Here is a 57,671-nt window from a genome sequence, read left to right as displayed (position 1 = left end):
GGACAAACAGCGGACCATGCTGGAAGGCTTGCGCAGCAACCCTGAAGTATCAGAAAAAGCACTCGACCATATATTACAGGATATTCGCGCTGCATTTCGTGGCTTACTGGATATCCCGGGTCGGATCGGTGGACATTTGCGCGACGATGAATGGCTGATGAGCGTCAAACAGCGTATGAGCATTCCCGGCGCTGCGTGTGAGTTCGATTTGCCGGCTTATCATTACTGGCTGAATCTGGCTCCGGAAATCCGCAGAGAAGATCTTAAAGACTGGATTACCCCCTTCACTCCGATCCGCAGTGGGATCAATATTGTGCTGAATATGCTGAGAAACAGCGGTAAGAATTGTTGTTATACCGCAGTTCAGGGATTGTTCCAGCAGGCCGGTTCGGAGCATCAGGCACATCTTCTGAGGTTGCATATCAGCAGTGAATTTCCCTGTGTTCCTGAAATCAGCGCCAACAAATATGCTCTCAATATCCGCTTTGTTCCCTGGCGGTCGGATCACAAAACAGAAGTTTATGAAGAGGATATTCCTTTTGAGCTGACTTTCTGCAGTTTATGAGAAGCAGTACGAATGAATGGAGGTGAAATTGGGTAAATCTCCAGTCGTAAATTGTCCCCAATGTGGCGAAATGGTTGTTTGGGAGCCATCCAGCAAATACCGTCCGTTCTGCTCCGAACGGTGCAAATTGCTTGATCTGGGGCAATGGGCCACTGACGGCTATCGAATACCGGAAGAAGAACGGCCCCGGGAAGACGACACAGAAGCCTGATTCAATCTTCGAACCTGCTGATCAAGTTGTGTCGGTTCCTGAATGTGCTGCAATAGCAGCACATTCCCGCAATATTTGTATTTAAAAACTGTTGGCCAGGGTCATGCAGCGCAATCAGAACTGTCGTTTCTGCATGCCGATCAGGTGCAGAGAATCCTGCTTACTCTGATTGTTCAGATGCCATTTGCGAACCACGATCATGGTAATGGACACGAACAATCCAAACAGGATGATGACGGTATAAATATGCACATCGAACCAGATCAGCAGCGCATACAGTGACAACATGGTGAGAATACCGAGGTTTTCATTGAAATTCTGAACAGCGATAGAGTGTCCGGCACCCATCAGGATGTGTCCGCGATGTTGCAGCAGGGCATTCATCGGTACCACGAAGAAGCCTGCCAATCCTCCGATGCTGATCAGCAGTACAACCGAAATCCAGAGATCTCGAGCCGTGATCATGAGAATCACCACGATTCCCATGATGATACCGAGCGGAATGACATCCAGCGACCGGCGGAGTGAAACCAGCTTGGCTGCCAGCACGGCGCCCAATGCAATGCCCACTGCAACGACCCCCTGCAGCAGTGCCGCCTGGTTTAACGCATAACCAAGAGCTGCTTCAGCCCATTTCAGTACGATGAATTGCAGCGTCGCGCCAGCACCCCAGAACAAGGTGGTAACAGCCAGTGAAATCTGGCCCAGTTTGTCGAACCACAGCAATTTTACGCAGTGAACGAAATCGTGAAACAGAAAAATCGGGTTCTTCTTGAGTATCCGATGATCGATTCCGGTATCGGGGATGAACAGATTAGTAACGGCGGCAATGCCATAGAACAGCATGATGATTATGATACTGGCGTCAACCGCTGTCTTGATCAGAGGGAGATCCAGAGAGAGCAGAACCGCAGCCACTGAAGGGGTGATGAGCAGGCCGCCGATGACTGTACCGAGAACGATCGATGCGACAGTCAACCCTTCCATCCAGCCGTTGGCGATTACCAGTTTCTCAGGAGGCAGCAATTCTGTAAGAATGCCGTACTTTGCCGGAGAATATGCAGCGGCCCCCAACCCGACGACCGCGTATGCACCTAGTGCAGAAAATTGATGTGCAGCAAAAAACAGTAATATGCAACCGACGATCTTGATCGAATTGCTGATGAACATGACCCGACCCTTGGCCATGGAATCGGCGAAGGCACCGACAAGAGGCGCCAGTAACACATAGAATAGTACGAATACAAATTTAAGCATGGGAGTAAGGTACGCTGGTGCATGCAGATCGATCAGCAGGGCAATGGCCACGACCAGTAGCGCGTTGTCTGCCAGCGATGAAAAGAATTGTGCCCCCATGATGGTATAAAACCCGCGTCCCAAATTTTTCTCCTGATCTGTTATCGATATCTCGAAGAACTGGCTCCGGTTTCTTACCAGAGGCCGTTTCAGCTTTGCAGCGTTATATCATGAAAATCAGGCAGGGCGAATTCCAGTTTTTAAATTATCGGTTCTGTTCGGCAAGGAAGGGGGTACGAAGTATTGCAGCATTGTGAGCACTCATCGAGAATATGATGAAAATGGAATTTGAGAGAGTAGGCTTTCTGTAATGACGAGTGAGAAAACAGCATTAGAGGAATTGCCGGTGGCGCAACCGCTGCCTGCTTTCTGGCAGGCAGCAGTTTGTTTTATCGGGATACTGCTGTTGATCGCACTCGGTTTGTTTGTGTTTGAGATCAGTCTGCACGCGCTGATTTTCCTGGCACTGGTCTGGGCCGGTGTACACACACGTATTCTGGGTTATTCGTTCATTGCCATTCGCAGCATGATGGATGAAGGTATCGTCAGGGCATTGCCGGCGATTTACATTTTCATGCTGATCGGCATGGTCATTGCCAGCTTCATGCAAAGTGGCACGATCGCGAGCTTACTGTATTTCGGCCTCGACTGGCTCGACCCGGCCCTGTTTCTGGCTGCCGGATTCGTGTTGTGCAGCCTGATGTCGGTTGCGACCGGTACTTCCTGGGGAACCGCAGGTACTATCGGTGTGGTGTTGATCGGAATCGGTGATGCCATGGGTATTCCGCTGCCGCTGACAGCGGGTATGATCATCTCCGGTGCAACGTTTGGTGACAAGCTGTCGCCCATATCCGATACCACCAACCTGGCTGCGATGAGTGCCGACACAAATTTGTACCGGCATATCGGTTCGATGCTGTATACCACGATACCTACGTTTGTGATCGTTTTGAGTATTTTTACCGTATGGGGCTGGCAGTATGGTGATCATCACCTGCCACAAGCGCATCTGACCGAAATTCGCAGTGCCCTGGCAGGTTCCTTTCGGATGGATGGAATGGTGACGCTGCTGCCACTGCTGGTGATGCTGGGTATGAGCATCAAACGTTATTCTGCCGAAGTCAGCATGACGTGCAGTACCCTGCTGGCGCTGCTGATTGCCGTGGTTTATCAGGACAGGAACGGTATCGATGTCATCAATGCATTATGGTTGAACACACCCGGAGATACCGGGATTGCCAGTATCGATGAATTACTCGGGCGTGGCGGTTTATACAGCATGGCCTGGACTTTGCTGTTGTCCATCATGGCACTGGCACTTGGCGGTATCCTGCATCATGCCGGGTTTTTGCAGGTGCTGCTGATGCGACTGATTGCACCGATCAGACGGACCAGTACTTTGATTGCAGCGACTATTGCCTCCGGCCTGACCGGTAATCTGGTCATGGGGGAAGCCTATATTTCCATCATTCTGAGTTGTCAGTTGTTCAAAAAGGTTTATCAGGAAAAAAATCTGGATCCGGCAGTTTTGTCGCGCTCCGTTGAGGAGGGCTCTACCTTGACTACCGGCCTGATTCCGTGGACGACAGCCGGGATTTTCTATACGGCAACGCTGGGTGTACCCACACTGGATTATGCTCCGTATACGTTACTCAACCTGCTGAACCCTCTGGTTTCAATTGGGATGGCGGTAATGGGAGTAGGTTTGCTGCGTTCCGGGCACTATCAAAAAACAACCTGAAAATATGGAAAAAGAACTGGAAGACCGGAAATTGGCAGAATTGATGAATAGTATCAGGCATTACAGCACACTTCGCTTTGCCATGCTGACCGTCTATTTCGCGGTGACTGGCGGGTTGCTGGTGAAATTCTTCGATTGTGATTTTTCAGTGCGTTATCCCGAATTGCACGGGTTGTTTCAGATTGCCGGGAGTATGGTTACCGTTGCATTCTTCATTTTTGAAGTTGCCCTGGATGATAATTTAAGGAAATTGTGGGGATCAGTAAAAAAGCTGGCAGGCGAGGGGGATGTTCTTCTCAGCCATCGGCAACTCTGGAAAGGCTGCCTGGTTCCCATGGCAACATACGGGATTTTCGTAGGCGTACTGATATTCTGGTTATTCACTTCCCGGAATTACTACCCTTGTCAGGCGGCAGCGCATAAGGCTGTGCAGAGTGAAACAGTGATATCGAAAGAATGCAGGAAATGAATCAGTGATTCACAAACTGCCAAAATGGGTCGAAATCGGGGGATTCCTGCTGTCATTCAATGCCGGTTATGTGAATGCCATTGGCCTTCTGGGATTTGAGCATCAGGCAGTTTCACATCTTACCGGCATCTCGACCTTTCTTTCACTGGAGCTGGCCAACCATAATATGCAAGCAGTAGTGCATTTACTGCTGGTAATGGCTGGTTTTATCATCGGGGCTGCTTATAGCGGTTTTATCATTGGTAATGTCGCATTGAAGCTCGGAAGAAACTATAGTCTGGCGTTGATAACCGAGTCATTCCTACTTGGAATTTCCATGCTTCTGCTGAATTACGGTTCCCCGGTTGGCCACTATTTTGCATCTGCAGCATGTGGACTGCAAAATGCCATGACTAGTACTTATAGTGGTGCAGTTGTCAGAACTACTCATGTGTCGGGACTGTTTACTGATTTAGGTGTTGCTCTAGGGTTGAGGGTTCGTGGTCAGCCTGCTGATACCAGAAGAATAGTGCTGTATCTGATACTGATTATCGGATTTATATCGGGTGGAGTAGCGGGTGCGGTTTGTTTTGGTCAATACCGGTTCTCGGCGATACTGGTTCCCTGCATTGTTACAACCCTCATTGGTGCCGGTTATTGGCTGTTTACACATCAAACGTATTGGCGACTTAAATAATCGATGGAAGTCATAAAATCAGACTTGTCCATTGTGACAATCGACCAATCCGATGTCCTGTTTTCCAATTGAGTTTCACAAGTATAGAGTGATTCAGGTAATACCCGTTTAGCAACGGGAAAACCACAAGCTACCGGGCTTGAATATTAATCATTTCATTGCAGGAGGTTTGTCTATGGCAGGGTATGTGGGCGATGTTGCCATTGCTTATGATCGTGATCTGGGGCACGTGCTGTTTGAGCAATATGCTTCTGATATCGCCAGGCGCACAGCAGGAAAACCGGTTCGTGATGTACTCGAAGTTGCATCAGGTACGGGAATCGTGACCAGGCAACTGCGAAATGTACTGCCTGGGGATGCGCAACTGACTGCTATCGATATCAGTGATTCCATGATGGAGGTCGCACGCACGAAATTTCTGCCGCATGAACAGGTTACTTTTCAGGTTGCAAATGCTGTGGCACTGCCTTTTGATGATCGAGCCTTCGATACGGTGGTTTGTCAGTTCGGCGTGATGTTCTTCGACAAGGATAAGGCCTTTCAGGAGACGCATCGGGTATTGAGACAAGGTGGGCGGTATCTGTTCAGTGTATGGGATTCACGTGACTACAATCCCTATGCCAGTCTCACTTTTGAAGTCATGAAACAGTTTTTTCCATCGGATCCTCCCCGCTTTCTTGAGAGCACTGTTTCATCCTTCGAGATTGATCCTGTCAAGGAGAGGCTGATTCGTGCCGGGTTTGAGCAAATAAGCATTTCAGTTCAGCGACGGATTTACGACATACCGGATATCAGAGCTTTTGCGCGCGGGCTGATATTCAGTCCGATCATCAATGAAATCAGAGAGCGTGGTGAAGTTGATCCTGATGACATCGTTGAAGCTCTGGTAAAGATATTTATCGGGGAATATGGCTCGAACCCCACACGTTTTCCGATGCAGGCCATATTGTTTGAAACGGAAAAGCCCTGATCTGCATACCCTGATTTTCTATGCAGAAAGAGAGAAAGATAAAGGCCAGCCAGTTGAGGGGGTGAAGTCTCTGAAAGCTCTAAGTCAGGCTGCATATGTATGTTCTGTCGATTATTTTTTATGATTTTTTGTCATTTATCTCGTGATAATCTAAATACACATTCGATACATAACGAATGTGATTTGCATATTTAGGGAGGAGGAAAATGATGCGCGTTAAGCTTTTCTTGGCAGTTGTGCTGAGTTTGAGTGTTTCCTGTTTTGCTGGATCGGGGGGAGATCAGCCCGAGTCGTTGCCTGAGACCGGTCAAACGAAAAATGCCTCGACCGGGGATGAACAACCGACACGGATCGAGACAGGAAAGAAAGAAGCTGAATCACAGTCTTCACAAGAAACCGGCTTGGATAAACAATCTTTGATGATTGACTACTGCAGAAAACATACTTGTTAATTTAATAATATATTGCGATCGGAGTTGATTCATGAAAACAAAAATATTGGCGAGCCTGGCTTCAATAATTTTTACGGGTTACGTGAGCATTGCAGCCTCTGCTCCACCTCACTGGTCTTATGATGAAGAACCCATCTGGGGTGCTATTGAGGATGCTGCTCTACCCGTGCCATTACGCTATCCCTATGCGGAATGTGGTATCGGCCAGCATCAGTCACCGGTAGATCTGGCAGATGCAAAAATTGTCAGTGCTAAACCGTTGAACAAACTTTCTGCACAGTATAAGACAGATACGCCGACTTTCTTCAACACGGGACATGCCATACAGGTCAATACTTCCAAAAATTTTGCCGGGGGATTGAAAGTCGGGAAGGAATTACTGCCACTGATCCAGTTGCATTTCCATGAACCCAGTGAACATGTTTTTGGAGGTAAAAAATTCCCTGCAGAATTGCATTTCGTGCATATCAACAAGGATGGAAGAATTGCGGTATTGGGCGTAGTGATCAACATTGGTAAAGAAAATGCTGTATTCCAGACTATCCTTGACAATATGCCTCGACATGAGGGTGAAGCAAATTCGCCTTCCAGAGTCAGATTCAACCCGGCAAAATTGCTGCCATCAGGAGTGAACGCCGCTAATCTGAAATATCTGACTTTAGCCGGCTCATTGACGACGCCGCCTTGCAGTGAGGGAGTACAGTGGTACATTCTGACAAAATCGATCACGATTTCAGCTGATCAATTAGAGCAGATGAAATCTTTTTATCATGACAACGCCAGATCCGCGCAGAGCCTGAATGAGAGATCGATTCTTTCAAACCAGTGAGTCGTTCTGAGTTGTCCATCTTCCCCGATAGAATGACTGATATCCGGGGAAGATTCCTGTTTGCATGAATTCCTTCCGATTCCATTGTACGTCTGGACGTTTGTCTGCCCTGCGGAGAAATCGTCAAATCGCGGATTAGGCATCAATTTCCCCGGTTTCTATAGCTTGGCCTCACCTTGTCTTAATATCCCAAGCTAAGGTATAGTTCGGTCTGCTGATATTTCATCCAGGCAGGAGAGTGCGCTGTATCAAAATACAGTGTCACCGAAGGCGTAACCCCCCGGAATCGCTCAGGTGTGGCCATAAGGCTTGAGTAACTGCTTGTGATTGGCAATCTGGAGAGTGCTGAAACAGCTTCAGCCACCGAAGGGGCATGCGGAAAGTTGACCGTAAAACTCTCAGGTAAAAGGACAGAGGGGTAAGTTGATATCTGTTGGCTGCTTCGCGAGCACAAGTGGTAGCGGGCGAATGTAGGGCAGTACAGATAAAAAACTTCCTTTTTACTTTTGAGAGAAAACAGATGCTGAAGACAACCCCTTTGAATGCGGCGCACCGGGCCATGAATGCCAAAATGGTCGATTTTGGCGGCTGGGATATGCCCCTGCACTATGGCTCCCAACTGGATGAGCACCACTCTGTCAGGCGTGATGCCGGTATGTTCGATGTGTCTCATATGTTGACCGTCGATATTCACGGCGAAAACGTACGCCAGTTTCTGCGAGGACTGGTGGCCAACAATGTCGATAAACTGACCCTCCCGGGCAAAGCGCTCTACACCTGCATGCTGACCCCCACAGGTGGAATCATCGACGATCTGATCATTTACTTCCTGTCCGAGTCCTGGTTCCGTCTGGTAGTCAATGCCGGTACGGCTGATAAGGATATCGACTGGATCACCGGGCAATCCCGCCAGCTTGCTCCCGCTCTGACCATTACCCCGCGTCGTGATCTTGCCATGATCGCAGTACAGGGACCCAATGCGCGTACGAAAGTCTGGAATGTCATTCCTGATTCCCAGGCGATTTCAGAAAACCTGAAACCATTTCAGTCTGTGATGCTGGGTGACTATTTCATCGCACGTACCGGTTATACCGGTGAGGATGGTTTTGAAATCACGTTACCCGCCGGCCAGGCTGCTGATTTCTGGCAAAAACTGCATGCAGCGGGTGTTGCTCCGGCCGGACTGGGTGCACGTGATACCCTGCGCCTGGAAGCAGGTATGAATCTTTATGGCCAGGATATGGACGAGACCGTCAACCCGCTTGAATCAGGGCTTGCATGGACTGTGGATCTGAAAAGCGAGCGTGACTTCACCGGTAAACAGACACTGCTGGAAACGCCGGTCAATCGGCAGCTGGTTGGCCTGGTATTGCTGGATAAAGGAGTACTGCGTAATCATCAGAAAGTCATTACACGGCAGGAAGGTGAAGCAGGAGAAGGAGAGATTACCAGTGGCGGGTTTTCCCCAACGTTGAACCAGTCGATTGCGCTGGCGCGTATTCCTGCAGGCATCGCTGCTGGTGAGCAGGTACATGTCGTCGTGCGGGATAAACAGCTTGCGGCAAAAGTCGTCAAATATCCGTTTGTTCGCAATGGTCAGGCACTGGTCTGATTGTTTGCCGAAATGACAACAGATACAGGATTATTGAATTTTTTAAACTTTAAGTTTGGGGAGTACAGGTAAATGAGCGTTCCGGCAGAACTGAAATATACAGAATCACACGAATGGGTCAGATTGGAAGCAGATGGCAGTGTCACGGTAGGAATTACCCAGCATGCCCAGGAATTACTGGGGGACATGGTATTCGTTCAGTTGCCCGATGTCGGGCGCGCGCTGGCACAGCGTGAAGATTGCGCTGTGGTGGAGTCGGTCAAGGCAGCATCGGATATTTATGCGCCACTGGGTGGAGAAGTCATTGCAGTCAACTCTGAAGTGGAAACATCTCCGGAAAAAATAAACGAGGATTGCTACGCAGCCTGGCTGTTCAAGCTCAAACCGGCCAATGCTGGTGAAGTGGATGGTCTGCTCGATGCCGGCGGATATCAGAAACTGCTGGATAGCGAAGCGCATTGAGGATGCTTGCGGCCTGGCCGCAGCAATCATCATTTTTATGAGTTTTTCTGAATAAATTACAGCCAATCATGCCCTTTATTCCCCATACAGAAGAAGACGTGGCCGAGATGCTCACCAGCATCGGTGCCAGGTCGATCGATGAATTATTCGATGAAATTCCCGCCGAGCTCAAGACCGGAAAATTGACTCAGGTACCACCCGGTTTGAGTGAAATGGAAATTTCACGTCTCATGTACGAACGTGCACAGCAAGACGGGTTTTATCTCAGTTTTATCGGTGCAGGTGCCTATGAACACCATATTCCGGCCGCAGTCTGGCAGATAACGACGCGAGGTGAGTTTTATTCTTCCTATACGCCTTATCAGGCAGAAGCCAGCCAGGGTACATTGCAGTTATTGTACGAATACCAGACCATGATGGCTTCACTGGCCGGAATGGATGTATCCAACGCCAGCCTGTATGACGGCGCATCAGCGCTGGCTGAGGCAGCTCTGATGGCGGTGCGCCAGCACAGGACCTCCAGACGCATTCTGGTTCCTCAGACTGTGCATCCGGTTTACCGCAGTGTGATGCGCACCATTGTCAGAAATCAGGCAATCGAAGTGGTCGAAGTTCCTTATGATCCCGCAACCGGACAGGTGGCCATCGATAAGCTCGATCAGTTTGCACAGGAAGAATTTGCTGCACTGATCATTCCTCAACCCAATTTTTTCGGTGTGCTTGAACAGGTCGATGCACTGACCGATTGGGCACACGACAAGCAATCCCTGGCAGTCGCGGTGGTCAACCCGACTTCACTTGCCATGCTGAAACCACCAGGAGAATGGGGACGTCGGGGAGCAGATATCGCTGTCGGTGAAGGTCAGCCTTTGGGGATCCCACTTTCCAGTGGTGGGCCATACTTCGGATTCATGACCTGCAAACAGGAGCTGGTACGGCAGATGCCGGGGCGTATCATCGGGCGGACTACCGATCTGGAAGGTAAGGAAGGTTTTGCCCTGACGTTACAGGCCAGGGAGCAACATATCCGCCGTTCGAAAGCAACTTCCAACATCTGTACCAATCAGGGGTTGATGGTGACGGCGGCTACGATCTATATGTCACTGCTGGGACCGGAGGGATTGTATCGGGTGGCTGCTCATTCTCATGCAAACACAGTGGCGCTGGTAGAACAGCTGGAAAAATTACCGGGTGTGAAAAAGGCATTCCACAGTCCGTTCTTCCACGAGGCAGCCCTTCAGTTATCCGTACCAGCTGATAAAGTCCTGAACAGACTCAAAGCACAAGGTGTACTGGGCGGCGTGCTGCTTGAAAATCACTATCCGGATTTGAAGAACACATTGCTGGTTTGCGCAACGGAAACCAAAACGGCTGAGGATCTGGATAAATACACTGAAGTGCTGCGGCAGGCACTGGCGGCCAGTGCCTGAGACAGATAAGCCGGATATAGAGCTGTACTACGTGTACTGCACACCAATTTCACCAATATAAGATAAAACATGCTGATATTCGAACATTCCCGCAAGAATCGTCGGAATTATTCTCAGGCTCCGGCAACCCGGCCAGCCAAAAACAATATTCCGGATCATCTGAAGCGTAAATCTACCCCCCTGTTGCCCGAAGTTTCTGAAATGGACACGGTACGCCACTATACCCGCCTGTCTCAGAAAAATTTCTCGATAGATACAGAGTTTTATCCGCTCGGTTCCTGCACCATGAAATACAACCCGCGTGCCTGTAATTCACTGGCTATGCTGCCGCAATTCCTGTCACGTCACCCGCTGGCACCTGAAGATACAGGCCAGGGATTTCTGGCCTGTATGTATGAGCTGCAGGAGATTTTGAAGGACATCACGGGTATGGCAGCGGTCAGCCTGACTTCAATGGCGGGTGCGCAGGGTGAACTGATCGGTATTACGATGATTCGTGCATATCATGAAGCACATGGCGATACCGGACGTACCGAAATCATTATTCCGGATGCCGCACACGGTACCAACCCTGCTACTGCTGTCATGTGCGGTTACAAAGTCATCGAGATTCCCACGAATCGCGATGGTGACGTGGATATGGATGCACTGAAAGCAGCCGTTGGTCCCAAAACGGCTGGTCTGATGCTGACCAATCCTTCCACACTGGGTGTATTCGAGAAGAAAGTAGCGGAAATGAGCCGGATCGTACATGCAGCAGGTGGTTTGCTGTACTACGATGGTGCCAACCTCAATGCGGTGCTGGGTAAAGTCAAGCCGGGTGATATGGGGTTCGATGTCATCCACATGAATCTGCACAAGACTTTCTCGACTCCTCATGGCGGTGGTGGGCCAGGTGCAGCACCCGTCGGTGTGGCTGAACGCCTGCTGCCCTATCTGCCAGTACCGATCGTGGCACATGAGCAAGGGGTTTACCGCTGGCTGACCGAGGAAGATCGTCCTCAAACTATCGGGCGTTTATCCGCTCACATGGGTAATGCCGGAGTATTGCTGCGTGCCTATATCTACGTCAGATTGCTGGGGGCGGAAGGGATGCACCGCATTTCCGAGTATGCAACACTCAATGCCAATTATCTGATGGCTGAGTTGCGCAAACTGGGTTTCGAGATTGCTTATCCCAATCGCCGTGCCAGTCATGAATTCATCGTCACGATGAAAGAGATCAAAGACAGAACCGGGGTAACTGCCATGAATCTTGCCAAGCGTCTGCTGGATAAAGGTTTTCATGCACCTACCACGTATTTTCCTTTGCTGGTACCAGAATGCCTGCTGATCGAGCCGGCTGAAACCGAATCCAAGGAAACACTGGATCGCTTTGTTGCTGCAATGAAGGAGATTCTGGATGAGATAGCCACCCAGCCGGATATGGTCAAGGCCGCTCCACACGATATGCCCCTGCGGAAAATCGATGATGTCAAGGCTGCCCGTGAGCTCGACCTGGTCTGGGATCCGGCGGGCTGATATGCATACACTGATCTGTGGTTCCATCGCCTATGACACGATCATGGTGTTTGAAGATCGTTTCAAACGCCATATCCTGCCAGACAAGATCCATGTTCTGAACGTCGCGTTTCTGGTGCCGGAAATGCGACGGGAGTTTGGCGGTTGCGCGGCAAATATCGCCTACAACCTGAAGATGCTGGAGGGCAAACCGTTGATAATGGCAACGGTCGGGGATGATTTCCAACCCTATACCTACAGACTGGAAAAGCTTGGGCTGGCACAGACACATATCCGTCGGATACAGGATACCTTCACGGCACAGGCATTCATTACTACGGATCTGGATGATAATCAGATCACTGCTTTTCATCCTGGCGCAATGAATTTCTCCCATCAGAACAGTGTGAAAGATGCTATCGATGTCAGTCTTGGTATCATTGCTCCGGATGGCCGGGATGGGATGCTTACTCACGCCCGGGAATTTCATGAAGCCGGTATTCCTTTCATATTTGACCCGGGCCAGGGTATGCCGATGTTCAGTGGCAATGAACTGACTGATTTCATTGACATGGCAGATTATATAGCGGTCAATGATTATGAAGCTCAGCTGTTACAGTCAGTCACAGGCTATAAATTGAGCGAGCTGGCTACCCGGGTCAAGGCGCTTATCGAGACCAAAGGGGCGGAAGGTTCGGTGATCCATGCCCAAGGCAAGCAGTTTCAGATCCCTGCTGTTCGCCCGCAGAAAGTTGTCGATCCAACCGGTTGCGGAGATGCCTATCGTGCCGGATTGCTTTATGGCATTGCTCAGGATATGGATTGGCAGACGACCGGGCAACTTGCATCACTCATGGGCACATTGAAAATAGCTCATCGTGGCGGTCAGAATCATCAATATCAGCGTGATGAGATTGGCCAGCGCTACTTTGAAGCTTTTGGCTGTCGTATACTCTAGCCTGCATTATTCCCGGCAGTAGCCTTGTTGCCGGGAATATCTGTAATCCACCAGATAAACAGGTATCGGTTCTGATCCGGCGCCATAGAGTAGACCTGTCAAATCAAATTTTTATCGGATCGACGTTCTGCTATCCACCATGGCCGCAACCGGAGTTAACAGGTTAACCAGAAGTATCCGGTTCATCAGGTTGATCCTGCATATCGCTTCTGGATTACTGCAATCGTTTGCCTTGCCATACATCAGTACAGCCAGGCAAAACCGAATGGCCTGTAACTGGGCACAAAAATTTCTTCGGATTCTCAAAGTGAAGTTGTGCCCCGGTGGTGTGTTGCCTGTTTGTGGCCGGCAAGGGGTAGTTTTTGTAGCCAATCACATCTCATGGCTGGATATCATGGTCATTCTGGCGGTATATCCGGTGCATTTCGTTGCCAAGGCAGAAATCGGCACCTGGCCGATACTGGGTCAGTTATGTCGCAATGCCGGAACCCTGTTCATCGAACGTGAGAAACGCGGGGATACGTTACGGATCAATCAGCAGATAAGCAGTATTCTGAAAGACGGACGCTCGGTCGTGATATTCCCTGAGGGTACGACCGGTGATGGAGATGTGCTCCAGCATTTTCATGCTTCCCTGCTGCAATCTGCCGTAACAGCTGAAACATTGCTTTATCCGGTTGCAATCCGTTACCGTAACCGTGATGGTTCGCGGAATTCGAGTGTTGCCTATGTCAGCGTGACGATACTGCAATCCCTGATGCAGATATTGGCAGAGCCGGAGATTCAGGTGGAACTGATTTTCAGGGAACCCATTCCGGGAGCGGGCAGAAACCGGCGCGAGCTGGCGCGTCTGGCAGAAAAAGCCATTGCGCAGACCCTGTCACTCAATGTCGTACGCACGGTACCTGAAACACTTTCCGATCTTCCAGCCGAACGGATGTAAGACAGCCTTGCCAGACACAGCCCGTATCCAAGGCAATGAGGTTGGGTGTCAGATGTAATCCCAGCGCTGACCAGTGTCCGAAGACGATCGTCGTATCCTTGCTGGCTCGCCAGGGAATCTCGAACCAGGGAAGCAGGCCGTCCGGAACAGATGACAATTCACCCTTGCAGGAAAAATTCATTCTGCCTTCCGGCGAGCAGACGCGCATGCGTGTCATGGCATTGATGATGACTCGCCAGCGATCTTCTCCCTGCAGCCGGTCATGCCAGTGATCAGGCACATTGCCATACATTGAACGGGAAAATGTCTGAAATCGGTCGCCGCGAATGATTGTTTCGACTTCCTGCGCCAGGATTTGCGCCTGCTCGATGCTCCAGTTCGGTAACAGGCCAGCGTGAACCAGTACATATTCATCTTCGTGATGAAACAGTTGCTGATGCCGTAGCCAATCGAGCAGCCTGCTGCTGTCGGACGCTTCCAGAACCGGTTGCAGAGTGTCTCCGTGTTGTTGCCGGATGGAGCCTGCTGCTACAGCCAGAAGGTGGAGATCATGGTTGCCGAGTACCATTGTGACGGCGTCACCCAGTTCTATCAAGGTACGCAGCAATGAAAGCGAATCCGGTCCGCGGTTGACGATGTCACCGACCAGCCACAGTCTGTCGCGGGTAGCGTTGAAGCCGATCAGGTCGAGCAGTTCGAGAAAATGCCGGTGGCAGCCCTGCAGATCACCGATTGCATAGGTCGCCATTGAAAGTCAGCGCAGCCCCAATACATCCTGCATATCGAACAATCCGGATTTCCTGGTCATGAGAAAACGTGCTGCATGCAGTGCCCCGGCAGCAAATGTTTTACGGCTGCTGGCTTTATGAGTGATTTCCAGGCGTTCACCGATTCCGGCGAATAATGCCGTGTGGTCGCCTACGATATCTCCGCCACGTATGGTCGAGAATCCGATGGTATCTGCACGGCGTTCACCGGTATTGCCTTCACGGCCGTAAATCGCAACTTTCTCAAGGTCCCTGCTCTGGGCCTGGGCGATTACTTCACCCATGCGCAGGGCCGTTCCGGAGGGAGCATCGACCTTATGACGATGATGTGCTTCGATGATTTCGACATCGTAGCCTTCCGGCAATGCTTTTGCGGCTACTTCGAGCAATCTGAACAGCAGGTTGACTCCCACACTCATGTTGGGAGCCAGTACGATGGCGATGTCTTGGGCGGCATTACGAATGATGTCTTTTTCTTCCGGTGAAAATCCGGTAGTGCCGATCACCATTCTGACACCCAGTTTACGACATGTGGCAAGGTGTGACAGCGTGCCGGCAGGGCGCGTGAAGTCGACCAGTATATCGCTGCCAGCCAGTGCAGAGACATAATCACTGCTGATGGCGACTCCCGGAGGTGTTCCGGTCAGGCTGCCCGCATCTTGTGACAGATACGGATTGCCCGGTTGCTCGAGTGCTGCGGATAATCGCAGATCGTCTGCTTCTGCAATGGTTTCCATGATTGCCCGACCCATGCGGCCGGTACTTCCGGCAACGGCTATGTTTAACGGCGTCATTGATTATCCTTGTAAAAATTTGTCTGGTTTTCTTTGAGGAAGTTGACCGTCCCTTTTTTGTCCGGTTCTTCATTCATATTGCTGTCGGTATCCGGGGCAGGGGTAAATGTTTGTTCGGGAGAAAAGAAGTTCTGAGCAGGCTCACTCTCGCTGAAAGCCGGCGGTTGCGGAAAATCTCCCTGAATGTGTGATAACCGGTCATCCTGGAAGAAAACGGTCAGTTTCTTTTCTTCAGCGACTCGACCACCCGGTGCAGTGCGATAGATATAATCCCACCGGTCACCATGGAATATATCCATCACCAGCGGTGTACCCAGTGTGAATCGAACCTGGGAGCGAGTCATTCCAGGCTTCAGTTTTGCCACCATTTCATCCGTTACGACATTACCCTGCTGGATATCGATTTTGTAGGGCAGTGAAGGAAGATAGGTGCAGTGTGTCAGAGGAAGAAACAGCAACAGAAGTAACAGTCGTGGGAAAAATGCATGCATACCAGATCAATATTTTTCAATCCGCCCGGGATAGGATACTATGGACGGTCAGCTCTCCCGGAGCGGGGTAAAGTGTAAACGAAAATGACTGTAATAATACGTATCTTTATGGCGAGTAGCGAGGTTTCCTCGGATCAAAAGGAAATTATGATGGAGGCTAAAGCGTCGTAATTGTCTCATAGATACAGCAAATATTTCTGGATAAATAACCTATGAAGAAATCGGAAAATTTGAAGAATATAGATCTTAAAACGATGGGATTGAAGACGACTCTCCCGCGTCTGAAAATACTGAATTTGTTCGAGAACAGTTTGATTCGTCACCTCTCGGCGGAAGATGTATATAAAGAACTGCTCAATGGAGGGGAAGATATCGGTCTGGCAACGGTTTACCGCGTGTTGACCCAGTTTGAACAGGCCGGCCTGCTCGAACGCCACCATTTCGAAAGTGGCAAGGCAGTATTCGAACTGGCGAGCGATAACCACCACGACCATCTGGTATGTCTGCAATGTGGCCGGGTGGAAGAGTTTTATGATCCGGAAATCGAGAAACGCCAGGCAAGAATTGCCAAGGAGCGTGGATTCGTATTGCAGGAGCATTCCCTGTCACTGTACGCTGATTGCACCAAGGAAAATTGTCCGCACCGCAAATAGACGGCAGTATTCTTGCCCGGAGATCGGGAAGCGGGCGTGAGCCCTGACAGTATCTTCCTGCACGCTGATACGATCATCTGGATCAACCGGATTCATATCTCCTCTCGTCACACGCAATTTTAATGCATTCCGGGAACAAGGCCGGTTTTGCAGATATGGTGTGCCCGTTCAATACCTGACAGGGCAGGTATTATGACGTCCATGATTCCACAGAAATTACTGTTGTACTGCAATCCCCGGAATCATCTTTGATACTTCGAGATACTCAGAAGTATGGTCAACGCGTTATAAACGCGGCAATCGACCATCGACCATGATGGTTTCCAGATTTACTTCAGATCTAAGTGCCGTGATTGCTGGGATCCGGTGCGACAATTTGTCACATTCTTTTTTTCGTTTGAAACCTGCACAATCCCGTTCCTGTTATCTGTAAAGACCAGAAACTGGAGGGGTTTATGAAATATCGTATCAAGCCGGTGACGGCAGCCGTGGCAGTCGCTCTGTCTGCTTTTGCCGTACAACAGACACAGGCACAAACTACTTTGGGTGAAGTGGTAGTTAAAACCAGCAAGATTCGTGATGCAGTGACACCCGAGGAAATTGGATCAGCCGAAATTGCGGCTCAGCATGCCATTACCCGGGATACTGCTTCTTTGCTGCGGGATGTGCCTGGCGTACACCTCTACGGTGCGGGGGGTGTTTCCAGCCTGCCCGTGATTCATGGCTTGGCCGATGATCGCTTGCGTATCACAGTAGATGGTATGGATTTCATTTCTTCTTGTGCCAATCACATGAATCCGCCGCTTTCCTATATTGATCCGACCAATGTCGCAAAAATCAGAGTGTATGCCGGTGTCACACCGGTCAGCGTTGGAGGGGACAGTATTGGCGGTACCATCATTGCCGAATCTGCGCTGCCGCAATTTGCCGCTCCCGGCCAGCGCTCACTCATCAAAGGCGAAATTGGCACTTTCTTCCGCAGCAACAACAATGCCATCGGTGGTAACCTGTCTGCCACACTGGCCAACGAATTCTTCAGCATCAACTATTCAGGTGCGATCACTACGGCGGATAACTACAAAGCGGGTGGCAATTTCAAGACAACAACCGCAACGGGACGACCAGGCCATACCTTGCCTCTGGATGAAGTGGGCTCCACTGCTTATAAAAGTCTGACGCATACCGTGGGAGTTGCCTTGCGAGCGGATAATCACCTGCTCGAGGCGAAACTGGGTTATCAGAACGTTCCGTACCAGTTTTACCCCAACCAGCGTATGGACATGCTGGACAATGAACAGAAGCGGGTGAATGTGCGTTATCTCGGCCAGTACGATTGGGGAACGGTCGATGGTCGTGTTTACTATGAAGCGGTCGATCACTATATGAATTTCAGTGACGACAAGCAGCTTGTCTATGGCACGGCGTTGAATGGTATGCCGATGTACAGCCGTGGCCGTACTCTGGGTTTCAACCTGAAAGGGGATATCGATCTCACCAGCAACGATTTGCTGCGTGTCGGAATGCTCTATCAGCACTATACGCTGGAAGACTGGTGGCCGCCGTCCGGAACCGGTGCCATGTCGCCTCTCACCTTTGAAAACATCAATGACGGCAAGCGTGACCGGATAGGTGTTTTTGCTGAGTGGGAAAGGCGGTTCGGTTCGCAGTGGACTACGCTGCTGGGTGCCCGTTACGAACATCTGGAAACGGATGCAAACAACGTTCACGGCTATGGAAACATGATGGGTAACCAGATTCCTGATACCAACGCTTTCAATGCCCGCGGTCACAAGCGTACTGATGATAACGTCGATGTGACGGCACTGGCGCGTTACACACCCGGTGACATGATCGACCTCGAGCTGGGTCTGGCACGCAAGGTGCGCACACCGAATCTGTATGAGCGCTATGCCTGGTCTACCTGGAGTATGGCTGCCATCATGAACAACTTTGTTGGTGATGGTAACGGTTACGTAGGCAATATGGATCTGAAACCGGAGAAAGCCTATACCGCTTCCCTCACCATAGATTTGCACGCGGTTGACCGGGAATGGGAAGTCAAGGCCACGCCCTATTTCACCTATGTGAACGACTATGTCGACGCCATCCGCTGTTCAAGCGGGCCAAACTGTACAGTAACCAATGCAACGACCGGCAACCAGTTCGTCATTCTGCAATATGCCAATCAGTCTGCCCATCTTTATGGGCTTGATCTCTCCGGTCGAACAGTGCTGGCAAAAACCAGCCTCGGTGAATTTGGTCTGCGGGGTCTGATGAACTACACCAGAGGGGAGAACAAGAAAACGGGTGACGAGCTGTACAATATGATGCCACTCAACGGTAAAGTGACCTTCACCCATCAGTATAGCGGCTGGAGTAGCGCAGTCGAACTGGTCGGTGTCGCTCGTAAGAGTTCAGTTTCCTCTGTACGCAACGAAATCCATACGGGCAGCTATTTCCTGACACACTTGCGTACCAGCTACACATGGAAGAATATGCGCCTCGATCTGGGAGTAGAGAACCTGTTCGACCGTCTCTACGCGCTACCGCTCGGTGGTGCTTATACCGGACAGGGGATGACCATGGGTATCAATGGCATTCCTTACGGCATTGCCGTTCCCGGCATGGGACGTTCGGTTTACGCAGGACTCAATATCAAATTCTGACTTACACTGCCAGTCATCCTGGCCGGCCTGTCAGGCCGATGTCACGACTGAAGCAAGGCGGGTATGCCGGATGACTGATTTCTCAATCTCGATGACACAAAACACCATCAATCCGGCAGCGATAGATTTGCACCATTGCAGCATCGTCAAATCGGTCGAATTGAATATGGACTGCATGGTAGGCAGATGAGTATAGGTAATCTGCAGCAGCAGGCAGGCAACAATCGCCAGCAGGACATAACGATTACCGGTCAGCCCTTCGAGATGAAGGACTGATGCAAAGGTATGGCGACTATTGATCAGATAGAACATCTCGGACATCACGATGGCATTGACTGCCATCGTGCGGGCTGTTTCCGTGCTGACCCCGATGTGCTGCTCCCACAGAAAAAGACCCAGTCCGCCAATCATCATCAATACAGATACCATCAGAACCCGCCAGACAAAAAAGCCGGACAGTAGCGCTTCTTTTGGTGACCTTGGGCGGTGATTCATGATGTTACGTTCTGCCGGCTCAAAAGCCAGTGCCAGCCCTAGGGTACTGACTGTCACCATATTGATCCACAACACCTGTGCCGGTGTGAGTGGTAGGGTGAATTCAAACAGAATGGCGGCTATGATGACGAGCGCTTCACCACCATTGGTGGGCAGCATGAACAGGATGAATTTTTTTAGATTGTCGTAAACAACCCGGCCTTCGCGTACTGCGTAAGCGATGGTGGCAAAGTTGTCATCGGCCAGTACCATGTCGGATGCTTCCTTGGCGGCTTCAGTACCTTTCATTCCCATGGCTACACCGACATCGGCACGTTTGAGTGCCGGTGCGTCGTTCACTCCATCTCCGGTCATCGCTACCACCTGACCACCGGCCTGTAGGGCTTTTACCAGGCGCAGTTTGTGTTCAGGGCTGGTTCGGGCAAAGATATCGACATCCATGACGATGTCACGCAAGGTATCATCATCCATGGCAGCGATTTCCATCCCGGTGAGTACCGGTCTGCCGGCTCCGATGGCCAGTTGTGCTCCGACAGCACGGGCAGTTTCTGCATGATCCCCGGTAATCATTTTGACCCGTATACCTGCCCGATGACATTCGGCCACGGCCTGAACGGCTTCTTCACGCGGGGGATCGATGATGCCAACCAGCGCAAGTAAAGTGAAACCCGTTTTCATATCATTGATTTTCAGGCTGTCTTCCTGCGGGGCTGATCGTTTGCAGGCCAGTGCCAGCAGGCGTAATCCTTTAGCAGCCGTGGCGCTTACCATCCGTTGCCAGTAGTCGATATCAATCGGCTGTTTACCATTCTGCTGCAACTGGGTGGTACACATATCCAGAATGCGTTCTGGCGCACCTTTGACGAAAATCCAGGGTTCATTCTCATTGTCATGGTGGTACGTTGCCATGAAGGAATGCTGGGATTCGAACGGGATGACGTCCCGTCGCGGCCAGGCTGTATTGGCATGATGATTGGAAAAACCGTTCTTTGCGCCCAGAATCAGCAGAGCTCCTTCGGTGGGATCTCCTTCCACGCTCCAGAGGCCATCCTTTTCCCGTAACAAGGCATCGTTGCACAGCACGCCGGAACGAATCGCCAGGGTAAGTGCCGGATAATGGGCAGGGTCGATGGTATGTCCATCGATACTGTATTCACCTGTCGGTACATAACCGACTCCGCTGACATCGATCGTATGATCGGCACAGACGATCCGCTGCACTGTCATTTCATTGCGCGTCAGTGTCCCGGTCTTGTCAGAGCAGATGACTGTCACTGATCCCAGTGCCTCGACTGCAGGCAGTCTTCGGATAATGGCATTGCGCCGTGCCATGCGCTGGACACCCAGTGCCAGCGTTACTGTCATGATGGCCGGTAATCCTTCCGGTATTGCGGAAGCAATCAAAGCTACCGCCATCATGAACATTTCTGCCGGCGCATGGTTACGCCACAGGGTTCCCAACAGAAAAGTCGCAGCAGAAGCGGCCAGTATGAAAACAGCCAGTTTGAATCCGAAGTGATCGATCTGGCGTAATAATGGGGTGGACAGATGCTGAGTATCTTCCAGCAATCGATTGATTTTGCCCAGTTCAGTTGCGCTGCCGGTTGCCACGACGATCCCGCTGGCCTGACCGTAAACGACCAGTGTGCCGGAAAAAGCCATGCCGTAGCGATCCCCGGGTAACGTGTCCGGCAGTGCTGTCTCGATTCGTTTTCTGACTGGTAGCGATTCGCCGGTCAGTGCAGCTTCTTCGACCTGCAGTTCTTTGACTGAAATCAGGCGTATGTCCGCCGGCACCCGATCACCGGAAGCGAGCAGAACCAGATCGCCGGGTACCAGTCCGGCCGCATCGATCTCATAGCGAGTACCGTCTCGGATGACCGTCGCATGTGGTGACAGCATGGCACGGATGGAATCGAGTGCCGTTTCTGCTTTGCCTTCCTGGATGAAACCGATGATGACATTGATGATCACGGCTGCCAGCAGGACGCCTGTATCCACCCAGTGACCCAGTACAGCCGTAATGGCGGCTGCGGCAATCATGATATACAGCAGGACATTGTGGAATTGCAGCAGCAGGCGCAGCAGTGGTCCGCGGCGTTTGGGCGGGATCAGACTATTCGGTCCGAACCGGGCAAAGCGATCGTTGACCTCGTCCGTTTTCAGACCGGCCGAGTCGGTGTGCAGGATCTGCCTGACTTCCGGCAGAGTCAGCGCATGCCATGCTGTCTGCTGTAAGGTTTCAGTGTGGTCAGTGACGCGGTGATCTGTCATAGCAAAAATACTGTAGATGGTCGGTAAATATAATATGTTTAACCGGGAGTATGGTCGGCTGTACCGGATATACTTTCTGACACGCTGGTTGAACAGGGTTCGGATAATTCTTCTGGCAGATCAACGTTTGACCTTGCCATTTCGTTGGTAAACAGGTTCGACGTTAAACGAACAGGATCAGGTTTTCAAGTTCCGAGTAGAAATAATACTGATGGAGAGGTGGTAATAATTTTATGTCGGTTGCTATCGAAAACTTTACCGACTCATGATCTGGTATCTGGAGAAATGGCGACGGCGCTGGATTCTCGGACGTAAACCGATTCGGGAATCTGTCTGGCAGTCTGCAGTGGATCAACTTCCCTTCCTGCATGGGTTGACTCAAGATGAATTCAGGCAGTTGCGGGAATGGACCAGCATTTTTCTGCATGACAAGAAGATAAATGGTGTGCAGGGACTGGTTGTGACAGAAGCAATGCGTGTGATGATTGCGGTGCAGGCCTGTCTGCTGATTCTGAAACTGGATCCGGAATACTATGATGACTGGGTGGAAGTGATCGTCTATCCTGGCAAGTTTATTCTCGATCATGCCTATACCGATGAAACCGGCATCGTTCATACCAGGCGGATGGTGGCTTCGGGTGAATCCTGGCAGGCCGGGCCGGTTATTCTGTCGTGGGAAGATGTAGTCCATGTTCACCATGAATCCGGATACAACGTGGTGATACACGAATTTGCACACAAACTGGATATGCTGAACGGTTCTGCCAATGGTTACCCGCCACTGCACAGCGATATGGATCCGCGGATATGGGCTGTTGTGTTCAGTCGGGCGTATGAAATTTTTTGCAGGCAGGTGGAGCGGGGTGAAGTCACAATAATGGATCCCTACGCAGCAGAGGATCCGGCGGAATTTTTTGCGGTATCGAGCGAAGTCTTTTTTACCAGGCCGTACCGGATCAAACAGTATTTTCCCGAGATGTACCAGCAACTGGCCCGGTATTACCGCCAGGATCCGGCGGCGAGGCAGGAATGTGAAACAGACAGTTGAATATTGTTACAGTCTTTCCAGCAGAATTTGCCGAATCTCATCATCAGTGAGCACGATCGGATTGGTTTTCATGCTGCTGCCACGGCAGTGGGCGATGACTTTATCGAGCCCGGCAGGTTGCAGACCGTAGTGTGACAGCCGGGGCAGGGTGAGTTCTTCTGTCCATTGCGTCAACAGATCGATCAGGGCATCAAAGGCGATTTCCGGATCGTTAAAGTGCTGCTTGCACAAAATCTCAGCAACATGCCGGTATTTTGCCAATGCCGGATTATCCGGCTCACGCATGTGCATGCTGTGAAGGTTGATCCGGGTGGCGGCTGCAACCAGGGTACCGCAAACGACACCATGCGGAATCGGGTAGAACGCACCGAGCGGGGATGCCAGGCCATGCACCGAACCCAACCCTGTTTGCGCCAGCGTGATACCGGAGAGCAGTGCAGCGTAAGCCATTTTCTCCCGGTGTTGCGCCAGCTCGCCTTGCTGGTGATAAAACGGGAGCAGTGCGTCACGAACAGCTTGCAATCCACTGATCGCCAGTGCATCGGTGAGGGCATTGGCTTTGAGGGATACGTACGATTCCAGCAATTGTGTCAGCGCATCCATACCGTTGGCAGCGATGACGCCGGGCGGGCAACTGGCCAGTAAATCCGGATCGACGATTGCATATTCAGCAACCAGTTTGTCGTGACGGAAGGATTTCTTGAAACCATTCTCACCTTGCACGCTGAGTACGGCGTTTTTGGTTGCCTCACTGCCAGTGCCGGCGGTCGTGGGGACAGCGATGAATGGTACGGCTGGCCCCTGATACGACAGCTCCGGGCCAACTCCTTCGAGGTAATCCATTACTGAATGTTGTACTTGCAGCAACCCGGCTACGGCTTTGGCAGTATCGAGTACGCTGCCACCTCCGATGCCAATGACTGCAGCAAAGTGTTCATTGGCATAATCTATGACGAAGTCATCGATCAAAGCAGGAGAAGGCTCTTCCGCTACCATGGCATGTCGCCAGGTGATGGCGCGATGCTCAAACTGATCGATCAGAAGCCGCCAGTAGGGAGTATTCATAAAGGAGTGCGCGCCGGTAACCAGCAAAATATGGTTGCCATAACTTTCGATGATATCCGGCAGTTTTTTCAGAACCCCTGCACCAAATTCGATGCGCGGCAGCCGGGCAATAGAAAAGGGCATCATCAGTCATCCCCGGTTGGATACAAACCACCATATATCACCCCCTTACGTGGCTCAGCCATCCAATCTGCAACGGTATCGCGCCAGGTTAGATAATGTGCGGTTTCTTTATGTGCTGCAGCATCTTTCCTGGTTTTGTATGCTTCATAAAGTACAAACCGGGTTGGATCATCGGCAGACTGCAGAATATCGAAACGCATATTGCCCGGTTCGCGAATCGATTGTTCGTGATTCATACGGGTGGCTTCCTTAAATGCTTCCGTTTTATCTGTTTTGACGGATGCATAGACAATAGTGACATACATGACGTAAATCCTCTGCGTTTAGGGGTTCTGAATAGGCACCCTGATTATGGGCGTGCAATTCTCCGCGTGCAAGCCAGACCTCCCCGATTCTTGTGAGACAATTTTTTAAAATATCAGGTCTGGCATAACCGGATATTTCAGGCTTGCGATCTTATAATTGCTGATAGATCGAATTCTCATTCGAGATCTGATCTGAATCATCAATCAAGGAGAATGTTTACGTATGGATATCTATCAACTGTCTGATTTGATGGGCAGGCGGAAAGAATCGGGCGAGTCTTATCTGGAATTCTTGCGGGTACCTTCGTTGAGTATGGGGGTTTATACCTTGCCGGCAGGAGCGGAAGATTTACAGGAGCCGCATACCGAGGATGAGGTTTATTATGTGGTGCACGGTAAGGCACGTATGCGGATAGGCAGCGATTATCGAGAGATCTCCGCTGGCAGCATCATTTTCGTGGCGGCCAATGTTGAGCACTGTTTCTGCGATATCACAGAAGATCTGACCGTGCTGGTGTTTTTTGCGCCGGCCGAATACACCCATCAGGGGGGTGAATAACGGACTCCACCTGAGGGATTCTTTTTTTGAGGCAAGAACCGGGAATGAAATAGAAATAAGGAGAGATGAGTGGATGAGAAATACCGGTGCGGGTATTTCTCAAGTTTATATTTTGGGCAGTGTGACTCCCTGCTGAAACTGGTATTTGCCGTTACGATCTTTGTATGATGTTTCACATACTTCATCGGATTCGAAGAAGATGACCTGCGCTACGCCTTCATTGGCATAAATTTTGGCAGGCAAAGGAGTGGTATTGGAAAACTCCAGTGTGACATAACCCTCCCATTCCGGCTCGAAGGGGGTGACATTGACAATGATGCCGCAGCGGGCATAGGTGGATTTTCCGAGGCAGATCGTCAGTACGTTGCGCGGGATACGGAAATACTCGACAGTACGTGCCAGTGCAAAAGAGTTGGGTGGAATGATGCATATATCGCCTTTGACATCGACAAACGAGTTGGAATCAAAGCGTTTTGGATCGACGATGGTTGAATTCAGATTGGTGAACAGCTTGAATTCATCTGAGCAGCGAATATCGTAGCCATAGCTGGAGGTGCCATAGGAAACGATACTCTCACCATTGCGCTGCTTAATCTGATTGGGCTCGAATGGCTCGATCATATTGTATTCAGCAGCCATTCTGCGGATCCACTTGTCTGACTTGATTGACATTAGAGGCCCTTAGTCGTCTTCCATGATGATCTGAGTAAACACATCCGAATAATCGCGCGCCATATCGGAGATTTTGGCGGCAACCAGGCGTGCAATGGTGCGATAAATATCTGCGATCTGTCCGTCCGGTTCGGCTACTACGCTGGGCTTGCCGGCATCAGTGTGTTCACGGATGCGGATATCCAGCGGCAGTGCACCGAGCAGTTCGACGTTGTAATCCCGGCACATTTTTTCACCCCCGCCGGTTCCGAAAATCGGTTCGGTGTGTCCGCAGTGTGAACAGGTGTGCAGACTCATGTTTTCCACGATACCCAGAATGGGAATGCCGACTTTTTCAAACATCTTCAAGCCTTTGCGGGCATCCAGCAGTGCGATGTCCTGCGGCGTGGTAACGATTACCGCACCGGTCACCGGAATTTTCTGGGCGAGTGTCAATTGAATATCACCGGTGCCAGGTGGCAGATCGATGACCAGATAGTCGAGATCATGCCAGCGGGTGTCGTTCAGCAATTGCTGCAAAGCCTGTGTCACCATCGGTCCGCGCCAGACCATCGGTGTTTCCACATCGATCAGCAATCCGATCGACATCATCTGGATACCGTGTGCCTGCATCGGTTCGATGGTTTTGCCATCCGGAGAATCGGGCCGTCCGCTGACACCGAGCATTTGTGGTTGTGAGGGGCCGTAAATATCCGCATCCAGAATTCCCACAGTTGCGCCTTCAGCAGCCAGTGCCAATGCAAGATTGACGGCAGTCGCGGATTTACCGACCCCCCCTTTGCCTGAAGCCACGGCGATAACATTCTTGACGCCGGGAATCAGCTTAAGTTTACGTTGTGCGCTGTGGGCAATGATATTGCTGGTTACATTGACTGTTATCGATCCGATCCCCGGCACAGTGCGTATAGCCTGTTCGATTTGCTGGTGAACGGTATTCAGCACGCTTTTGGCCGGATAACCAAGTTCGATATTGACCGAGACATTATCCTGCTTGATTTGAATGTCGCTGACTGCCTTGCTGGTTAGATAATCCTTGCCGGTTGTGGGATCGATAATCTGCCCCAGTACTGTTTCAATTTGTTGTTGTGTGATCAATTGAAAAAGCTCCTGTGATCAAAAACTATTGATGTTAGCAAATATCGCGTCGGCTGGTTTGTTATACAATTCTTTTTTCATATATTTGACTGGTAACTGATGACTATACGCAATATCCTGGTAACTTCCGCATTGCCTTATGCCAATGGCAGCATTCATCTCGGACATCTGGTTGAGTATATCCAGACCGATATCTGGGTGCGTTTCCAGAAAATGCAGGGGCATACCGTCTATTATGTTTGTGCGGATGATACTCACGGCACGCCCGTCATGCTGCGTGCCGAAAAGGAAGGAATTTCGCCTGAAGCGCTGATTGCACGCGTTCATGCGGAACATCTGCGTGATTTTACCGGCTTTCATATTGCTTTCGACCAGTATTACAGTACGCATTCCGATGAGACACGCTACTATGCCGAGGATATTTACCGCAAATTGAAAGAAGCGGGACTGATTGCCGTGCGTGCAATCGAACAGCTTTATGATCCGATCAAAAACCTGTTTCTGCCGGATCGTTTTGTCAAAGGTGAATGTCCCAAATGTGGTGCAGCCGAACAATACGGAGATTCCTGCGAGGCTTGTGGTGCGGCCTATACGCCGACCGAACTGAAGAATCCCTATTCTGCCGTTTCCGGTGCAACTCCCGTCAGAAAAACTTCAGAGCATTTCTTCTTCAAATTGTCCGATAGCCGCTGTGCGGATTTTCTGCGTCGCTGGACGCATGAAGGGAATCACCTGCAGGCAGAAGCAGCCAACAAAATGGCGGAATGGCTGGGTGAAGCAGGAGAGAACAAACTTTCCGACTGGGATATTTCGCGTGATGCTCCTTATTTCGGCTTCGAAATCCCCGGTGAAACCGGCAAGTATTTTTACGTCTGGCTGGATGCGCCCATTGGTTACATGGGCAGCTTCAAAAAACTCTGTGCCCGGAAGGGAATTGATTTCGACGCGTACTGGAAAAAGGATTCCACAACCGAGCTTTATCATTTCATCGGTAAGGATATTCTTTATTTCCATGCACTTTTCTGGCCAGCGATGCTGGAGAACGCGGGCTACCGGACACCCACACAGATTTTTGCTCACGGTTTTCTGACTGTGAACGGTGAAAAAATGAGTAAATCACGCGGTACGTTCATTACCGCGGAAAGCTATCTGGAACAGGGGCTGAACCCGGAATGGCTGCGCTACTACTATGCCGCCAAGCTGAATGGCAGTATGGAAGATATCGACCTCAACCTGGATGATTTCGTCGCGCGCGTCAATTCTGATCTGGTGGGCAAATACATCAACATCGCCAGCCGGTGTGCGGGATTCATCAGCAAGCGGTTTGGCGGCAAGCTGGTGAGTGGTGAGGATTACCGTCTGCTGCAGCAAATGGTGGATGAACATTTTGCCGGCTGGCAGCCGGGGGTGATCGAGGCTGCTTATGAAGCACGTGATTTTTCTGCAGCAGTACGCCATATCATGCGACGCGCAGATGAAGTCAATGAGCTGATTCATGAGCTCGCCCCCTGGGAGATTGCCAGAGATGAAACGCGGGAGCGGGAGCTGCACCGTGCCTGCAGCTTGGGCATCCAGATGTTTTATCTGCTTTCCTGTTATCTGAAGCCGATCCTGCCGCGCACTGCCGCACAAATTGAGGATTTCCTCAATCTGGGTGAATTGAGCTGGCAGAAGCAGCAGGCCGGGCAACCTTTATCCGATACACTGCTGCCGCCCGGCCATGTGATCAACCCCTATCAGCACCTCATGACCCGTATCGATCCAAAGCAGATTACTGCACTGATTACGGCCAATCAACAAACCATGCAGCAAACGATGAATACAGAAACTGAATCACACTCCCCGCAACGACATGGTCAGGCGCAACAGCATCCCGTTGCTCCGATTGCGGAAACCATTTCAATCGAAGATTTCGTCAAAATCGATCTGCGCATTGCCCGTATTGTGGATGCGCAACATGTCCCGGGTGCTGACAAATTGCTGCAACTGACACTGGATATCGGCTCTGAACAGCGTACTGTCTTCGCCGGCATCAAATCTGCTTATGATCCGGAACAGCTCAAAGGGCGTCTGACGGTCATGGTCGCCAATCTTGCTCCACGCAAAATGAAATTCGGATTATCCGAAGGCATGGTGCTGGCTGCAAGTGGTGAAAACGGAGGAGGGCCTTTCCTGCTCGCCCCGGATAGCGGTGCACAACCGGGTATGCGAGTGAAATAGTGTTGAGCCGTGACGGCGGTGCATTCGGTATTTTCTCCTGCTGATTACACTTGACGGCTTGAAATCAAGAGACATAAGTGGGTTAATGCTTATTTGACCCACTTATTGTTCTTTACTGATCATGTCCGATATATCTGGTACTCCCATTACCCCTGTTGTTGCTGTTACCCGCCTTGCTGATTACCGTGTTCCAGAATTTCTGATTGAAAAAACGCATCTGACGTTTGAGCTGCACGAAGGTTATACCGATGTCAGCAGCAGGCTGACAATTACCCGCAATCCGCAGAGTACAAAAGCAGATCATCTGGTTTTGCACGGCGAGCAGCTGGAATTGCTTTCTCTGGCGATTGATGAGCAGCCGCTTGATGCCGGAGGTTATCAGATAACACCGCACAATCTGACCATTCGCAACGTACCGGAACAGTTTGTACTGCACTGCAAAACCCGCATCTATCCTGAAAAAAATACTGCACTGGAAGGACTTTATCGCTCCAGTGGCATGTACTGCACGCAGTGTGAGGCCGAGGGTTTTCGCAAGATCACGTATTATCTGGACAGGCCGGATGTCATGAGCGAGTTTGAAACGGTAATCATTGCCCGGGAAGGTACTTTTTCGACCATACTTTCCAATGGCAATTGTCTGTCCGATACGGTGCGTGATGGCAAGCGCATCGTGCACTGGCACGATCCTTTCAAAAAACCCAGCTATCTATTTGCGCTGGTTGCGGGCAATCTGGTCTGTCTGGAAGACAGCTTTATCACGCAATCCGGCCGCCAGATTCTATTGCAAATCTATACCGAAGCAAAAGACAGTGATAAATGTCATTTCGCGATGCAGTCATTGCAAAAAGCCATGCACTGGGATGAACAGGTCTACGGCCGGGAATACGATCTGGATCGTTTCATGATAGTCGCTGTGGATGATTTCAACATGGGGGCAATGGAAAACAAGGGGCTGAATATCTTCAACACGTCCTGTGTACTGGCTCATCCGGCCAGTACGACTGATACCGCATTTCAGCGCGTGGAAAGGGTAATCGCCCATGAGTATTTTCATAACTGGTCCGGCAACCGGGTCACTTGTCGTGACTGGTTTCAGTTGAGCCTGAAAGAGGGGTTGACGGTTTATCGCGATTCTGAATTCTCAGCGGACATGAACAGCCGTGCGGTCAAGCGGATAGAGGATGTCAGTCTCATACGCGGCGTACAGTTTGTTGAAGATGCCGGTCCGATGGCGCATCCGGTGCGGCCGGATTCCTATATGGAGATATCCAATTTTTATACCGTCACCATTTATGAGAAAGGGGCTGAAGTGGTGCGCATGCTGGCCAATATACTGGGGCCGGAGCAATACCGCCAGGCAACGGATCTGTATTTCAGCCACTTTGATGGGCAGGCCGTCACTTGCGATGATTTCGTCCAGTGCATGGAGGAAGTATCAGGCAGGGATCTGTGCCAGTTTCGTCTGTGGTATTCGCAGGCTGGCACGCCGCAATTGCATATCAGCGACAGCTATGACGCTGACCGCGAGCAATATAGTCTGACTGTTCGCCAGCATACGCCCGCAACACCCGGGCAGACTGAGAAAGAAGCGCTTCATATCCCGCTCAAGGTTGCACTCTACGGCAGCAAAGGCGCATTGCCTCTGGTGATTGACGGGCTGGCCAGAGGTACGGAAACCGTACTGGATATCTGTGAGGCGCATCAGACCATCGTGTTTGAGCAGGTGGCAGAAAACCCTGTGCCATCTTTATTGCGTGGTTTCTCGGCACCGGTCAGAGTTTTTTATGACTACCAGCTGACGCAACTGCGGCAATTGATTCTGCTCGATAGCGATGGTTTCTGCCGTTGGGATGCCATGCAGAGCCTGATGCGCATCGTGCTGAGCAAAGCGATTGACGGCGAAGATAACCTTGCAGAGCAGACGGTACTGATAGAGGTACTTAAACAATTGCTGGCTGATCACGCAGCTATGGATGCCGCTTTATTGGCCTGCATGCTGGATTTGCCCGGTGAGCAATATCTGGCAAGCCTTTATGACAAAGCCAACCCGCCGGCAATTAGTTGGGCATTAACGCAGTTACAGTATCGGCTTGCCATGCAATTGCAGACAGAACTGCTGAGCTGTTACCAGGCTTTGCAGGATAACGCATCCGGGTTATCTGCACGGGCGATGGCAGCACGCAGCTTACGCAATCGGGCTTTGGCATATTTGCTGCACATTGATGATGAATATTATCGTGATCTGGCGCAGCAGCAGTTTATTCAGGCAGACAACATGACTGACCAGTTTGCTGCCCTGAGAGGGCTGGTTCATGCCGAACATGCCGGGGCAGCAGCACAGGAAGCGCTGCAGGCGTTTTACCGGCAATGGCAACATGATGCGCTGGTAGTAAATATGTGGTTTCAGGTGCAGGCAACACGGCCCTGGGGTAATGTCCTGCAGGAAGTGCAGCAGCTTTTGAACCATGAAGCATTTGATGCATGTAATCCGAATAAATTGCGTGCCGTGATCGCCGCTTTTGCCAATCAGAATTTTGCCGGTTTCCATGACAGCTCAGGTAAAGCCTATCAGTTTCTGGCAGATCAGATCGCCGACATCGATCAACGTAACCCGCAAATGGCCGCCCGCCTGCTGGCACCATTAACGCACTGGCATCAGTTTATTGACGAACACGCCACGTTAATGCGCAAGGCATTGGAATCACTATCCCAACGTGAATTGAGCAAGGATGTGTACGAGGTCGTGAGCAAGAGTCTGAACTGAAGGGCTGTGGGTTAGCAGGGTACGAGAATTTATGTGCTTGCCATTCGCGGGGCAGGAAGTTCGTCGGCAACATACGCCACGCACCACCTGCCCGGGTCATCCCGCAGCATTGAACATCTCTTGCACTTGTATCAACGGTATGTTTGAAGTACTGATTTACAACATAAGACATTTCGTACCTGCCTGCAGCTACTGTAAAAGAAATCGACATATAAGCAATCAGATTTCTATCAGGTATGACACGTATCAACCTGATTTATGACATAAGAATTAATAAAACTCAAATAATCATTGGTTTAATATCAAGTATCGTTCTGTAGTACACCAGCATAATCCGGCAAGCTCATCCTTCTCAACGAAAAATAATCTCTCTTCTTTTATCCTGGGACTATCGTCTCTTGTCTTTCTGAGAAATTTTTTCACTCCGTTTGTTTTTACCTTTTTGCATACTCATTTGTCACGAAATTCACCTGTCTCATAACAGTTTTACAAAAGCAAATAGACTCTCTTTAGATATAAATGCTTGATATATAGATGAGAAATTATTGATGTGACAATTTGTCACATTGACGCATCTTAAATCTATGCAGCATCCTTATTTCTACTGGTAACTGTTTTAACAGGAATAAGGGAGAAGGTTTTTATGAAGGTTTGGCGTGGTTGTGACAAAAATACATCATTGGACTGGCTTATTCATCGAATATATCCTGCAAGAATTTCTGCATGGAAATGGTTCTCCTGTCTGATGTTCTGGTTACCGGCACTTCCTTTATTTGCACAACAACTTTCACCTGAACAGCCGGCACAGTTCGATACCATCAGTGTTACTGCCACGCGCGAAGCGCGTACTACCAAAGAAGTACCGCAGTCGATCAGTGTAGTAGATGAAAAACGGATTAAAGATGTGCGCATGTTTAATATCAAAGATGCTATTCAGGGTCAGGTGCCGGGTTTACGCATCGAGAGTAATAATAATGCTTATGACGCCAAAATCTCGATCCGTGGTGCAGGATTGAAAGCGCAATTTGGTGTGCGGGAGATCAATCTGCTGCGCGATGGCGTACCGATACTCGATCCAGACAGTTTTGGACGACTCGATTTTGTTGATCCGGATGATGTTGAACGGATCGAAGTGACACGCGGGCCGGGAGATCTTTACAGCGCAGGGACAGCCGGCGGCACCATTCACATCATTTCACGCTCCGCATTCGATGATCAGCACAATGTTATCCGTGGCGGTGTGGGGAACTGGGGCACACATAACCTGCATACTCGTTTCGGTAAGGTTTTCAATGAACATGCGCTTGCTTTTACCTTTTCTCGCCGCCATACCGATAACGACTGGCGGAGACATAATCGCTTTAGCAGCACTAATGCGGGACTCAAACATGGCTGGCAGCTGGGGGAATCGAGCTTGCTTGAAACCGAGATTACTTACAGTGATGTCAAGTTAAATCTGCCAGGCTCGCTCAGCCGGGAGCAATATGCCCAATATCGTAATACTGGGAAAGCACTGGAAACACAGGATCCCTGGAAAAATTCCGCACGAGATTCCCAGATATTGTTTATGAACAGTCGCCTGGAACATCGTGCGGGGGATTGGCTGTTCAAGCCGCGTATCTATTACAACCAATGGAAACAGTTTCATCCGGTTACTGGACAAATCAATGTCACGGATGGTTGGGAGCGGAATTTTGGTTTTGATCTTGAAGGAATCTATACGCACTCTTTATTTGGTATACCCGGATCGATGGTAATTGGTGGTACCTGGCGGCGTAACTGGAATGATGGTGCATTACAGTATGCTTACGCTGACGTACTGACGGTGCCGGGAAGCGGACGTATCATATCCACTCTTTCTGATCGTAAAGGGCAGATCAATTCCCGCAGCAAATCCACCAATGATTTATGGGGGGTCTATTTTCTGGAAAGCCTCTCTCCATTGGATCGTCTCACCGTCGATCTGCAAATGCGCTTTGATCAGGTCAGCTTCGATATCGAGCGCAATGAATTCCAGCGTTACGATTTTGCAAGTGGGCGCTATACACCGGGGCGTGGTTTGATTCAGGTCAGGGAAAAATACGATCTGTTTGCGCCCAAAGCAGCGGTAACGTATCGCGCTACTGATCTGATCAATGTGTATGCATCAGTTGCACATGCCAACCAGGTTCCGGCAGATAGTGAAGTCCAGAATGCGGTTGAATTTGGACGTACGCTGAAGGCCTCCGGTCATCTCAATTATGAAGCCGGGTTCAAGGGACGCGGACGTAACTGGTCGTTTGATCTCACTGGCTATCATACCGATGTCAGTAATGAAATCATTTCTTTTGTGCAGAACCTGCAAACACTGTATACCAATGCGGGCAAAACCAGTAAGAACGGTTTTGAATTTTTTGGTAACTATGCCTTCACCTCCGGGTTCGAAGTTGGTGCCAGTTATACTTATACGGATCTGAAATTCAACAGATTGACTGAGCCGCTGACAATTATTGATCCTGCTACCAATCAGCGTACCACGATCAATGCCAACCGTTCCGGTAACCAGGTGCCTCGTTTTCCTGAGCACATGTATTTTGTTTATACGACTTACCGGCATTTGAGCGGATGGCACGGGAGAATCGAGACACGTGGACAAAGTGATTATTTTACTGATAACGCCAATACTGAACGGCATGGTGGTTATCATTTCCTGACCAATCTCACCGTAGGATATGACCGAAAACACTGGGGATTAACATTTAATGTCCAGAATTTATTCGATAAACGCTACGCAGTTGATGTCAACAAAGATGCGAGTGGTTCACGAGTCAGTTTTACACCAGGTATGCCCAGGACATTCATGGGGTATGTTTCCTATAAATTCTGATAATTCTGCTTAAAGCACGTGATATCAGACAAAAATTTGCTGATGTATTCAGCCTGATCGCTGGTGAGATCCTGATGTTTTGTCGGATTTGATCTGTACATGAATTACGCTATTTTTAGGCTACTGATCATTACTGGTGCGACAATTTGCCACATTGACGCAAATCTCTTCAACACCAATAATTCTCATTTACGTCCCCTGAATGAATGAGAGATACCTGATGAAATGCCGCCTGTTGCTGGGATTACTAATCTGCTTATCACCATTGGTTGCCACAGCAACGAAGGTTGCCGTATTGAGTACAAGTTTTGTACTGGAACATAAATTCAAGCTAATGGAAGCCACTGCACGTGATCAAGATTTGGATCTGGCATGGACGCAAGTGGATCGAGAAGGTGAAACAGGTGTGTCACGAGTACTCAATGGTGCAGCTTTTGTCATCATTGATGCTCCTAACAACGAAGCCATATCGCAGGTCGGGCAGGTGGCAGGTGAACAACTGCGTACTCTGACAATTCCTGTCTTGAGTGTCCACCGGTTTAACCCGTCGCTGCGCATGCAAGCGCAACGGATGGAAGAAGAACAGGCTCGTCAGTTATTCACTTATTACATCAGCGGTACACATGTCAACCGCGAACGCATGATGCACTACCTGAAAACCTGGCTGACAGGCGAGGATGTATCGGCTGCAGCGCCACCGATTGAACTACCTGACAGCGGTATTTATCATCCGGATGCTGAACAGATGGTATTTGCTTCTCTCCCCGAGTATCTGGACTGGTGGCAACAGCGACATAACCAGCCCTGGCGTGATAATCCGATCATCGGAATGGAAACTGCCAGCAGTTACCTCAGCGATGGGCAAACACGTCAACTTGATGAAACGATCGCAGCTATTGAACGCGCTGAAGGAGTGCCACTGATTTTTTACCGGGCCAGCCGTTCTCGTTCCAGATCAACCACCCGTTCCCCGGAACAGGATGAGCAACAGGGTAGAAGATCTGAGGGAAAAATGCCGGGAAACATACGAATAGCTGTACAAACAATCGGTACAGCTGACAGCAGCGGTTTTCCCAACCCCGCTTCACAACCGATGGATGTGGCTGATGAACCTCTGATTATGCTCGATGGAAAAACCATTTTAGATGTCCTGATGGTCAACACATTTCTGGGAATCAACCCGGATGAGCGCAAAGCCTGGTATCGATCGCTTGATATCCCGGTAATCAATTTCATGCAATACCGCAATGGATTATGCCGAGGATAAAACCGGTATCAGCAGCTTTATGCTGCCTTTTATGCTGACTGTCGCTGAATATATCGGATTACAGGATCCGGTACTGGTTACCACGAACGAAGATGGAGAGCTGGTGTCGATGCCGGAACAAATGGATCTGCTCATCGGCAAACTCATCAATCTGGCTCGGTTGAAAACGCTGCCGAATGCAGAAAAAAACGTCGCATTATTATTCTGGAATCATCCTCCGGGAGAACATAACCAGGGTGCATCCAACCTGAATGTTCCCCGTTCAATCACTCACCTGACAGAACGGTTACGCGATGAAGGTTACGCGTTTGATACCGTCAGTGAGGATCAGGTCATAGCGGCTGTCGGCGAGATGCTGCGGCCGGTTTATCGCAAAGACTCCCTGCCGGAACTGATGCAGACGCCTCACTGGGATTTTCTGCCGCTGGTCACATACAGGGAATGGTTTGCAACACTGCCTGAGGAAGTACGCGAACGGATCGATACATACTGGGGAAAAGCGGAAAGAAGCCCCTGGGTGGTACAGCACGAGGACGGTACAACCGGTTTTGTGATCCCGCGCCTGAAACTCGGCCGACTGGCAGTACTGCCACAACCGCCGCGCGGAGAAATCGCGGATGAAAACGAAGAGAAGTTGTTTCACGACACGAAAATTCCGGTCAATCATTTTTATCTTGCTACCTACCTGTGGATACGTACACAGCAACCCGCACATGCCATCGTTCATTTTGGCACCCATGGCACGCAAGAATGGACACCCGGCAAGGAGAGAGGATTGTGGGCATTCGATGATCCCAATCTACTGGCAGGTAATGTGCCGGTGATTTATCCGTACATTGTGGACAACATCGCGGAGGCGATACATGTTAAACGACGCGGCCGGGGAGTGATCGTCAGTCATCAGACACCACCTTTTTCCCCTGCCGGATTGTCTGATGATTTCGCTCAGATCAATGATGCGATTCGTGAATATGAATCTCTTGATGAAGGACTGGTGAAAGAAAACGCGCGCAAGCAGATTATTGATTTGGTGATCAGAATGAACATTCATCAGGATATGTCGTGGAAAGTTGCTGATCTGGAACGTAGCTTTCCTGATTTTCTGCGCGAAATCGAGGATTATCTGGAACATTTGGCCATTGCGCAGCAGCCGCTCGGGCTGCATGTGCTGGGGCAGGATATGGAGCGCGCCCATATGATCAGCACCGTCATGCAAATGCTGGGGCAGCCACTTTACGAAGCGTTTGGCTTCAATAATGCTGGAGAGGTGTTTACCGAAGATTACCGGCAGATACAGGCATCTGCACCGTATCACTTCGTCGATGAATGGGTACTGAGTGACAAATCACTGGATACATTAAAAAACAAAATACGCGTTGAACTCGCTGAATGTGGCCGCGTATTTGCTGCCACCTTTCGTACAGCCGGCGAAATAGAATCGGTGCTGCGCGCATTGGCGGCGCGCTGGATTGATCCTTCCTACGGAGGAGACCCGATCCGTAATCCGGATGCCTTGCCAACGGGACGCAATATGTATGGCTTTGATCCCTCACGCATCCCGACCCGTGCAGCATATGAGGCCGGTAAGGAATCACTGGAACATCTGATTCTGACCTATCAGTCGACTCACGATGGACAATTTCCGGACAAGCTTGCTTTTACGCTGTGAAGTACAGAAACCATGCGCCACCTCAGCATGTTGGAAGCACAGATCTTGTATGCCCTGGGAGTGCGGCCGATCTGGGATGAAGGCGGTCGTGTAACCGGTATGGAAAAAATTCCATTGGCAGAACTGGGCCGTCCACGTATCGATCCGGTGATATCGATTACCGGTCTGTATCGTGATCAGTTCCCCAATGTCATGGAACGTCTCAACGAGGCGATCGTGATGTTGGCTGCAGAAGATGAGCCGGCTGAACAAAATTTCGTACGCACCAACAGCTTGCGCATTCTGGCGGAGATGCTGGCACGAGGGTTATCCAGGGAAGATGCTGGTGCGATCGCGCATACCCGTATCTTTGGTAATGAAAGTGGAAATTATGGTACTGGCCTGACAGATGCAACACTGGCATCCAATCGGTGGGAGGAAGGCGATGGCAAGCTCGAACGACAGTATCTGTCCAATATGTCCTGGACATATGGTCCGAGTACAGCCAGCTGGAGCAAGAAATACACAGATAGCAAAAACGGTGAAGTGAATGCTTATGCCGAGCATCTGCGCGGAACACGTGCAACAGTATTTTCCCGCTCATCCAATCTGCGCGGGCTGCTCGATACCGATCATCCGTTTGAATATCTGGGTGGTATTTCCATGGCTGTCCGGCATCTCGATGGTGCGGCGCCGCAATTATATATTTCTAATATGCGTGATCCGAACCGCGCACAACTGGAAGCGGCTGATAAATTCCTCGCAACCGAGCTGCGATCAGTCTATCAGCATCCAAACTGGCTGGCCGAGATGATGAAAGAAGGTTACAGCGGAACTTTACAAGTGTTGAATACGATCAATAATTTTTGGGGCTGGCAGGTCATGGATCGCAACATCGTAAGGGATGATCAATGGCAATCTTTTCATGAGATTTATATAAACGACCATTACCAGCTTGGTTTACGTGAGTGGTTCGAGCATAACCATCCGGCAGCACTGGCACAAATTGTTGAGCGTATGCTGGAAGCAATTCGCAAGGATTACTGGCAGGCCGGTGAGCAAACCATTCAGGAACTGATAACCATCTATATCGAGCTGGCACAACAGCATGATATCCATACCGGTAACGAAACTTTCAAGGCTTATGTACAAGAGCTGATGACCAATTTTGGTATGGCTGCACTGGACAATAAACCGGCAGAATCAGCAACCACCACGCTATCAGATGCTGTACCGGCTGATTCCGCGCCGCAAGTCACCGGAGAAACTGAAAATATCAGTGGGCAGCAGATGAGTGAAGTATCACCGGCCGGGGAAGCAATTCAACTGATATGGACCTATGCCCGGTTACTGATCCTGATCATAGTGAGTGGCTTTTTTTGGTAGGCGTGGGGCACCTGGCACGAAGTGCGCACGCGCACATTCAAACAGGCATAAACATTGTATTCATTTTCCATGTTTCCGAACATGAGGTAACTGCTGATGAACGCACTTGAATCATTTTTATATGAAATTTCCCGCTTCTTTCTGACGCCCGTGCTGATCATATTGTGCATCATGTTTGTGCTTTCATTGTTTGCGTTAGGTATGTTGCTATTTGATCTGATATTGCGCTCATTGCATTTTTCGGTAAGACAGTCTTTGCAACATTACCGTGAGCGCCACCCGCAAGCCAACACAGAGGCGATAGAACTCCATCTGCTCAAACTACTGGAGCCATTGCGCCTTACCAGCCGTGTTGCACCGATGCTGGGATTAGTAGCAACTATGATTCCGATGGGCCCGGCACTGGTAGCTGTGGCAGCGGGCAATACCCAAGAGATTGCAGAAAACCTGGTGGTGGCGTTTTCAGCGGTGATTGTGGCACTGGTGACTGCTTCCATCAGCTATGTTGTTCTTTCCATGCGGCGGCGGTGGCTGCTGACCGAACTTAATATATTGCTCAATGGTAACCAGCGATCTGCTTTCATTGCTGACAGCAACAATGCTCACGTAATTACTCCGCAGGAGGCAATACATGGCTGACCGGCTGCTGACCCGTATTCTGGACGATGAGGATAGTGACGATCCGATTCTGTCAGTGGTCAACATCATTGACGTATTTCTGGTGATCATTGCTGGCCTGCTGATCGCGATACTCGAAAATCCACTCAACCCTTTTGCTGCTCAGGACATGGTAGTTATCCGCAATCCTGATACTCCACAGATGGAAATGATCGTGCGCAAGGGGGAAGAAATGAAGCACTATAAGAGTACCGGTGAAATCGGGCAGGGTGAAGGGGTACGAGCCGGTGTTGCCTATCGGCTGAAAGATGGCTCCATGATTTATATCCCTGAGGAAACGGACAAAGCAACCGGAACCTCATCGAAATAATGCATATTTCGTTATAGCTCCAATACAAGGAGAAGTAATTCAGTCTTTTTGTTCTGTTGCCATGTATGTGGAATCAGGTTGTGTTTTGTAGCCTTGCCTGTCCATGAATGTTTTCAAAGTCTGATAGGTTTCAAGCCCGTAGGAATTTGCCACCATGAGCGCCATCCATGTCTGGATGACAAATACCCTAAGGCCTTCATGCTTTTCCTGATTTGGATTCGTGACCTCGGTTATGTTCCTGGCGGCATCTTCGGGACAGCTCCTTTGGTACCTCAGCAGCAGTTCTTCGATATCCTGATGATTGATTCTGGCTTTTTCGGCAACCGTAAGCGTGTTTATCGTCTTTTTCAGTCCTTTATTGGGTATAAGCCTGAGCATAGTAATTTCTCAATAATTCCAAGAGTACGTGCATGTTTTGCGGGGACGTAATCTTGCATTCCTTTCCAGTGTTTGTACTCCGTGTATGAAGCAGATCGTCTGGCGCTGTATACACTTTTAATCAAATGAATGTGATGAAGGAAATATTTTATGACAGGCCTCATTGCTATATCAACTTGTGAATTTTAGACGGTTATCAGAAATCGATCCCCGTTTGTGCCTGAATGCCAGCCTGAAAAGCATGTTTGATGTCACGCATTTCGGTGACAGTATCGGCTGCCCCACATAGCGTATCCGGTGCGGCGCGGCCGGTGATAACGACATGCTGCATGGCTGGCCGGTTCTGAAGATCACTCAGTACCTCGCTGATTTCCAGCCAGCCGAATTTGAGCGGGTAGGTGAGTTCATCAAGTATCAGCAGATCGATCGATGGATCGCGCAGCATGGTTTGTACGACTGACCACCCTCGGCGGGCGGTTTCTCTGTCACGAGCGAGATCCTGTGTATCCCAGGTAAATCCTTCTCCCAGCACATGCCAGACGATATTTTTCTGCTGTGTGAAGAAAGCTTCCTCGCCGGTATCGGAGCGTCCTTTGATGAATTGCGCAACCCCCACGCGCATGCCGTGTCCCAGTGCGCGGGCAACCATCCCGAAGGCAGAACTCGATTTTCCTTTGCCGTTGCCGGTCAATACCAGCAACAGCCCTTTGCTTTTATCAGCGCGGACAATCGCCGCATCCACGACCGCCTTCTGGCGCTGCATCCGCGAACGATAACGCTGCGCCTTGTCCGCATCCATATCTGTGCTGTCAGCCGGTGGCATTAATCTGAGGATGGCGTGATTTATGAATCAGCACGAACAGGGTATGTATCGTGGCCGCAGTACCGACATAAAACAGCAGGGACTGGAGATAAAGCGGGAAGTAGTGCAATTCACGCTGCCAGAATTCGGCAAATGTGGTTTCTTCAAATTGGCCGGAGAAGAAATAGAATCCGCCACTGGAGAATAATTCACACAGCATCGCGCCGATCAGGAGGCTGATGGATAAGGATGCCAGCGCTCGCCATGAAAATTGATAACGAGCTGCAAACCAGCGGCCGGCAACCCAGAGTGCACCGTAGGCGGGCAGCAGAAAAATATAGGCTGAGGTCAGGCAGAAATCACTTCCTGCAGCAGTAAAGTAAGCTGAAAAATCAAGTATCCAGGCAAGTACCAGGAACCCAAGTAATGACCAGCTTGAGCTGAGATAAACACCGGCCAGGAAGAAAACCGCCCAGGAGGCTCCCGGCAGAGTATGTAATGAAGCGAAATGATATTCACGTGTGGCGATCATCAGAATGATCAGGATCGATCCGATCAGGTATTGATGTCGTAATGGTAGTGTCAGCATATTTTTATCCTATGGTTGGTAACGCAGGGTGACAAAAAAGTTGCGCCCGGGCTGGTTGAAGAATGCAGCGGTTTCATAGTCTTTGTCAAACAGGTTTTCGATCCGCCCCTGAATGCGCCATTGCGGATTGATCAGATATTCTGCTCGCAAGTCAACTTTGACATAATCATCGAGTTTCTGATTGTTTGCCAGATCATCATAGCGATTGGTTTCTGCCAGAAACATTGCTCCTACAACAAAATCACCGAGCTGACGACTGGCATCGATCCGGAAAGCCTGCTTGCTGCGCCGGGGCAGGATATTACCTTTATTGGCTCCCTTGGAACGATTTTGCGGGTCAAGAAAAGTGAGGTTGGTTTGAATCAGCCAGCCTTTGATTTCGGTGTTGAGGATAGCTTCCAGCCCTTGTATGCGTGCTTTATCGATATTATCCGGAGTGAATGTTGCGGCATTGTATGAGATCAAGTCATCGATCCAGGTTTCATACAGGTTGAGTGACCAGTTGCCCCAGTCAAACCGTCCGGCTGCACCCAGTTCCACCGTGCGGGCATCTTCCGGTTTGAGATCAGGATTGCCAAATCCGGGGAAATACAGTTCGTTGAAAGTAGGGGCCTTGAATGCGCTGCCAAAGCCGGCAGTCAGCCTGACCCGTTCGGTCAGTGAATAGCCCCAGGAAGCGCCACCGGTTACCTGACTGCCAAATTGCTGGTTGTCATCATGGCGTACAGAAAGTTGCAGTTTGTGCGCTGCGAGTGAAATCTGGTGTTGCGCAAATACGCCCCAGTTATAGCGTGAAGTGGTGGTGAATTTTTCCGAGCTGTTGATACGATCGTACAGATAATCCGTACCGATGGTCAAAAGCTGATTCGGGGTGATGGTTATGTCATTTTGCCAGGAGATCGTATCGCGCCGGGCGTGGTAGCGTGTCGTGAATAGCTTTTCCTTGAAATTATCGGAATCTTCATTGCTGCGTCCCGCTGTCAACGTGATACGCCAGGGTTCAAAGAGTGAATAGCGTGCTGTTCCCCCGAATACTTGTTGTGCCAGCTGAGTTCTGTTTTGAAAGCTGCCGTCATACTCGTAATGACCATCAGTATGTAAAAAACTCGCTTCGACATCCAATCCATTATCAAAACGGTAACCAGCGCGAGCCGAGCCGGAGATGTTGCGATAGCCATCCTTGTCCGGTTCGATGGTGAAGCATCCCGCACTGAAAGATCCTTTGCAGGCATTGAAGCCATTGGTGTCCGATCCGCTGATACCGAGATTGAACCAGGCACGTTCACTGCTGCCGGAGAGGGTGGCTGAGCCATTGATGGTTCCGTAGCTGCCACCTCCGAAGCTGAGAGTGGGTTTCAATCCTTTTTTTCCACCTTTGCGGGTGAATATCTGGATTACCCCTCCCACGGCTTCCGGGCCATACAGACTGGATCGGGGTCCCCGGACGATTTCGATACGATCGATCAGTTCTACCGGATAGTTCTGGATTTCAGAAAATCCGGATGTGGCGGAGCCCATTCTGATGCCATCGACCAGAACCAGTACGTGGTCAGACTCTGTCCCTCGCAGGAGAAGTGTGGTCAATTTTCCAGGGCCGCCGGTATTGGCGATATTGATACCTGCGATACCGTGCAGCAGATCCTGCATGGAGCGCGCTTGCTGGCGCTCGATATCAGTTCGCGTGATGACGGTAACCGAGGCGAGCGTATCTTCTGCAGCCTCATTGGTACGGCTGGCGGTAACGACTACTGGTTTTTCGAGATAACTGATTTCTTCTGCCCATGAAAGGGCAGAAAGACTGGCTCCCAGCCACAGAGTCAGTACAGATGAAGCATGATTTTCGGACATTGTTTCCTCCGCGCACACCCGCGCGATGATCGGGTTGTAAACAGATTGCGGAGAAACAGCAGGGAACCGGGCACGATTAAATACCGGGAATGAGATTCGGTGCCGTGTATTGCCCTCCGCAATAACATGATATTGCTTCAGGCCGGTCTCCGGACTTATGAGCGGAAGCTGTGTTTTCCTGATTCTGCGCCTTCCCGTGCCATACAGCACAGTGGCGTGTGCAGATCATTGACTCATTTACCGTTGCGGGGGCAGTGCCGGCATTGCGCTGGCTGATTCCAGCGCGCACCGGCTTCCCGTTTCATCCCTCGTGCAAATGCATCTGGGACACCTCAAACAAGGGGCGCAGACTATAACAGCGCTATGGTCATGTCAAGCATTGCGCCTGATCCGGGGTGAGAGGCGGGTAATTATCTGTGGTGTAAGGAAAGTTTGCTGATTGACAGGAGAAGATGTGACCTGTAGTGGCTGGTGTATTGATTACTCATTTTCTCCGGTATCGTTATGCCGATTTTGCGTAACGGGTAGTGGTGACTTGCGGGAGGATGATTTCATCGACAAGGCAGCCAGGATGATGCCCAGTTCGTAGAGCAGGTATAAAGGGACTGCCAGCAAGATCTGCGACATGACATCGGGTGGAGTGAAAATCGCACCGATGACGAATGCACCTACCAGTACAAAGCGGCGGACAGATTTCATTTTCTCGATCGAGACGAGACCGGTCCGAATGAGTATCAGTACGAAGACCGGTACTTCAAATGTGATTCCGAAAGCCAGGAACATCGACAGGACAAAACCGAGGTATTCGCTGATGTCAGTCATGACGGCGACCCCTTCCGGCGCAAAATAGACGATGAACTCGAATACCAGTGGCAGTACGGCAAAGTAGGCAAATGCCATACCTGTGAAAAAAAGAAGGCTGCTGATGAATACCAGCGGCAGAAACAGGCGTTTCTCGTGGCTGTACAGACCGGGTGCGACGAATGCCCAAAGCTGATAGAGCGTATGCGGCAGTGTGATGAGAAATGCCACCATCAGCGCTACTTTCATTGGGATGAAGAAAGGGGTGACGACCTCGGTGGCGATCATCTGCCCGCCTTGTGGTAATTTTTCCAGCAGGGGGAAAGCCAGAAAACTGTATAACTCTCGCGCAAAGAAAGCGCAGGGGAGAAAACCCAGAAACAGTACCAGAAGTGCCCGGATCAGCCGGGAGCGTAATTCCACCAGATGTGAAATAAAAGTAATATCGTCATCCATCTGTTACTGCGGTTCGTCCTGTTGTTAGATTGGGCTGTCTGATTTGATGGAAATGAGGACGATCACCGGCTTGCAGTGATTGAATCCTTACAGAAGCTAACTGTTCGGCTGCCGGGGTTCGGCAGGTGCTGATGAAGTTTTGGTTTCACTGGTATTGACCGGTTCGATATTTTCCGCAGCTTTTTCAAATGGAGGTTGTTTATCCGGTATGACTGCAGACTGGGTTTCTGTAGTTTCCTGAATTTTGTTTATTTCGCTGCGTACCGAATTCTCAAATGAATTGACGGTTTCGTGCATGGAATCTCTTAGTTTTCTCAGGCTGTCCAGTTCCATTTCTTCATGCAGGTCATGCTTGACCTGATCGACATAGCGACGGGCACGCCCCAGAAAATAACCTGCTGTGCGGGCAACGGCCGGCAACCGTTCCGGCCCGATGACGATCAGCGCTACAATTCCAACGACCACGAGTTCAGCGAAACTGATATCAAACATTTTCAGATTCGAACATTGTTGAACTGCACTTGGAGATTATCCCGAGCATCCTGTCCCGGTAATTGCGGAGAGCCATGTGTCAGATCACACTTTCGTCTGATCTTTTTCTTCTATTTCACTTTTGATCGAATGGCCGGTGACCTGCTGAGCCGGGGGGGGCGGAGTGCTTTCTTCTTCAGCCCCTTTCATTCCCTCTTTGAATCCACGGACTGCTCCGCCCAGATCACTGCCAAGATTGCGCAGTTTTTTGGTCCCGAATACCAGGACGACAATTGCCAGAACAACCAGCCAGTGCCAAATACTGAAACTTCCCATCATTTGCTCCTTGAACGGTTAGTCGTGGTGAACCATGGCGGGCAGACGATCCTTCCCTCCGATAACGTGAAGGTGAAGATGAAACACTTCCTGTCCGCCTACTCGGCCGGTGTTGATAATGGTTCGGAATCCATCTGTACATCCCTGACTGGCTGCCAGCCGGGGAGCCAGCCACAACATTTTACCGAGTAACTGCTGATGGCTCGCATCGACTTCACTCAGTGATCCGATATGCTGTTTGGGTACCACCAGCAGATGTACGGGTGCTGCCGGATGGATATCGAGAAATACCAGTGTATCCTCATCCTCATGGATTTTGGTGGCCGGGATTTCTCCACGGACGATTTTGCAGAATAGACAGTCTTCCATATTACTCAGTTTTGTTGGGTTGGGATCGCGATAACTTTTCTTCGATGCCGGATATTCCTTCCCGGCGTTCCAGTTCCCGCAATATATCTTCCGGCGAAATGTCATGCCGGGTGAGCATGATCAGACAATGAAACCATAAATCTGCCGTTTCATAAATGATCTGTTCTCTGTCATTGTCTTTGCAAGCCATGATGGTTTCAGCGGCTTCCTCAGCAATTTTTTTCAGCACCTTATCCTGGCTGCTGTTCAGCAATTTTGCCGTATAAGAGATGGAAGGATCAGCGTTCTTTCGTGCTTCGATTGTCCGTGCCAGCCGCTGCAGTATGGTCGATGCTGTCATTTGGTATAAATTTGTGACGGGTCTTTGATAACAGGTTCTGTGACGACCCATTCTCCATTTTTCAATTGACGGAAGAAGCAACTTTGTCTGCCTGTATGGCAAGCAATTCCTCCTTTCTGTTCCACACTGAGGAGAAGGATATCTTCATCGCAATCGAGATGGATCGCACTGATTTTCTGGGTATGCCCGGATTCCTCGCCTTTATGCCACAGTTTTTTTCTGGAGCGTGACCAGTAAACCGCTTCACCGCTTTCGACAGTACGTTTGAGTGCTTCGCGGTTCATCCAGGCGACCATCAGAATTTTACCGTTGTTTTTATCTTGTGCGATAGCTGGAATGAGGCCGTCTGCCGACCAGTTGATTGTGTCAAGCCACTTGTCTGTCATTGACGTGCTCCACGTGTTCTTTTGTTTCTTCGGGCGATCTTAACAGTTTCAAGGGTATTTTTAAAATGCAAGGGCAATAATGCCAGGTAAAAGGGCACTCCTGATCGAGCTGAAGCTAGGGTTATATAGGAATCAAGGAAAGATAATCCTATTTTGTTACAGGCGAACTTCTATCCCGTGCGATGACAGATATTGTTTGGCTTGTAGGATACTGTACTCGCCATAATGGAAAATGCTTGCTGCCAGTACGGCATCGGCATGGCCTGCCAGAATACCTTCCACCAGATGATCCAGATGACCGACACCACCACTTGCAATGACCGGTAAATCGACTGAATCGGAGATTGCACGTGTCAGTGTGAGATCGAATCCGGAACGCGTACCATCACGATCCATGCTGGTTAGCAGAATTTCTCCGGCGCCCAGGGCTTGTATTTTTTGAGCCCATTCAATTGCATCGATTCCAGTGGGTTTGCGTCCGCCATGGGTAAATACTTCCCAGCGTGGAGATTCAGGATTTGCATCAGGTATTTGTCTGGCATCGATTGCGATCACGATACACTGGGAGCCGTAGTGATCTGCTGATTCCTTGATCAGCATCGGATTCAATACCGCTGAGGTGTTGATGCTGACTTTGTCTGCACCTGCGTTCAAAAGCCTGCGTACATCTTCGGCCTTACGGACGCCTCCGCCTACTGTCAGTGGGATGAACACCTGTGCGGCGACTTTTTCGACGATATGCAGAATTAAGTCGCGATTTTCCGAGCTGGCGGTAATATCGAGGAAAACGAGCTCGTCAGCGCCCTGTTCATTATAGCTGCGGGCAATTTCGACCGGGTCTCCCGCATCCCGCAACGAGACAAAATTGACTCCTTTGACGACGCGCCCATCTTTGATATCAAGACAGGGGATGATACGTTTGGCTAATCCCATTGATCAGAAATTGTCAGAAGCAGGCTGAATAGAAGAGAGACAGGGTAAAAAATGTGCTGTGAGTGCAAATGATATTCGGATGGGACATAACTGAACCGATCAAATAGTTGCTGCATCCAGTTGATCTGCCAGGGCTTGAGCCTCTTTGAAATCAAGTGAGCCCTGATAAATCGCACGGCCGGTGATGACGCCAGTAATTCCTTCAGACTGGACTTCACACAATTTTCTGATGTCATCCAGATTGGTTACACCCCCACTGGCGATGACAGGAATCGTCAGTGCCTGAGCAAGTTCCACGGTGGCTTCGATATTGAGCCCGCTGAGCATACCATCGCGGCCGATATCGGTATGGATGATTGCTTCCACGCCGTAATCCTGGAATTTTTTAGCGAGATCGATGACATCATGGCCGGTTACCTTGGACCAGCCGTCGACGGCCACTTTTCCACTCTTGGCATCCAGCCCGACCATAATCTGGCCTGGAAACGCATAGCAGGCATCGTGCAGGAAACCAGGTACTTTGACTGCTGCCGTTCCGATGATCACGTAGGTGATGCCATTATCCAGATAGTATTCTATGGTCTCCAGATCGCGTATTCCTCCGCCCAGCTGGATTGGAATTCTGCCATCGACAGCCTCGACGATCGCACGGATTGCTTCGCCATTTTTGGGTTTTCCGGCAAATGCACCATTGAGATCGACCAGGTGCAGTTGACGTGCTCCGTTATCCAGCCAGTGCAGTGCTACTGTTTCAGGATTTTCCGAGAATACTGTGGCATTTTCCATGATGCCTTGCTTCAGTCGGACACAATGTCCATCTTTCAGATCGATAGCAGGAATAATCAGCATACAGGTTTATCTGGGTTGATGATCAGGGTTGAAAAATAAGATAAAAACAAGGAAAGAGCTGAATGTTATCAGGGCGTCCATTTCAGGAAATTACTCAATAACGCCAGTCCTGCAGAATGACTTTTCTCAGGGTGAAACTGAATGGCAAAAATATTATCCCTGGCCACTGCGCAGGTGAATGGAACCGGATATTCGGTGCTGCCTGCCACTATTTGCGGTTCATCTGTTGCCACGTAATAACTGTGAACGAAGTAAAAACGTGTGTCGGTATCGATCCCGTGCCATAACGGGTGCTCCAGAGTCTGGTGAACCTGGTTCCAGCCCATATGAGGGATCTTGATTTTCGGAATGTCGCTATCGGCTGTATCCGTAGATTCCAGTTTTTTGACTCTGCCAGGCAGAATGCCCAGTGCACGAATATTGCCTTCTTCACTTTCCTCGAACAGCATTTGCAACCCAAGGCAGATACCGAGGAAAGGCTTGTTTTTAGCAGCCTCGATAACTGATTCGCGTAAACCCTGGTCATCCAGCGCCTGCATGCAATGAGGCATCGCACCCTGACCGGGAACAACGACGCGTGCGGCAGATCGGATGGTTTCGGGATCACTGGTTACAGTGACGACAGCAGATGAATCGACATATTCCAGTGCTTTGGATACTGATCGCAGGTTGCCCATTCCGTAATCAACGACGGCAATCGAGTTCATGTTTGTATCAGAATGTTCAGGGTGTTTTGTCTACAGCACGCCTTTGGTGGATGGGATAAGGTTATCACAGCGCGGGTCGGTTGTTACCGCCATACGCAGCGCCCGGCCAAATGCTTTGAAAATGGTTTCAGCCTGATGATGCGCATTTTTACCGGTCAGATTGTCTATGTGTAGCGTTACCATGGCATGATTGACAAAGCCTTGAAAGAATTCCTGGATCAGATCGACATCGAAATTACCAATGACTGCGCGTGTGAATGTGGTGTTGAACTGCAAACCGGGCCTGCCCGATAAATCGATGACGACTCTGGACAAGGCTTCATCGAGAGGTACATAAGCATGTCCGTAGCGCACGAGTCCTTTCTTGTCAGCGACTGCACGATTCAGCGCCTGGCCCAGTGTGATGCCGATATCTTCCACTGTATGGTGTGCATCGACATGGAGATCACCTTTTGCGGCAACACTCAGATCGAACATGCCGTGACGGGCAATCTGATCGAGCATGTGATCAAGGAAAGGAACTCCGCTGTCCAATTCCGCTTTTCCCTGGCCGTCCAGGTTGATCGTTACCGTGATTTGTGTTTCCTGAGTATTGCGGGTGACTTGTGCTGTACGCATGAGCATTTAAATTCGAACGGATGTCGTGTTCGGTTTTCCGGTTAATTTCCTGCGATCAGGTCTTGCAGTGTGTTGCAGAAACGATCATTCTCTTCAGGTGTGCCTACCGTTACACGGAGGCAATTTTTTAATAAGGGGTGGCTGTTGTCAAGATTCTTCACCAGAATGCCATGCTGCTGAAGCAATCTGAAAATCTGGCTGGCCCCATCGAGACGGAACAGAATGAAGTTGGCATTCGAAGGGAACACCTCGATTCCATTCAGATTTTCCAGGAAAGTGCGTAATCTGGTACGTGTTTGTCTGATTGCATCTGCCTGTTGCTGCAACACATCATAGTGCTGCATGATTTTTGTCGCAACAAGCTGGGTAATCACATTGACATTATAGGGCAGGCGCAGTTTCTCCAGATGAGATAGCCACTCCGGTCTGCCGGCCAGGAGCCCCAGGCGGAGTCCGGCCAGTCCCAGTTTCGAAAGTGTCCGCATGACCAGCAGATTGGGATAATCGGCAAGCCTGCCAATGAAACTTTTTCCGGCAAAAGGATGATAGGCTTCATCGATTACGACTAGTCCCGGGGATATTTCGATGATCTTTTCCAGAGCGCTGGTATCGAACAGATTGCCGCTCGGATTATTCGGGTAGGCCAGGAATATGACGGAAGGCTGATGGCGCTCGATTGCTGCGAGCATCCTGTCGATATCTAGCGAAAAATCAGGTTTCAGGGGAATTCCGATATACTGCATGTTCGCGAATGTAGCAATCATTTTGAACATGGCAAATCCCGGTTCGATCGTCAGCAGCTTTGCTTCCGGCTTTGCTGCCGCCAGCATGATGATCTGAATGATTTCGTCTGAACCATTGCCCAGCATGATTTCCATTCCGGCCGGAACGGATAATGTGGTACTGAGCACTTCCTTGAGCGCGGCGGCGTGTGGATCAGGGTAACGATTGATGGATGTGTCTGCCGCTATCCGGGAGATTTCTTCACATAAAAAAGGGGGCAACCGGTAGGGGTTTTCCATTGCATCCAGCTTGACCATATCCTTGGCAGGGGGGACATGATAGGCTGACAGTGCAAGGATTTCCTGGCGAATGACCTGGTCAGGTGACGGTGAAGTCATGTATCAGAGAGAGGCGGAATATATTGAGTAAGGCAGTGATTATTTTGAACCGCCGTCTTTTTTATCTTTTTCGCTCAGATAAAAGAGAACTGCACTGATGACCACTACTGGAAAGATGACGAAATAACTGAGCGCATACAGCGTATCGTCATCGTGACCTGACGGGGGAGTGGTGCTAATGATTTTATACCCATGCATGATTGCTACGATAATTACACCAGCCAGACCAGCCCAGCGATGTCTGAGTAGTTTTTTGTTTGTAATGATATTCAGGCCGAGTGCAGCAAAATGCCCGACAAAGTAGATGAAAGTATAAAAAGCCAGCGCACCCATCAGGAAATTCCCAATAAAACTGTCAAGTTCCGAAGCCAGTTAAGTTGTTTTTGCAGCGTAACGTAAATATCGCGAGAGTATACAGCGAAATTTTAAGAGGATTATGTATGGTGAAACAATAAAAATCGTTTTATTGCGAGTTTGAACATAATCGAACCAGATACACGAGTCGCTGTAATACTGCTTTAGTTACAGATGAAACAAGATATCGCTTCTGAGATGAAAACTCAAAACCTTTTCAGGATTATTTTATAATCGGACTTGTACACAAACTATGGAGAAACAGGCTGATGATCAGAGTATTGCTTGCGAACCCGAGAGGATTCTGCGCGGGGGTTGACCGGGCCATTGAAATCGTCGAGCGTGCGCTGGCGATGTATGGCGCACCTATCTACGTAAGGCATGAAGTTGTCCATAACCGCTTCGTAGTTGAAGACCTGGAGAAAAAAGGAGCGGTGTTCGTGGAGAATCTCGAGGAAGTACCGGAAGGGAGTATGCTCATTTTCAGTGCGCATGGTGTTTCTCATGAGGTGAGAAGGGAAGCAGCCGCTCGTAAACTGCAGATATTCGATGCGACCTGCCCGCTCGTGACCAAGGTACATGTCGAAGTGGCAAAAATGGATAAGGAAGGTAAGGAAATCGTCATGATCGGCCATCAGGGTCATCCTGAGGTCGAGGGAACCATGGGGCAGATTGCAAAAAGCAAGGGCACGATGTATCTCGTGGAAACGGCGGAAGATGTGGCCAGGCTTCAAGTCAAGAACGAAAGTAATCTGGCATACGTTACCCAGACGACTTTGTCGGTCGATGATGCAGCACGTGTGATCGAAGCGCTGAAGCAGCGTTTTCCAAAAATTATCGGTCCCAAGAAAGATGATATCTGCTATGCCACACAAAACCGTCAGGATGCGGTCAAGAAGCTGGTCAAGCTTTGTGATCTGGTCGTCGTGGTAGGGTCACCGAACAGTTCGAATTCCAATCGCCTCTGTGAGGTGGCAAGAAATGAGAATGTAGAAGCTTACATGGTTGATCAGGCAGAGCAGTTGCAAGAGAGCTGGTTGACCAATAAACGGTGTATCGGAATTACTGCTGGTGCGTCTGCTCCGGAAATACTGGTTCAGCAGGTGCTCGAACGTCTTGAACAGATTGCAGCAAAACAGTCAAACCAGGGTGTAATAATCGAAGAATTGTCCGGGGTTCTTGAATCGGTAACTTTTCCGCTACCGAAAGCTGAACCTGTGAGTTTCAATAAATATATCTGACATTATTCGGATGGATGCCACCCCCTCTGATACGGGGTGACATCAAAAGGTTGAGTACGTTTCAGGATTTCGTTCACCAGTATTTCCGCACTGCCGGGCGCCATCGTTACACCATAGCGAAAGTGTCCACTGTTGATATAAAGGTTTTCAAGAAACGGGTGTGGGCCGATTATCGGGATATTGTCGGGTGTGGCGGGGCGCAGGCCCGACCAATGTTTCAGGAGTGGCGTATTTTTCAGTTGTGGCAGGATTTCTTCCGCCCAGCTGGACAGCCTGTTTTTTGCATCGAGGGTGATCTGCTTATCAAATCCTGTGTCCTCGATCGTGCTACCCACCAGCAAGTGTCCATCACGTCTCGGAATGAGATAGAGATCTCGTTGCAACACAATGGAGCAAAGCGGATTTCCCGGCAGCCTGTATAAAAGCATTTGCCCGCGAATGGGTTTTATTGCGAGATTCAGTGCATGTTCTCCGAGAATTTTTCTGCTCCAGGCACCAGCTGAAAGAATGTACTGATCAGCAGAGTGTTTTTCAGATGGTGTCCGGATGGCATGAACTTTCTGACCGGATATCTCCAGTTCCTGGACTTCGCAATGCTCGATGATCTTTCCGCCCAGTTGTCTGATACGTTTGTATAACGCCTGTAGCAGACGTGGATTGCGAACCTGAGCAACTTCAGGGAGAAACAGCGCCTGAGCGTTTCCCTGTTCGTCGTTGATGTGAGCCCAGGATAATCCGCCATGGTGTGAGGATGAGAGGTATGTCAGCCGTACCGCATGGGCGGAGCACCAGTTGACGGCTGCCTCTGGATCGCAAGGTGGAAGAATGACAAGCCCGCAGATCTGATATTCGGGATCGATACCAGTGGCTGTATTCAGTGCTGCCGTCCACTCCGGATAGCGTGACATACTGTACGCAGCCAGGCGGGTTACGGAATCCGAATAATTCCATGGATATAAAGGAGACAAAATACCTCCACCCGCCCATGAGGCTTCACACCCTGCTTCCCGGCGATCGAGCAGGGTGACTGATGCACCTTCTTCAAGTAATCGAAGCGCAGTGGAAAGGCCGATGATTCCTGCGCCAATCACTATAAAATCACTTGCCATTTCCGTTCGACAGTATTTGTTTGCAAGAGATAAATGAGGCAGCCTCTGAATCAGCAACTCTGTAATTTGCCAGAATCAGGTATTTTGCTGTAACTTCGGGGAAAATACATAAAAAACTGTACAATATCAGGAGAAAAGGACATAATTGGCCATCGTAAATGAATGGTCGATATGGCTGCAAATATCCTGGTGATCCATGGCCCCAATCTGAATCTTCTGGGCAGAAGAGAACCCGCCGTCTACGGGCAAACAACACTGGAAGATATTAACAGGAATCTGACGGTCAAAGCGCAGGCAGCACCTGTAGCATTGAGTATCTTTCAGAGCAATGCTGAGCATGAGTTGATCGACCGGGTGCAGGGGGCCATGAGTGATGGTACCGATTTCATTATCATCAACCCGGCCGCACTGACACATACCAGTATTGCCCTGCGTGACGCTTTGGCTGCTACCAGCCTGCCATTTGTGGAAATCCATCTTTCCAATGTTTATGCTCGTGAATCATTTCGTCGTACCTCTTATTTCTCGGATATCGCAGTTGGGGTCATCAGTGGTTTGGGTGCTGCGGGATATGAACTGGCGCTTCAATTTGCTTTGACCAGATAAATAGTATGGACAGGGTGGCGTCGCTGAAAAGATTTTATCCACAATCAGGCAGATTCCGATAATTGAAATGAATAGCAATACAAATCAGATGAACTGATTCGGTTCCAGATCGGTCAACGATCGTTATCAGGAAACAAAAAAATTTCGAACCTGAAGACAAATCAGAGTGTTTATGGACGGGATCCGCCCCGGAGGAAAATATGGATTTGAGAAAACTCAAAAAATTGATTGAATTAGTTGAAGAATACAGTATTACCGAGCTGGAAGTGACTGAAGGTGAAGAAAAAGTACGTATCAGCAAATCCATAACCCTGACACAATCGACTGCCACAATAGTACCGCAATATCATGCACCTGCTCCGGCAGGGCCGGTAACAGCTACGGTGAGCGAGACTGATGCACCGGATAAACCTGGTCTGCCGGAGGGACATATCGTTAAATCCCCCATGGTAGGGACTTTCTACCGTGCCTCAGCTCCCGGAGCGAAGCCATTTGTCGAAATCGGGCAATATGTGAAATCCGGAGAAACGCTGTGTATCATCGAAGCCATGAAGCTGCTCAACGAAATCGAGGCTGACCGTGACGGCAAAATCAAGACCATTTTGCCGGAGAATGGCCAGCCGGTTGAATATGGAGAGCCATTGTTTGTCATCGAATGATGATTTCCCGGGGTGATTTCCTGAATTCTCAAGCATCCATCCAGACCAGGTTCCCAGCACCTAATTTTTATGTTTGAAAAAATATTGATCGCAAATCGTGGTGAGATCGCGCTGCGCATCCAGCGGGCATGTCGCACCATGGGTATTAAAACAGTAGCCGTTCATTCTGAAGCAGATGCTGAGGCCAAGTACGTCAAACTGGCCGATGAGTCGGTGTGTATCGGCCCGGCAGCCTCTGCACAGAGTTATCTGAACATTCCTGCCATTATCAGTGCGGCTGAAGTCACCGATGCTGAAGCCATTCACCCGGGTTACGGTTTTCTATCCGAGAATGCGGATTTTGCCGAGAGAGTGGAAAAAAGCGGCTTTTTCTTTATTGGACCCCGGCCGGATACGATCCGGTTGATGGGGGATAAAGTCAGTGCCAAAAATGCCATGCGACAGGCGGGGGTACCTTGTGTACCGGGTTCCGGTGGTGCATTACCGGAATCTCTCGATGAGGTAAAGAAGATCGTTAAAGAAATAGGCTATCCGGTCATCATTAAAGCGGCCGGAGGCGGTGGAGGGCGCGGTATGCGTGTGGTGCATACCGAAGCAGCGCTTTCAAACGCGGTGATTACGACACGTAACGAGGCGCAGACTGCATTCGGCAATCCGGTTGTTTATGCAGAAAAATACCTGGAAAACCCTCGTCATATCGAATTTCAGGTACTGGCCGACGAGTACGGCAATGTCGTTCATCTGGGGGAGCGGGATTGCTCTATGCAACGTCGCCATCAGAAGATCATTGAAGAAGCACCTGCCCGCGGTATTTCTGTACAGTTGCGTGACAAAATCGGGGAGCTGTGTGTCGAGGCTTGCAAGCGTATCAATTATCGCGGTGTCGGGACTTTTGAATTTCTTTACGAGAACAATGAATTTTATTTCATTGAGATGAATACCCGGTTGCAGGTCGAACATCCGGTAACGGAGGCGATCACCGGGATCGATCTGGTTCAGGCGCAAATTCGTGTGGCAGCCGGAGAAAAGCTGTCTTTGCAGCAGAAGGATATCGTGTTCAAGGGCCATGCCATAGAATGCCGTATCAATGCGGAAGATCCCTATAAACTGACCCCATCGGCCGGGCGCATCACTCAATACCATGCTCCGGGCGGCCCGGGAATCAGGGTTGATTCACATATCTATCACAACTATCGTGTACCACCTTACTACGATTCCATGATTGCCAAGGTAATTGCCTATGGCGATGATCGCGACCTGGCTATTGCCCGTATGCGTATAGCATTGACGGAAATGATCGTTGAAGGCATCAAAACCAATATACCGTTGCATCTCGACCTTCTGACAGATTGCAATTTCCTGTCCGGCCCCGTTTCCATTCATCATCTTGAAGGTAAACTCGCGTTGTATAACAAAAAATCGACCTGATGCGATAGTGAGAAATTCTGTTACCCGCTTTGGCGATGTCCTGGCTATCCCTGACTTTTAGAATTGGATCCGATTACGTCGATCTGGTAGGTGACCGGCTGCTGGAACGAGGTGCATTGTCGGTCGATGTGCATGATGCGGGGGAGGGAACCAGCCAGGAACAACCTCTGTTCGGTGAGCCCGGCGCACCTCTGGATCAATTCTGGCAGCAGGCGGAAGTAACGGTGCTGCTGGAAGAAAATGCCAATATCGATGAGATCATACAGGGGGTTGCTGAGGTAATCGGGTTGCCTGCATTGCCGGAGTACCAGCTGGCACAGGTTATGGAGCAAGACTGGGTCAGGCTGACGCAGGCACAATTCGAACCGATCAGAATTTCCTCGCGGCTGTGGGTGGTTCCATCTTGGCATGAACCGCCAGATCCTGCAGCAATCAGTCTAAGGTTGGATCCTGGCCTGGCTTTTGGTACGGGCAGCCATCCGACTACCCGGTTATGCCTTACCTGGCTGGATCAATTCCTTCAACCCGGTGACAGTGTGCTCGATTATGGCTGTGGCTCGGGTATCCTGGCGATAGCTGCACTGAAATTCGGTGCAGATCGGGTCACGGGGATGGATATTGATCCCAATGCCATCACTGCCAGTCTGGATAATGCCCGGAATAATTTCTGTGACCCGGACAGATTGTTATTTACTACCGTATTGCCTCCACTCGTGGAGGATGATCGTGCCAGTGCTGAATGGGCTCCGGTTACCATAGTGGTAGCCAATATACTGGCCAACCCTCTGATTATGCTGGCACCTGTTCTGATGAAAGCTTTGCAGCCCGGCGGGCGTATCGTGCTTTCAGGAATACTGGAAACCCAGGCTGATGAGGTGTTGCAGGTTTACAGCGAATGGTTCGATATGCATATTGCAGCAAAAGAGCAGGGGTGGGTGCTGCTTGCAGGTCAAAAATCAGGTGGTGGTTTTGCATGACGCTGGTCACACGGTGTCCGGTCTGCCATG

Annotated in this window: 55 protein-coding genes, 1 pseudogene and 2 riboswitches (2 of these 58 cut by a window edge); of the genes and pseudogenes, 30 read left to right on the top strand and 26 right to left on the bottom strand. The window is 50.0% G+C overall.

From position 1 onward, the window contains the following. Both zapD and B5D58_RS01470 read left to right on the top strand, forming a co-directional pair. On the top strand, positions 1-565 hold the 3' portion of the coding sequence (gene zapD, locus B5D58_RS01475; RefSeq protein ID WP_041357059.1) for a cell division protein ZapD. The gene continues 191 nt to the left of window position 1, outside the view; 565 of the gene's 756 nt are visible here — the last part of the coding sequence; its start codon lies off the left edge, out of view; its stop codon occupies positions 563-565. A gap of 16 nt (positions 566-581) precedes the next feature. Continuing rightward, positions 582-776: a DNA gyrase inhibitor YacG gene (locus tag B5D58_RS01470; RefSeq protein ID WP_074671117.1), complete on the top strand. Its 195-nt coding sequence runs from the start codon at positions 582-584 to the stop codon at positions 774-776. A 114-nt stretch (positions 777-890) separates the two neighbouring features. On the opposite strand, the gene lplT is transcribed toward B5D58_RS01470, so the two are convergent. Further along, complete coding sequence (gene lplT, locus B5D58_RS01465) at positions 891-2,156, bottom strand: lysophospholipid transporter LplT (RefSeq protein WP_041356478.1); 1,266 nt, start codon at positions 2,154-2,156, stop codon at positions 891-893. Between the two features lie 226 nt (positions 2,157-2,382). On the opposite strand from lplT, the gene nhaC reads away from it, so the two are divergent. The 11 genes from nhaC (at position 2,383) to B5D58_RS01405 (ending at position 14,114) form a co-directional block, all read left to right on the top strand. Then, positions 2,383-3,813, top strand: coding sequence for a Na+/H+ antiporter NhaC (nhaC, locus tag B5D58_RS01460; protein WP_011111227.1), 1,431 nt, complete (start codon positions 2,383-2,385; stop codon positions 3,811-3,813). A 4-nt stretch (positions 3,814-3,817) separates the two neighbouring features. Further along, positions 3,818-4,282, top strand: coding sequence for a hypothetical protein (locus B5D58_RS01455; protein ID WP_011111228.1), 465 nt, complete (start codon positions 3,818-3,820; stop codon positions 4,280-4,282). 4 nt (positions 4,283-4,286) lie between these two features. Continuing rightward, entirely contained in the window at positions 4,287-4,958 is a 672-nt protein-coding gene (locus tag B5D58_RS01450) for a YoaK family protein (RefSeq protein ID WP_011111229.1), read from the top strand. 175 nt (positions 4,959-5,133) lie between these two features. Beyond that, on the top strand, positions 5,134-5,928 hold the full coding sequence (locus tag B5D58_RS01445) for a class I SAM-dependent methyltransferase (RefSeq protein WP_011111230.1): 795 nt from the start codon (positions 5,134-5,136) through the stop codon (positions 5,926-5,928). Between the two features lie 483 nt (positions 5,929-6,411). Next, a complete protein-coding gene (locus tag B5D58_RS01435; RefSeq protein WP_011111232.1) occupies positions 6,412-7,209 on the top strand; it encodes a carbonic anhydrase in 798 nt (265 codons plus the stop codon). Positions 7,210-7,534: 325 nt separating this feature from the next. Beyond that, a riboswitch (glycine riboswitch) is annotated at positions 7,535-7,633 on the top strand. A 96-nt stretch (positions 7,634-7,729) separates the two neighbouring features. Beyond that, positions 7,730-8,821: a glycine cleavage system aminomethyltransferase GcvT gene (gcvT, locus tag B5D58_RS01430; RefSeq protein ID WP_011111233.1), complete on the top strand. Its 1,092-nt coding sequence runs from the start codon at positions 7,730-7,732 to the stop codon at positions 8,819-8,821. 72 nt (positions 8,822-8,893) lie between these two features. Continuing rightward, on the top strand, positions 8,894-9,283 hold the full coding sequence (gene gcvH, locus B5D58_RS01425) for a glycine cleavage system protein GcvH (RefSeq protein ID WP_011111234.1): 390 nt from the start codon (positions 8,894-8,896) through the stop codon (positions 9,281-9,283). 68 nt (positions 9,284-9,351) lie between these two features. Next, positions 9,352-10,713, top strand: a complete 1,362-nt coding sequence (gene gcvPA / locus B5D58_RS01420; protein ID WP_011111235.1) for an aminomethyl-transferring glycine dehydrogenase subunit GcvPA — start codon at positions 9,352-9,354, stop codon at positions 10,711-10,713. Positions 10,714-10,782: 69 nt separating this feature from the next. Continuing rightward, on the top strand, positions 10,783-12,234 hold the full coding sequence (gene gcvPB, locus B5D58_RS01415; RefSeq protein WP_011111236.1) for an aminomethyl-transferring glycine dehydrogenase subunit GcvPB: 1,452 nt from the start codon (positions 10,783-10,785) through the stop codon (positions 12,232-12,234). Between the two features lies 1 nt (position 12,235). Continuing rightward, complete coding sequence (locus B5D58_RS01410; protein ID WP_011111237.1) at positions 12,236-13,171, top strand: carbohydrate kinase family protein; 936 nt, start codon at positions 12,236-12,238, stop codon at positions 13,169-13,171. A gap of 307 nt (positions 13,172-13,478) precedes the next feature. Further along, positions 13,479-14,114 carry a lysophospholipid acyltransferase family protein gene (locus B5D58_RS01405; protein WP_234988947.1) on the top strand — a complete coding sequence of 212 codons (636 nt, stop codon included), beginning with the start codon at positions 13,479-13,481 and terminating at the stop codon, positions 14,112-14,114. Here B5D58_RS01405 and B5D58_RS01400 read toward each other — a convergent pair. The 3 genes from B5D58_RS01400 to B5D58_RS01390 are packed head-to-tail and all read right to left on the bottom strand — an operon-like array spanning position 14,056 to position 16,166. Beyond that, complete coding sequence (locus B5D58_RS01400) at positions 14,056-14,862, bottom strand: symmetrical bis(5'-nucleosyl)-tetraphosphatase (protein ID WP_011111239.1); 807 nt, start codon at positions 14,860-14,862, stop codon at positions 14,056-14,058. The two genes, B5D58_RS01405 and B5D58_RS01400, sit on opposite strands and share 59 nt — an antisense overlap. Before the next feature lie 6 nt (positions 14,863-14,868). After that, the gene (gene dapB / locus B5D58_RS01395; protein WP_011111240.1) at positions 14,869-15,675 is read right to left on the bottom strand and encodes a 4-hydroxy-tetrahydrodipicolinate reductase; all 807 of its coding nucleotides are present in this window, start codon (positions 15,673-15,675) and stop codon (positions 14,869-14,871) included. Then, positions 15,672-16,166 (bottom strand): outer membrane protein assembly factor BamE, encoded by a 495-nt coding sequence (locus B5D58_RS01390; RefSeq protein WP_011111241.1) that lies wholly within the window; start codon positions 16,164-16,166, stop codon positions 15,672-15,674. The genes dapB and B5D58_RS01390 overlap by 4 nt, the downstream gene beginning before the upstream one ends. 212 nt (positions 16,167-16,378) lie before the next feature. Here B5D58_RS01390 and fur point away from each other — a divergent pair, with 212 nt between their 5' ends. Both fur and B5D58_RS01380 read left to right on the top strand, forming a co-directional pair. Beyond that, positions 16,379-16,819, top strand: a complete 441-nt coding sequence (fur, locus tag B5D58_RS01385; RefSeq protein ID WP_011111242.1) for a ferric iron uptake transcriptional regulator — start codon at positions 16,379-16,381, stop codon at positions 16,817-16,819. A 455-nt stretch (positions 16,820-17,274) separates the two neighbouring features. Then, positions 17,275-19,485: a TonB-dependent receptor gene (locus B5D58_RS01380; protein ID WP_011111243.1), complete on the top strand. Its 2,211-nt coding sequence runs from the start codon at positions 17,275-17,277 to the stop codon at positions 19,483-19,485. A gap of 30 nt (positions 19,486-19,515) precedes the next feature. Here B5D58_RS01380 and B5D58_RS01375 read toward each other — a convergent pair whose 3' ends face one another. Continuing rightward, positions 19,516-22,254 carry a cation-transporting P-type ATPase gene (locus B5D58_RS01375; RefSeq protein ID WP_011111244.1) on the bottom strand — a complete coding sequence of 913 codons (2,739 nt, stop codon included), beginning with the start codon at positions 22,252-22,254 and terminating at the stop codon, positions 19,516-19,518. 265 nt (positions 22,255-22,519) lie between these two features. On the opposite strand from B5D58_RS01375, the gene B5D58_RS01370 reads away from it, so the two are divergent. Continuing rightward, the gene (locus B5D58_RS01370; RefSeq protein WP_011111245.1) at positions 22,520-23,302 is read left to right on the top strand and encodes a M90 family metallopeptidase; all 783 of its coding nucleotides are present in this window, start codon (positions 22,520-22,522) and stop codon (positions 23,300-23,302) included. A 6-nt stretch (positions 23,303-23,308) separates the two neighbouring features. On the opposite strand, the gene B5D58_RS01365 is transcribed toward B5D58_RS01370, so the two are convergent. Further along, on the bottom strand, positions 23,309-24,493 hold the full coding sequence (locus tag B5D58_RS01365; protein ID WP_011111246.1) for an iron-containing alcohol dehydrogenase: 1,185 nt from the start codon (positions 24,491-24,493) through the stop codon (positions 23,309-23,311). Next, the gene (locus tag B5D58_RS01360; protein ID WP_011111247.1) at positions 24,493-24,795 is read right to left on the bottom strand and encodes an antibiotic biosynthesis monooxygenase; all 303 of its coding nucleotides are present in this window, start codon (positions 24,793-24,795) and stop codon (positions 24,493-24,495) included. Before B5D58_RS01360 ends, B5D58_RS01365 begins: the two co-directional genes overlap by 1 nt. 223 nt (positions 24,796-25,018) lie before the next feature. Between B5D58_RS01360 and B5D58_RS01355 the strand changes: the two genes are divergently transcribed. Continuing rightward, complete coding sequence (locus B5D58_RS01355) at positions 25,019-25,354, top strand: cupin domain-containing protein (RefSeq protein WP_011111248.1); 336 nt, start codon at positions 25,019-25,021, stop codon at positions 25,352-25,354. A 105-nt stretch (positions 25,355-25,459) separates the two neighbouring features. Here the strand turns inward: B5D58_RS01355 and dcd are convergent, their stop codons facing one another. Next, positions 25,460-26,026 carry a dCTP deaminase gene (gene dcd, locus B5D58_RS01350; RefSeq protein ID WP_011111249.1) on the bottom strand — a complete coding sequence of 189 codons (567 nt, stop codon included), beginning with the start codon at positions 26,024-26,026 and terminating at the stop codon, positions 25,460-25,462. A 9-nt stretch (positions 26,027-26,035) separates the two neighbouring features. Further along, a complete protein-coding gene (gene apbC / locus B5D58_RS01345; protein WP_011111250.1) occupies positions 26,036-27,121 on the bottom strand; it encodes an iron-sulfur cluster carrier protein ApbC in 1,086 nt (361 codons plus the stop codon). Between the two features lie 99 nt (positions 27,122-27,220). Between apbC and metG the strand changes: the two genes are divergently transcribed. From metG to B5D58_RS01305, 7 genes and pseudogenes are all read left to right on the top strand, one after another. Beyond that, positions 27,221-29,341, top strand: coding sequence for a methionine--tRNA ligase (metG, locus tag B5D58_RS01340; protein ID WP_011111251.1), 2,121 nt, complete (start codon positions 27,221-27,223; stop codon positions 29,339-29,341). 121 nt (positions 29,342-29,462) lie between these two features. Beyond that, positions 29,463-32,108: an aminopeptidase N gene (pepN, locus tag B5D58_RS01335; RefSeq protein ID WP_011111252.1), complete on the top strand. Its 2,646-nt coding sequence runs from the start codon at positions 29,463-29,465 to the stop codon at positions 32,106-32,108. A gap of 745 nt (positions 32,109-32,853) precedes the next feature. Next, on the top strand, positions 32,854-34,974 hold the full coding sequence (locus B5D58_RS01330) for a TonB-dependent receptor (protein ID WP_159445005.1): 2,121 nt from the start codon (positions 32,854-32,856) through the stop codon (positions 34,972-34,974). A gap of 220 nt (positions 34,975-35,194) precedes the next feature. Beyond that, the gene (locus B5D58_RS01325) at positions 35,195-36,241 is read left to right on the top strand and encodes a cobaltochelatase subunit CobN (protein WP_050731234.1); all 1,047 of its coding nucleotides are present in this window, start codon (positions 35,195-35,197) and stop codon (positions 36,239-36,241) included. After that, positions 36,222-39,275: pseudogene (gene cobN / locus B5D58_RS14010) on the top strand (cobaltochelatase subunit CobN). The gene B5D58_RS01325 and the pseudogene cobN overlap by 20 nt, the downstream one beginning before the upstream one ends. 96 nt (positions 39,276-39,371) lie before the next feature. Continuing rightward, positions 39,372-39,914 carry a MotA/TolQ/ExbB proton channel family protein gene (locus tag B5D58_RS01310; RefSeq protein ID WP_011111254.1) on the top strand — a complete coding sequence of 181 codons (543 nt, stop codon included), beginning with the start codon at positions 39,372-39,374 and terminating at the stop codon, positions 39,912-39,914. Continuing rightward, the gene (locus B5D58_RS01305; RefSeq protein WP_011111255.1) at positions 39,907-40,263 is read left to right on the top strand and encodes a DUF2149 domain-containing protein; all 357 of its coding nucleotides are present in this window, start codon (positions 39,907-39,909) and stop codon (positions 40,261-40,263) included. Before B5D58_RS01310 ends, B5D58_RS01305 begins: the two co-directional genes overlap by 8 nt. Positions 40,264-40,302: 39 nt before the next feature. Here B5D58_RS01305 and B5D58_RS01300 read toward each other — a convergent pair whose 3' ends face one another. The 16 genes from B5D58_RS01300 to B5D58_RS01225 all read right to left on the bottom strand — a co-directional run bounded on the left by B5D58_RS01300 (position 40,303) and on the right by B5D58_RS01225 (position 51,600). Continuing rightward, on the bottom strand, positions 40,303-40,641 hold the full coding sequence (locus B5D58_RS01300) for a hypothetical protein (protein ID WP_011111256.1): 339 nt from the start codon (positions 40,639-40,641) through the stop codon (positions 40,303-40,305). 196 nt (positions 40,642-40,837) lie between these two features. After that, entirely contained in the window at positions 40,838-41,464 is a 627-nt protein-coding gene (gene cobO, locus B5D58_RS01295) for a cob(I)yrinic acid a,c-diamide adenosyltransferase (protein ID WP_011111257.1), read from the bottom strand. Beyond that, the gene (locus B5D58_RS01290) at positions 41,451-42,032 is read right to left on the bottom strand and encodes a hypothetical protein (protein ID WP_011111258.1); all 582 of its coding nucleotides are present in this window, start codon (positions 42,030-42,032) and stop codon (positions 41,451-41,453) included. The genes cobO and B5D58_RS01290 overlap by 14 nt, the downstream gene beginning before the upstream one ends. A gap of 9 nt (positions 42,033-42,041) precedes the next feature. Continuing rightward, a complete protein-coding gene (gene btuB / locus B5D58_RS01285) occupies positions 42,042-43,880 on the bottom strand; it encodes a TonB-dependent vitamin B12 receptor (protein ID WP_011111259.1) in 1,839 nt (612 codons plus the stop codon). A 123-nt stretch (positions 43,881-44,003) separates the two neighbouring features. After that, positions 44,004-44,230, bottom strand: a riboswitch (cobalamin riboswitch). A 130-nt stretch (positions 44,231-44,360) separates the two neighbouring features. Then, complete coding sequence (gene tatC, locus B5D58_RS01280; protein ID WP_011111260.1) at positions 44,361-45,137, bottom strand: twin-arginine translocase subunit TatC; 777 nt, start codon at positions 45,135-45,137, stop codon at positions 44,361-44,363. A 96-nt stretch (positions 45,138-45,233) separates the two neighbouring features. Then, positions 45,234-45,629, bottom strand: coding sequence for a Sec-independent protein translocase protein TatB (tatB, locus tag B5D58_RS01275; RefSeq protein WP_011111261.1), 396 nt, complete (start codon positions 45,627-45,629; stop codon positions 45,234-45,236). A gap of 84 nt (positions 45,630-45,713) precedes the next feature. Beyond that, positions 45,714-45,944, bottom strand: a complete 231-nt coding sequence (gene tatA, locus B5D58_RS01270; protein ID WP_011111262.1) for a Sec-independent protein translocase subunit TatA — start codon at positions 45,942-45,944, stop codon at positions 45,714-45,716. A gap of 18 nt (positions 45,945-45,962) precedes the next feature. Then, the gene (locus B5D58_RS01265) at positions 45,963-46,313 is read right to left on the bottom strand and encodes a histidine triad nucleotide-binding protein (RefSeq protein WP_011111263.1); all 351 of its coding nucleotides are present in this window, start codon (positions 46,311-46,313) and stop codon (positions 45,963-45,965) included. Between the two features lies 1 nt (position 46,314). Then, positions 46,315-46,653, bottom strand: a complete 339-nt coding sequence (locus tag B5D58_RS01260; protein ID WP_011111264.1) for a phosphoribosyl-ATP diphosphatase — start codon at positions 46,651-46,653, stop codon at positions 46,315-46,317. Next, complete coding sequence (gene hisI / locus B5D58_RS01255; protein ID WP_011111265.1) at positions 46,650-47,039, bottom strand: phosphoribosyl-AMP cyclohydrolase; 390 nt, start codon at positions 47,037-47,039, stop codon at positions 46,650-46,652. The genes B5D58_RS01260 and hisI overlap by 4 nt, the downstream gene beginning before the upstream one ends. A gap of 156 nt (positions 47,040-47,195) precedes the next feature. Beyond that, positions 47,196-47,972, bottom strand: a complete 777-nt coding sequence (hisF, locus tag B5D58_RS01250; protein ID WP_011111266.1) for an imidazole glycerol phosphate synthase subunit HisF — start codon at positions 47,970-47,972, stop codon at positions 47,196-47,198. Between the two features lie 99 nt (positions 47,973-48,071). Then, positions 48,072-48,821, bottom strand: coding sequence for a 1-(5-phosphoribosyl)-5-[(5-phosphoribosylamino)methylideneamino]imidazole-4-carboxamide isomerase (gene hisA, locus B5D58_RS01245; protein WP_011111267.1), 750 nt, complete (start codon positions 48,819-48,821; stop codon positions 48,072-48,074). Between the two features lie 68 nt (positions 48,822-48,889). Next, positions 48,890-49,528, bottom strand: a complete 639-nt coding sequence (gene hisH, locus B5D58_RS01240) for an imidazole glycerol phosphate synthase subunit HisH (protein ID WP_011111268.1) — start codon at positions 49,526-49,528, stop codon at positions 48,890-48,892. A 30-nt stretch (positions 49,529-49,558) separates the two neighbouring features. After that, on the bottom strand, positions 49,559-50,146 hold the full coding sequence (gene hisB / locus B5D58_RS01235) for an imidazoleglycerol-phosphate dehydratase HisB (protein WP_173251287.1): 588 nt from the start codon (positions 50,144-50,146) through the stop codon (positions 49,559-49,561). Between the two features lie 41 nt (positions 50,147-50,187). Next, positions 50,188-51,267, bottom strand: coding sequence for a histidinol-phosphate transaminase (hisC, locus tag B5D58_RS01230; RefSeq protein WP_011111270.1), 1,080 nt, complete (start codon positions 51,265-51,267; stop codon positions 50,188-50,190). Positions 51,268-51,306: 39 nt separating this feature from the next. Next, entirely contained in the window at positions 51,307-51,600 is a 294-nt protein-coding gene (locus B5D58_RS01225; RefSeq protein ID WP_011111271.1) for a hypothetical protein, read from the bottom strand. A 290-nt stretch (positions 51,601-51,890) separates the two neighbouring features. Between B5D58_RS01225 and ispH the strand changes: the two genes are divergently transcribed. Then, positions 51,891-52,862 carry a 4-hydroxy-3-methylbut-2-enyl diphosphate reductase gene (gene ispH, locus B5D58_RS01220; protein WP_011111272.1) on the top strand — a complete coding sequence of 324 codons (972 nt, stop codon included), beginning with the start codon at positions 51,891-51,893 and terminating at the stop codon, positions 52,860-52,862. Positions 52,863-52,864: 2 nt separating this feature from the next. On the opposite strand, the gene thiO is transcribed toward ispH, so the two are convergent. Beyond that, positions 52,865-53,971, bottom strand: coding sequence for a glycine oxidase ThiO (thiO, locus tag B5D58_RS01215; protein ID WP_011111273.1), 1,107 nt, complete (start codon positions 53,969-53,971; stop codon positions 52,865-52,867). Between the two features lie 171 nt (positions 53,972-54,142). Here thiO and aroQ point away from each other — a divergent pair, with 171 nt between their 5' ends. The 5 genes from aroQ to B5D58_RS01190 form a co-directional block, all read left to right on the top strand. Beyond that, positions 54,143-54,577 (top strand): type II 3-dehydroquinate dehydratase, encoded by a 435-nt coding sequence (aroQ, locus tag B5D58_RS01210; RefSeq protein ID WP_041357065.1) that lies wholly within the window; start codon positions 54,143-54,145, stop codon positions 54,575-54,577. A 200-nt stretch (positions 54,578-54,777) separates the two neighbouring features. Next, positions 54,778-55,236: an acetyl-CoA carboxylase biotin carboxyl carrier protein gene (accB, locus tag B5D58_RS01205; RefSeq protein ID WP_011111275.1), complete on the top strand. Its 459-nt coding sequence runs from the start codon at positions 54,778-54,780 to the stop codon at positions 55,234-55,236. A gap of 69 nt (positions 55,237-55,305) precedes the next feature. Further along, entirely contained in the window at positions 55,306-56,664 is a 1,359-nt protein-coding gene (accC, locus tag B5D58_RS01200; protein WP_011111276.1) for an acetyl-CoA carboxylase biotin carboxylase subunit, read from the top strand. A gap of 35 nt (positions 56,665-56,699) precedes the next feature. Continuing rightward, positions 56,700-57,641: a 50S ribosomal protein L11 methyltransferase gene (gene prmA / locus B5D58_RS01195; RefSeq protein WP_011111277.1), complete on the top strand. Its 942-nt coding sequence runs from the start codon at positions 56,700-56,702 to the stop codon at positions 57,639-57,641. After that, on the top strand, positions 57,638-57,671 hold the beginning of the coding sequence (locus tag B5D58_RS01190) for a zinc-ribbon and DUF3426 domain-containing protein (RefSeq protein ID WP_011111278.1). Its footprint extends 719 nt past the window's final position; only the first 34 of its 753 coding nucleotides appear in the window; it begins with the start codon at positions 57,638-57,640; the stop codon falls past the right edge of the window. Before prmA ends, B5D58_RS01190 begins: the two co-directional genes overlap by 4 nt.

Origin of the sequence: Nitrosomonas europaea (genome assembly GCF_900167395.1) — a bacterium.
Classification (GTDB): domain Bacteria; phylum Pseudomonadota; class Gammaproteobacteria; order Burkholderiales; family Nitrosomonadaceae; genus Nitrosomonas; species Nitrosomonas europaea.
This window is presented reverse-complemented; position numbering and strand designations above follow the sequence as displayed.

Bases quoted from the DNA above. Each gene is read 5' to 3' on its own strand.
- B5D58_RS01470 (WP_074671117.1), top strand. From the start codon at position 582: ATGGAGGTGAAATTGGGTAAATCTCCAGTCGTAAATTGTCCCCAATGT.
- nhaC (WP_011111227.1), top strand. From the start codon at position 2,383: ATGACGAGTGAGAAAACAGCATTAGAGGAATTGCCGGTGGCGCAACCG.
- B5D58_RS01455 (WP_011111228.1), top strand. From the start codon at position 3,818: ATGGAAAAAGAACTGGAAGACCGGAAATTGGCAGAATTGATGAATAGT.
- B5D58_RS01445 (WP_011111230.1), top strand. From the start codon at position 5,134: ATGGCAGGGTATGTGGGCGATGTTGCCATTGCTTATGATCGTGATCTG.
- B5D58_RS01435 (WP_011111232.1), top strand. From the start codon at position 6,412: ATGAAAACAAAAATATTGGCGAGCCTGGCTTCAATAATTTTTACGGGT.
- gcvT (WP_011111233.1), top strand. From the start codon at position 7,730: ATGCTGAAGACAACCCCTTTGAATGCGGCGCACCGGGCCATGAATGCC.
- gcvH (WP_011111234.1), top strand. From the start codon at position 8,894: ATGAGCGTTCCGGCAGAACTGAAATATACAGAATCACACGAATGGGTC.
- gcvPA (WP_011111235.1), top strand. From the start codon at position 9,352: ATGCCCTTTATTCCCCATACAGAAGAAGACGTGGCCGAGATGCTCACC.
- gcvPB (WP_011111236.1), top strand. From the start codon at position 10,783: ATGCTGATATTCGAACATTCCCGCAAGAATCGTCGGAATTATTCTCAG.
- B5D58_RS01410 (WP_011111237.1), top strand. From the start codon at position 12,236: ATGCATACACTGATCTGTGGTTCCATCGCCTATGACACGATCATGGTG.
- B5D58_RS01400 (WP_011111239.1), bottom strand. From the start codon at position 14,862: ATGGCGACCTATGCAATCGGTGATCTGCAGGGCTGCCACCGGCATTTT.
- dapB (WP_011111240.1), bottom strand. From the start codon at position 15,675: ATGACGCCGTTAAACATAGCCGTTGCCGGAAGTACCGGCCGCATGGGT.
- B5D58_RS01390 (WP_011111241.1), bottom strand. From the start codon at position 16,166: ATGCATGCATTTTTCCCACGACTGTTACTTCTGTTGCTGTTTCTTCCT.
- fur (WP_011111242.1), top strand. From the start codon at position 16,379: ATGAAGAAATCGGAAAATTTGAAGAATATAGATCTTAAAACGATGGGA.
- B5D58_RS01380 (WP_011111243.1), top strand. From the start codon at position 17,275: ATGAAATATCGTATCAAGCCGGTGACGGCAGCCGTGGCAGTCGCTCTG.
- B5D58_RS01375 (WP_011111244.1), bottom strand. From the start codon at position 22,254: ATGACAGATCACCGCGTCACTGACCACACTGAAACCTTACAGCAGACA.
- B5D58_RS01370 (WP_011111245.1), top strand. From the start codon at position 22,520: ATGATCTGGTATCTGGAGAAATGGCGACGGCGCTGGATTCTCGGACGT.
- B5D58_RS01365 (WP_011111246.1), bottom strand. From the start codon at position 24,493: ATGATGCCCTTTTCTATTGCCCGGCTGCCGCGCATCGAATTTGGTGCA.
- B5D58_RS01360 (WP_011111247.1), bottom strand. From the start codon at position 24,795: ATGTATGTCACTATTGTCTATGCATCCGTCAAAACAGATAAAACGGAA.
- B5D58_RS01355 (WP_011111248.1), top strand. From the start codon at position 25,019: ATGGATATCTATCAACTGTCTGATTTGATGGGCAGGCGGAAAGAATCG.
- dcd (WP_011111249.1), bottom strand. From the start codon at position 26,026: ATGTCAATCAAGTCAGACAAGTGGATCCGCAGAATGGCTGCTGAATAC.
- metG (WP_011111251.1), top strand. From the start codon at position 27,221: ATGACTATACGCAATATCCTGGTAACTTCCGCATTGCCTTATGCCAAT.
- pepN (WP_011111252.1), top strand. From the start codon at position 29,463: ATGTCCGATATATCTGGTACTCCCATTACCCCTGTTGTTGCTGTTACC.
- B5D58_RS01330 (WP_159445005.1), top strand. From the start codon at position 32,854: ATGTTCTGGTTACCGGCACTTCCTTTATTTGCACAACAACTTTCACCT.
- B5D58_RS01325 (WP_050731234.1), top strand. From the start codon at position 35,195: ATGAAATGCCGCCTGTTGCTGGGATTACTAATCTGCTTATCACCATTG.
- B5D58_RS01310 (WP_011111254.1), top strand. From the start codon at position 39,372: ATGAACGCACTTGAATCATTTTTATATGAAATTTCCCGCTTCTTTCTG.
- B5D58_RS01305 (WP_011111255.1), top strand. From the start codon at position 39,907: ATGGCTGACCGGCTGCTGACCCGTATTCTGGACGATGAGGATAGTGAC.
- B5D58_RS01300 (WP_011111256.1), bottom strand. From the start codon at position 40,641: ATGCTCAGGCTTATACCCAATAAAGGACTGAAAAAGACGATAAACACG.
- cobO (WP_011111257.1), bottom strand. From the start codon at position 41,464: ATGCCACCGGCTGACAGCACAGATATGGATGCGGACAAGGCGCAGCGT.
- B5D58_RS01290 (WP_011111258.1), bottom strand. From the start codon at position 42,032: ATGCTGACACTACCATTACGACATCAATACCTGATCGGATCGATCCTG.
- btuB (WP_011111259.1), bottom strand. From the start codon at position 43,880: ATGTCCGAAAATCATGCTTCATCTGTACTGACTCTGTGGCTGGGAGCC.
- tatC (WP_011111260.1), bottom strand. From the start codon at position 45,137: ATGGATGACGATATTACTTTTATTTCACATCTGGTGGAATTACGCTCC.
- tatB (WP_011111261.1), bottom strand. From the start codon at position 45,629: ATGTTTGATATCAGTTTCGCTGAACTCGTGGTCGTTGGAATTGTAGCG.
- tatA (WP_011111262.1), bottom strand. From the start codon at position 45,944: ATGGGAAGTTTCAGTATTTGGCACTGGCTGGTTGTTCTGGCAATTGTC.
- B5D58_RS01265 (WP_011111263.1), bottom strand. From the start codon at position 46,313: ATGGAAGACTGTCTATTCTGCAAAATCGTCCGTGGAGAAATCCCGGCC.
- B5D58_RS01260 (WP_011111264.1), bottom strand. From the start codon at position 46,653: ATGACAGCATCGACCATACTGCAGCGGCTGGCACGGACAATCGAAGCA.
- hisI (WP_011111265.1), bottom strand. From the start codon at position 47,039: ATGACAGACAAGTGGCTTGACACAATCAACTGGTCGGCAGACGGCCTC.
- hisF (WP_011111266.1), bottom strand. From the start codon at position 47,972: ATGGGATTAGCCAAACGTATCATCCCCTGTCTTGATATCAAAGATGGG.
- hisA (WP_011111267.1), bottom strand. From the start codon at position 48,821: ATGCTGATTATTCCTGCTATCGATCTGAAAGATGGACATTGTGTCCGA.
- hisH (WP_011111268.1), bottom strand. From the start codon at position 49,528: ATGAACTCGATTGCCGTCGTTGATTACGGAATGGGCAACCTGCGATCA.
- hisB (WP_173251287.1), bottom strand. From the start codon at position 50,146: ATGCGTACAGCACAAGTCACCCGCAATACTCAGGAAACACAAATCACG.
- hisC (WP_011111270.1), bottom strand. From the start codon at position 51,267: ATGACTTCACCGTCACCTGACCAGGTCATTCGCCAGGAAATCCTTGCA.
- B5D58_RS01225 (WP_011111271.1), bottom strand. From the start codon at position 51,600: ATGGGTGCGCTGGCTTTTTATACTTTCATCTACTTTGTCGGGCATTTT.
- ispH (WP_011111272.1), top strand. From the start codon at position 51,891: ATGATCAGAGTATTGCTTGCGAACCCGAGAGGATTCTGCGCGGGGGTT.
- thiO (WP_011111273.1), bottom strand. From the start codon at position 53,971: ATGGCAAGTGATTTTATAGTGATTGGCGCAGGAATCATCGGCCTTTCC.
- aroQ (WP_041357065.1), top strand. From the start codon at position 54,143: ATGGCTGCAAATATCCTGGTGATCCATGGCCCCAATCTGAATCTTCTG.
- accB (WP_011111275.1), top strand. From the start codon at position 54,778: ATGGATTTGAGAAAACTCAAAAAATTGATTGAATTAGTTGAAGAATAC.
- accC (WP_011111276.1), top strand. From the start codon at position 55,306: ATGTTTGAAAAAATATTGATCGCAAATCGTGGTGAGATCGCGCTGCGC.
- prmA (WP_011111277.1), top strand. From the start codon at position 56,700: ATGTCCTGGCTATCCCTGACTTTTAGAATTGGATCCGATTACGTCGAT.